The sequence below is a fragment of the Mycobacterium timonense genome (assembly GCF_025821985.1).
GTDB classification, from domain to species: Bacteria; Actinomycetota; Actinomycetes; order Mycobacteriales; family Mycobacteriaceae; genus Mycobacterium; species Mycobacterium avium.
Genome location: NZ_JACKSY010000065.1, coordinates 1 through 55,146, shown reverse-complemented (window position 1 = coordinate 55,146; position 55,146 = coordinate 1). Strand labels below are relative to the sequence as shown.

Below are 55,146 nucleotides of genomic sequence, written 5' to 3'. Positions count from 1 at the left end.
GTCTGGGTCGCCGGGACAACCGGCGCCGGGCCCGCCGGCGACATCGCCGCCCAGGCCCGAGATGCCTTGCGCCGCATCGAGATTGCCCTGCGACAGGCCGGCGCCGAACTCGCCGATGTGGTGCGCACCCGGATCTACGTCACCGACATCGCGCGCTGGCGCGAGGTCGGGGCGGTGCACGCGGAGGTGTTCGGCGCGATACGGCCCGCGGCCACCATGGTCGAGGTCGCGGCGCTGATCGCACCCGAGTTGCTGGTGGAGATCGAAGCCGACGCCTACGTGGCGACGGGCGGGAAGCCGCCGTCGGATCCCGGCCGGTAGTCGGTGACCGCGATCACAGCGCTCACCGGCAGCGGCCCGTACAGATGCGGGAACAACATCGATGCGGGATCGGTTGGCACTCCCGGCTCCCAAAGCAGCGGCGCCGCAAGCCGGTCGGGGTCGACGTGCAGGAGCACCAGGTCGTCGCGGCCGCGGTAGAGCCGGTTGGCGGGCAGGTGCACCTGCTGCGGCGTGGACAGGTGGATGAAGTCGGCGTCCTGCGGATCGATGCGGCCCGTGCGTCGGGCGCGGGCCCACTGTTTCGCCCCGCACAGATGCACCAGGACGCCGGGAGTGACGGTCACGACCGCCACCCTAGAGACCCCGCCGAACCAAACCTGACCAGGTCGTGAGAAACGACACACCCGATAACGATCGGGGAACAAGGCGAAAACGCCATACGTCTGAGAAAGTGAATGTACGAGAACGGAGAAGCCATGAATGCAACTCTGACGAGTCCTGAACTGACCAGAGCCGACCGCTGCGATCGCTGCGGTGCCGCGGCTCGGGTGCGCGCCAAGCTGCCTTCCGGACTGGAGCTTCTCTTCTGCCAGCACCACGCCAACGAGCACGAGGCCAAGCTGACCGAGCTGGACGCGGTGCTGGAGGTCAGCGAAAGCTAGCCCTGCCGAACTCGCCCGCCGCCAATGTGGGAAGTGGGCGCGATTTCCGGTAATGCTGGACTGGTATGAGCGATCAGGTCGCAAAACCGTCGCGCCACCACATCTGGCGAATCACCCTGAGGACTCTTTCCAAGAGTTGGGACGACTCGATCTTCTCGGAGTCGGCTCAGGCGGGTTTTTGGTCGGCGTTGTCCCTGCCGCCGCTGCTGCTCGGGCTGCTGGGGACGCTCGCCTACGTGGCGCCGCTGTTCGGTCCGGACATGCTGCCCAGCATCCTGCGGCAGCTGATTTCGACGGCGCACAGCGTGTTCTCCCCCAGCGTGGTCAACGAGATCATCGAGCCGACCGTCCGTGACATCGCCAACAACGCCCGCGGCGAGGTGGTGTCGTTGGGATTCCTGATCTCGCTGTGGGCGGGGTCGTCGGCCATCTCGGCGTTCGTCGACTCGGTGGTCGAGGCGCACGACCAGACGCCGCTGCGCCACCCGGTGCGCCAGCGGTTCTTCGCGCTGTTCCTCTACGTGGTGATGCTGGTGGGCCTGGTGGCGACGGCGCCGCTAGTGGTGGTGGGCCCGCGCAAGGTGGGCGAACACATCCCGCTCGGCCTGTCCAACGTGCTGCGCTACGGCTACTACCCCGCCCTGATCGTCGGCCTGACGATCGCGGTGATGATCCTGTACCGGGTCGCCCTGCCCGAGCCGCTGCCGTCGCACCGGCTGATCCTGGGCGCCATGCTGGCCACGACGGTGTTCGTCACCGCCACCCTGGGCCTGCGCTTCTACCTGCGCTGGATCACCAGCACCGGCTACACCTACGGCGCGCTGTCCACCCCGATCGCATTCTTGCTGTTCGCGTTCTTCGGCGGCTTCGCGATCATGCTGGGCGCCGAGCTCAACGCCGCCGTCCAGGAGGAGTTCCCGGCGCCGAAGACCCATGCGCACCGGCTGCGCACCTGGTTGTTCTCCCGGTCGCCCGCCCTGGAGCGGACGGTGCAGACGCTGGCCAGCCCCATCGCGAACCCGGCCACCCAGCGGCGCGAGGTGGCGCCGGCCGAACCGCGGGGCTGATCAGCCCTTCTTGAGCCGGTCGTAGATCTGCTTGCACTCCGGGCAGACGGGTGAGCCCGGCTTGGCCGCCCGGGTGACCGGAAAGACCTCGCCGCACAGCGCCACGACGTGGTTGCCCAGCACCGCGCTCTCGGCGATCTTGTCCTTCTTGACGTAGTGGAAGTACTTGGGCGTATCGCTGCCCGTCCCGTCGTCGACGCGTTCGTCGGTCTCGGTGCGTTCGATCGTCTGGGTCTGCATACCCCATATTGTGCACCGCCGGCGGCACCGGCGAACGTGCCGCCGGACAGGCGGAAACCGGCCGAGCCGGAACCGCCCGGGTGTGGGACAGTGGAGGAATGAAGCACGGCTCCGATTCGGGGTTCGATGGCGGATTCGACGACTTTGACCGCAACAAGAGCCGGCCAGTGCTCATCACCGCCGCCGCGCCCTCCTACGAGGAGCAGCACCGCGCGCGGGTGCGTAAATACCTGACCCTGATGGCTTTCCGGATTCCGGCGCTGATCCTGGCGGCGGTCGCCTACGGCGCCTGGCACAACGGGCTGATCTCGCTGGCGATCGTGGCGGCGTCGATCCCGCTGCCGTGGATGGCCGTGCTGATCGCCAACGACCGGCCGCCGCGCAGTCCCGACGAGCCCCGCCGGTTCGACAACGCCCGCCGCCGCACCCCGCTGTTTCCCCGCGCCGAGCAGGCGGCGCTGGAGCCGCCGCCAGCTGCGCAGGCGCGGTGGCAACCGGGCGGGTCGGACGGAATCGATCGGGACCGCCCGCCGTTTCACTGAGCGTGCCGCCGCGGCGCACTTCTCAGGACATTCTCAGGTCGGCGACACATTTCTGCACGTCAACACGTGTGAGATGGGGAACCGCCGGGAACTCAGAAGGCTGGTCTGTCGTTGAACCCGATGACAGTACAAGCCGAACGGGAGGTCGCTATGGCGAACGCCAGCACGAGCAGATTTGACGGCGATCTGGATGCTCAAAGCCCCGCAGCGGACCTGGTGCGCGTGTATTTGAACGGGATCGGTAAGACGGCGTTGCTGAATGCGGCTGGCGAAGTGGAACTCGCGAAGCGCATCGAAGCGGGGCTCTACGCCGAGCACCTGCTCGAAACGCGTAAGCGCCTCGGGGAGAACCGCAAACGCGATCTGGAGGCCGTGGTGCGCGACGGCCAGGCCGCGCGCCGTCATCTGCTGGAAGCGAACCTGCGCCTGGTGGTGTCGCTGGCCAAGCGGTACACGGGTCGCGGCATGCCGTTGCTGGACCTGATCCAGGAGGGCAACCTCGGGCTGATCCGGGCGATGGAAAAGTTCGACTACACAAAGGGATTCAAGTTCTCGACGTACGCGACGTGGTGGATCCGTCAGGCCATCACCCGCGGCATGGCCGACCAGAGCCGCACCATCCGGCTGCCGGTGCACCTGGTCGAGCAGGTCAACAAGCTGGCGCGGATCAAGCGGGAGATGCACCAGAACCTGGGCCGCGAGGCCACCGACGAGGAGCTGGCCGCCGAGTCGGGCATCCCGATCGACAAGATCAACGACCTGCTCGAGCACAGCCGCGACCCGGTGAGCCTGGACATGCCGGTGGGCTCGGAGGAGGAAGCCCCGCTGGGCGACTTCATCGAGGACGCCGAGGCGATGTCCGCCGAGAACGCGGTGATCGCCGAGCTGCTGCACACCGACATCCGCAGCGTGCTGGCCACCCTGGACGAGCGCGAGCACCAGGTGATCCGGCTGCGGTTCGGCCTCGACGACGGCCAGCCGCGCACGCTGGACCAGATCGGCAAGCTGTTCGGGCTGTCCCGGGAGCGGGTCCGCCAGATCGAGCGGGACGTGATGTCCAAACTCCGCAACGGGGAGCGCGCCGACCGGCTACGGTCGTACGCGAGCTGATAGCTCACCCAAGCTAGGTAGCAGACAGTATGCCCGCCGCGTCAGCGGCGGGCATACTGCTTGCCGTCGACGCGTTACACCCATTCACGCAGCTGGCCAAGTAGACTCAGCGTCGATGGAAGGTGCTGAATGAACGACCTGGTTGACACCACCGAGATGTATCTGCGGACCATCTACGACCTCGAAGAAGAGGGCGTGACACCGCTGCGTGCCCGGATCGCCGAACGCCTCGATCAGAGCGGGCCGACCGTCAGCCAAACCGTGTCCCGGATGGAGCGCGACGGGCTGCTGCACGTCGCAGGCGACCGCCACCTCGAGCTCACCGACAAGGGCCGGGCGCTGGCCGTGGCCGTGATGCGCAAGCACCGGCTGGCCGAGCGGCTGCTCGTCGACGTCATCGGGCTGCCCTGGGAGGAAGTGCACGCCGAGGCGTGCCGCTGGGAGCACGTGATGAGCGAGGACGTCGAGCGGCGCCTGGTGAAGGTGCTGAACAACCCCACCACCTCGCCGTTCGGCAACCCGATTCCCGGGCTGCTGGACCTGGGCGTGGGGCCCGAGTCCGGCGCCGAGGAGGCCAACCTGGTCCGGCTCACCGAGTTGCCGTCCGGCGCCCCGGTGGCCGTGGTGGTGCGCCAGCTCACCGAGCACGTCCAGGGTGACATCGACCTGATCTCGCGGCTCAAGGACGCCGGTGTGGTGCCCAACGCCCGGGTGACCGTGGAGACCGGCCCCGCGGGGGTGACGATCGTCATCCCCGGCCACGAGAACGTCACCCTGCCGCACGAGATGGCCCACGCGGTCAAGGTCGAAAAGGTCTGAGCCGCACCGCTTCTCCCCTTCAGCCGGCCCTGCAGCCGAACGTTTCAGCCGGCCCTGCGGCCGAACGGCCGCCGCGGCGGCAGCCGCACGCCGAACTGTTTGGCCAGCCGGTAGCCGGTGCGCGCCAGGTCCCGGATGTCCTCGGGCCGCAGACCCGACTGCAATGCGGTGTCCAGCATGCCGGCCATCCGATGCCCGGGCTCGCAGCGCAGCGCCTCAGCCAGCGACACCCCGGCCAGCGGACCGTCGCCACGGGCGTACGCGCTGAACGCGACCAGCACCAGCGCCTCGACCCGCCACGGCTCGGGCAGCGTGCGCGCCAGCACCGCCCACAGCGATTCGACCTCGTCGGCGCCCTCGCCGACGGCCAGCGCGTAGAGCATGTCGCGCACCGGAGGGTCGCTCAGCGCGCAGCCCAGCCTCGCCAGCTCGGTGTCGGATAGCGCCTCACCGGATGACACCCGGGCGGCGGCGGCCATGGCCTTCTCCACGTCGCCGCGGGTGCGGCGCACCGGATCCGCCCGGAGCGCCGCGGTCCGCCGGCCGGCCTGACGCCGGACCGCGGCCGTCAACGCCGCGCTGCGCTCGGGGTCCTCGACGGCGATGACCGCCTGCAGATCGGCGCGCCGCGCGTAGAGCCGCCTGCCGTCCAGCACCGCCGCGGCGGCCAGCGGCGACGCCGACGGGTCGTCGATGAGGCCGCTGGCCCCGCAGCCGTCGACGCAGTGCCAACGGCCGCCCAGCGCGACCCGGTCCACCACGTGCGCGGCGTACAGCTCAATGTCGTTGCGCGCCAACGCTTCTAACAGCGCATCGCACAGCTGTCGGTAGTCCTCGTTGCAGCTCGGGCAGGGCGCCCCGGCCGCGTCGACGATCACCGCGATCACCGCCTCGGGCCGGGCCGCGGCGGCCACCTCGGCCAGGTGGTCGACCCGGTGCGCCAACTCGTCGGACAGGTCGACGCGCAGCACCGACCCGAGCCGCCCGTCCTCCAAAGACACCAGTACCAATGAACTTTCGGGGACGAAGCCGAGAACGGCGGGCAGCGCGGCGATGAGCGCGCCCGGGCGGGAAAGCGTGAAGTCGGGTTGTCGATGCGTGGTCATGAGCACCCACGCTGACGGCCGCCACCGTCACCGGGTGCGCGGCCGCGGGGGCGCGGCAGCACAGCTGTGGATGAACCCAGCACTGTGAGTTGAGCTGCTCTACTGTTTAGCCCATGAGCTCGCCGCAAGAGTACGACATGGTGGTCATCGGGTCGGGGCCCGGCGGGCAGAAGGCCGCGATCGCGTCGGCCAAGCTCGGCAAGTCCGTCGCGGTCGTCGAACGCGGACAGATGCTCGGCGGCGTGTGCGTCAACACCGGCACCATCCCGTCGAAAACGTTGCGCGAGGCGGTCCTCTACCTCACCGGCATGAGCCAGCGCGAACTGTACGGCGCCAGCTACCGGGTGAAGGAGAAGATCACCCCCGCCGACCTGCTGGCCCGCACCCAGCACGTGATCGGCAAGGAGATCGACGTGGTGCGCAACCAGTTGATGCGCAACCGCATCGACCTGCTGATCGGGCACGGCCGCTTCGTCGACCCGCACACCATCGAGGTCGAGGACCCGTCCCGGCGCGAAAAGATCACCATCAGCGGCAAATACGTCGTCATCGCCACCGGCACCCGGCCGGCGCGGCCGTCGGGCGTCGAGTTCGACGAGGACCGGGTGCTCGACTCCGACGGGATCCTGGATCTCAAGTCGCTGCCCACCTCGATGGTGGTGGTCGGCGCCGGCGTGATCGGCATCGAGTACGCCTCGATGTTCGCCGCCCTGGGCACCAAGGTGACCGTGGTGGAGAAGCGGGACGACATGCTCGACTTCTGCGACCCCGAGGTGGTCGAGGCGCTCAAGTTCCACCTGCGCGACCTGGCGGTGACGTTCCGGTTCGGCGAGGAGGTGACCGCGGTTGACGTCGGGTCGGCGGGCACCGTCACCACCCTGGCCAGCGGCAAGCAGATTCCCGCCGAGACGGTGATGTACTCGGCCGGCAGGCAGGGCCAGACCGACCATCTGGACCTGCACAACGCCGAGCTGGAGGCCGACAACCGGGGCCGCATCTTCGTCGACGACAACTTCCAGACCAAGGTGCCGCACATCTACGCCGTCGGGGACGTGATCGGCTTCCCGGCGCTGGCCGCCACGTCAATGGAGCAGGGCCGGCTGGCCGCCTACCACGCGTTCGGGGAGGCGTCCGACGGCATCACCGAGCTGCAGCCGATCGGCATCTACTCCATCCCCGAGGTCTCCTACGTCGGGGCCACCGAGGTGGAGCTGACCAAGGACGCGATCCCCTACGAGGTGGGGGTGGCCCGGTACCGGGAGCTGGCCCGCGGCCAGATCGCCGGCGACTCCTACGGCATGCTCAAGCTGCTGGTGTCCACCCAGGACCTCAAGGTGCTCGGCGTGCACATCTTCGGCACCAGCGCCACCGAGATGGTGCACATCGGGCAGGCCGTGATGGGCTGCGGCGGCACGGTGGAATACCTGGTCGACGCGGTGTTCAACTACCCCACTTTTTCCGAGGCCTACAAGGTGGCGGCGCTGGACGTGATGAACAAGGTGCGCGCGCTCAACCAGTTCCGCCGCTGACCCGCTAGCAGGCGTCCTGCAGGTCGTTGGGGATCGGGTCGCCCGGTCCGCCGGCCTCGGCGCGGGCCAGCAACTCCGCGGTCTGCGCGTCGAACGGCGCCGAGTACGACATGTTGGCCGCGCAGCCGCCCCGCTCCAGGCCGCCGATCAGCCCGACCACGGTGGTGCCGCTGACCCAGGGCGCCCCGCTGGTGCCGTCCACCAGCCCCTCGCAGGCCAGCGCCGGGAATCCGGTCTCGGTGACCGACGTGGCGGCCTGGCACCCGATCGGCGAGCCGCCCACGCCAGCCGGATAGCCCAGCACGGTGACCCGGCTGCCCGGCGGGGGTGTGACGCCCAGCGTCAGCGCCAACCCGACCCGGGACTCGACGGCGGCGCCGCTGTCGTTGCTGACCCGGGCCACCGCGTAATCGGCGTGCGGGTCCTTGCCGTTGGTCCAGCGCGGATCGAGGTACACCGCGTCGGCCTTCCACACATCGGCGGGCCCGGGCGCGGCATCGCCGGCGAAGCCGGGAACGAACGTGATCAGCGACGCCCCGGCCAGGCAGTGCGCGGCGGTGATGATGAGGTTGCCGGCCGCCGAATGCAGCACAGAACCGGTGCAAACATGAAGCGGCCCACCGTCGATGAAGATCGCCCCGATGCGCCGGTCCGGCTCCACCGGGCCCGCGACGGCCTTCTGCTCGGGCTGGCTGAGCCGCTGCACCGGGCCGCCGACCCGCGGTGCGGACACCGGGGCACCCGACACGTGCTCGACGGGCCGGTGGCACGACGTCAGCGACGCCGCCACCCCCACCACCGAGCAGAGCATCAGGATCGGTACGCGCATCGCCTTCATCATGCCTGACCCTGCCCCGCCGGGCCGACTTCCGCGCGTCGCGGTGTGGCCACGGGTTTGCTGGCGCGCCGCGGGGCGGACCCCGGATCGGGGCGCCGCGGATTACGCCGGACAATGGTGACGTTTCAGCTGACAGCGTGACTTCGCGTTCGCTGTTCGATGTCGGTGCCCCGCGATTCGGGGGACACTTGGTAGGGCACCCTGGAGAGACCCCCGAAAGGAGGCGATCCCCATGACTCACCGTCAAGACGCAGGTGATCAATACCAGCCGGGGCAGGCCGGCATGTACGAGCTGGAGCTGCCCGCCCCGCAGTTGTCGACGTCCGACGGGCGCGGCCCGGTCTTGGTGCACGCCCTGGAGGGCTTTTCCGACGCCGGGCACGCCATCCGGCTGGCGGCCAAGCATCTGAAGGCGGCGCTGGATTCCGAGCTGGTCGCGTCGTTCGCGATCGACGAATTGCTGGACTACCGCTCGCGGCGCCCGCTGATGACCTTCAAGACCGACCACTTCACCCACTACGACGACCCCGAGCTGAGCCTGTACGCGCTGCGCGACAGCGTCGGCACCCCGTTTTTGCTGCTGGCCGGGCTGGAGCCGGACCTGAAGTGGGAGCGCTTCATCACCGCGGTGCGGCTGCTGGCCGAGCGGCTGGGCGTGCGCCAGACCATCGGCCTGGGCACCGTGCCGATGGCGGTCCCGCACACCCGGCCGATCACCATGACGGCGCACTCCAACAACCCGGAGCTGATCAAGAACTTCCAGCCCTGGATCGCCGAGATCCAGGTCCCCGGCAGCGCGTCCAACCTGCTGGAGTACCGGATGGCCCAGCACGGGCACGAGGTGGTCGGCTACACCGTGCACGTTCCGCACTACCTGACCCAGACCGACTACCCCGCCGCCGCCCAGGCGCTGCTCGAGCAGGTCGCCAAGACCGCGTCGCTGGAGCTGCCGCTGACCGCGTTGAGCGAAGCCGCCGAGGTGATCCGGGCCAAGATCGACGAGCAGGTCGAGGCGAGCGCGGAGGTGGCTCAAGTGGTGGCCTCGCTCGAGCGCCAGTACGATGCCTTCATCGACGCCCAGGAGAACAGGTCGTTACTGACTCGCGACGGGGACCTGCCCAGCGGCGACGAGCTGGGCGCCGAGTTCGAGCGATTCCTGGCCCAGCAGGCGGAGAAGAAGTTCGACGACGACGACGACCAGGCCTGACCCGACCACCCAGCCACCACCGCCGCCACCCCGGCCCGACAACAAGGTTGGCGATATGACCGAGCGGAAGCGCAAGAACACGCTCCGCCCGGTGCGGGAAGTGAGCGCACCCCGCCTCGAGTTCCGCACCATTCACGGTTACCGCCGCGCCTACCGCATCGCCGGGTCGGGGCCGGCGATCCTGTTGATCCACGGCATCGGCGACAACTCCACCACGTGGAACACCGTGCAGGCCAAGCTCGCCCAGCGGTTCACCGTCATCGCCCCGGACCTGTTGGGGCACGGGCAGTCCGACAAGCCGCGCGCCGACTACTCGGTGGCGGCCTACGCCAACGGGATGCGCGACCTGCTGGCGGTGCTCGACATCGAGCGGGTGACCATCGTCGGCCATTCCCTGGGCGGCGGGGTGGCCATGCAATTCGCCTACCAGTTCCCGCATTTGGTGGAGCGGCTGATCCTGGTCGGCGCCGGCGGGGTGACCAAGGACGTGAACTTCGTGCTGCGCTGGGCGTCGCTGCCGCTGGGCAGCGAAGCCATCGCCCTGCTGCGGCTGCCGCTGGTGCTGCCGGCGGTGCAGCTGATGGGCCGCGTCCTGGGCACCGCGCTGGGCAGCACCGGCCTGGGCCGCGACCTGCCCAACGTGCTGCGGATCCTCGACGACCTGCCCGAACCGACGGCGTCGGCGGCGTTCAGCCGGACGCTGCGGGCGGTGGTGGACTGGCGCGGGCAGATCGTCACCATGCTCGACCGCTGCTACCTGACCGAGGCCATCCCGGTGCAGATCGTTTGGGGCACCAAGGATGTGGTGGTCCCGGTCCGGCACGCCTGGATGGCGCACGCCGCCATGCCCGGCTCGCGGCTGGAGATCTTCGAGGGCTCCGGCCACTTTCCGTTCCACGACGACCCGGCCCGGTTCATCGACGTCGTCGAGCGCTTCATCGACTCCACCGAGCCCGCCGCATACGATCAGGAGGCGCTGCGCCGGTTGCTGCGCAGCGGCGGCGGCGCGCAGGCCGTCACCGGCCCGGCCCCCACCCGCGTCGCGGTGCTCAGCGCCATGGGATCCGACGAACGCAGCGCCACCTGAGTCCGGGCCGGCCGCGGCCGGGGTCGTACAGTCGGGCCATGGGTATCGACGTGACGGTGCTGCGGGTGTTCGCCGACTCGGACGGCAACTTCGGCAATCCGCTCGGCGTGGTGGACGCCGGCCGGGTCGAGGTCGCCGGCCGGCAGCGGCTGGCCACCCAATTGGGTTACAGCGAAACGGTTTTCGTTGACCTTCCGGCACCCGGTTCGTCCACCGCGCACGCCACCATCTACACGCCGCGCACCGAGCTGCCGTTCGCCGGTCATCCCACCGTCGGCGCCGCGTGGTGGCTGCGCGAGCAGGGCTCGCCGATCAACACGCTGGCGGTTCCGGCCGGGATCGTGCAGGTCGGCTACGACGGGCCGTGCGCCCGCATCAGCGCCCGCTCGGAATGGGCGCCCGAACTGGCGCTGCACGAATTCGGTTCGGCCGAGGAGGTTCTCGCCGCCGACCCGACGGAGTTCTCCGACGACACCGCGCACTACCTGTGGGCCTGGACCGACCGGGCCGCCGGGGCGCTGCGGTCCCGGATGTTCGCCGCCAACCTGGGCGTGCCCGAAGACGAGGCGACCGGTTCGGCGGCGATGCGGATCACCGATTACCTGAGCCGGGACCTGCGGATCACCCAGGGCAAGGGTTCGGTGATCGAAACCAGCTGGAGCGCCGAAGGCTGGGTGGGGGTGGCCGGGCGGGTGGTCAATGACGGTGTGCGGCACCTGGATTGACGAGCCGGCGGCGATGACTCCTCAGCGCTGCCGGTGCAGCACCGCGGCGAGATGGTCCTGCAGCGGCTGCCCGACCGCGCCCATCTGCACCGAGTAGGAAAGCTTGTCGCCGTCGATGCGGAACCAACGCCCGAGCGCCGTCACCTCCTTGGCGGTGGGGGTCAGCCCGATCGACGTGGTGGACATCCGCATCTCGATGAGGCCGCCGGTGACCGCGTAGCTGCCGACCTCGATCTCGGTGATGCCGCTGGGGTGGGCCAGCACCAGTTCGAGCCGACCCGGTTGCGGCACCCGCAGATATCCGGTCTCGGCGTGCAACGGCTTGCCGTCGGCCGCCGCACGGGTCTTCTGGGCGTAGGCCAGAAACGGCTTGCCGACGTGGGAAAAGGTAACCTCTTCGAGGTAGTCGAACGGCTGGATGGTGGGGTACTTGCCGGAGCCCCGGCCGGTCCAGGTGCCCAGCAGCGGGGCCAGCGCGGCGAGGTCGGGATGCAAGTCGGTGGGCATGAACGCGAGCCTAGGCCGACGCGGTGTGCGCGGCGTCGTCAGCCCGGGGTCGCCACCCCGCGGTGCTCGCGCAGCGCCTGGATCTCGCGCTCGAAATCGTCGGCGGACTCGAACGACCGGTAGACCGAGGCGAAGCGCAGGTAGGCCACCTCGTCGAGGTCGCGCAACGGCCCCAGGATGGCCAGGCCGACCTCGTGGCTGGGCACCTCGGGCGAGCCGGCGGCGCGCACGGTGTCCTCCACCTGCTGGGCCAGCAGGTTGAGCGCATCGTCGTCCACCTGGCGCCCCTGGCAGGCCCGCCGGACACCGCTGATCACCTTTTCCCGGCTGAACGGTTCGGTGACGCCGCTGCGCTTGACCACCGCCAGCACCGCGGTTTCCACGGTGGTGAAACGCCGTCCGCACTCGGGGCAGGAGCGGCGCCGCCGGATGGCCTGGCCTTCGTCGGTTTCCCGCGAGTCGATCACCCGGGAGTCCGGATGACGGCAGAACGGACAGTGCATGACTGCTCCTTCACCGTGCCGACGACCGGGTACCGCAGGACTTCGAGCGTACCTGCGCCGACGGCGCCACGGCTAACGGAGCCACCGGGCCTCCGGGCCCGCCACCGGCAACAGTGGCATCGGGTCCCGGAAACGTTGTGGCACAAGGAGTTCAGCCGACGGGAGCGATCAACGTCTGGCCGGCAAGCAATGTGGGCGAGTTCAGGTCGTTGAGCTCGCGGATGCGGTCGGCGACCTGGGCGGCCGGCGCGTCGGGTGCCACCCGGTGGGCGACGTCGGACAGCGACTCCCCCGGGTCTACCCGCACCACGGCGAGCCGGTCCGGGACGTGGGCGGCCGAGCTCGGCGCGTCGCCGTTGAGTACCTGACCGACGTTGGCGACCAGACCCAGCCACAGCGTGATCGCCCCCGCGGCCAACGCCAGCCCGACCGTCGTCACCCAGGTGACCGAGCGCCGCCGGTGCGGGGCAATCGACATGGCCACCCCGGTGCCGTGGTAGCGGGTCGCCGCCCCGGCGGGCCGGACCGGCCCCGGCCGGCGTGGACGGGTCAGCCCGTCGCGGCCGTACCGAACGCCCTGAACCGGTCCGTTGACCGGGCGCCGAAGACTGCTCGGACGCGGCGCAAGCGTATGGATGACTGTCATCTGCGTTCCTCCGGTCAACTAGCTCTCGCTCGTGTGTTCGACTCTAATCGCTTGTGTGTTCGAAACCCGAACATTTGAGCGAAGCGTGTCGCACGAGCCAAACGCTAGATCACGCCACCGACAACTTCGTCGGCCTTACCACTGTCATGCAGATCAGGTACCCGGTCTACGCAAAAGTTACACATGTGTGATTCCGCAGTTGTAGGGTCTTTAGGCCCCAGGCGGGCTCCGCGGCCGGCACCGGGGTCGGGCACGACACGCCAGTCGAACACATGTTTGATTCTTGTCGGCGATGGGGTTACATTCGGTGCCATGGACGACAGCAACGACAGTTCATCAGCCGGACCGGACGGCCGGCTGCACGCCGTGGATCCCTCGCTGACCGAACGGCAGCGCACCATCCTGAATGTCATCCGCGCCTCGGTGACCAGCCGCGGCTACCCGCCGAGCATCCGGGAGATCGGCGACGCCGTCGGCCTGACGTCGACCTCCTCGGTGGCCCACCAGCTGCGCACCCTGGAACGCAAGGGGTATCTGCGCCGCGACCCCAACCGGCCGCGCGCGGTCGATGTCCGCGGCGTGGACGACGACGTGGCCGCGCCCGCCACCGAGGTGGCCGGCTCCGACGCGCTGCCCGAACCCACCTTCGTCCCGGTGCTCGGGCGGATCGCGGCCGGCGGGCCCATCCTCGCCGAGGAGGCCGTCGAGGACGTCTTTCCCCTGCCGCGCGAGTTGGTCGGCGACGGAACGCTTTTCCTGCTCAAGGTGGTCGGTGACTCGATGGTCGAGGCGGCGATCTGCGACGGCGACTGGGTGGTGGTGCGCCAGCAGCACGTCGCCGACAACGGCGACATCGTCGCGGCCATGATCGACGGCGAGGCCACCGTCAAGACGTTCAAACGCGCCGGCGGTCAGGTCTGGCTGATGCCGCACAACCCGGCGTTCGACCCCATTCCCGGTAACGACGCGACCGTGCTGGGCAAGGTGGTCACGGTGATCCGCAAGGTGTGACGCCGGTCAGTCGGCCTTGGTGAAACCGTTGGCCTGCGCGACCTCTTCGCTGGACAGCCACAGCTCGGGCAGCGTGTCCCGGTACAGGTCGCTGCCCGGCGTGTAGTACAGGCCGTAGCGAGCGCTGGCCTTGATCGGGTAACCCTCCGGCGCCTGGTAGGGGTCGTCCAGCGGCAGGTGGATCGTCGGCCGCCCGTCCGGGCCGGCCAGACCGTTCTCCGAGGCGTCCTCCTCGTCCGCGGCGGCGTGCCGTCCGGACCGCGGTCGGGTCCCGGCAACACCGGCGGCGACGGCACCGCCGGCGGCCTCCGCCACCTCCTCCGGTCCCGGCTGCGGTTCCGGGCGCTCTTCGGGCTGCGCTTGCGGCGCGGCCAGCTCGGTGTATTCGTCGTCGGCCTCGGCGGCCGGGATGCCGCCCGTCACGGCGTCAGCGTCGGGCGGGGTGTGCGGCACGGCGAGGTCGGGATACTCGTCCTCCCGGTAGCCGACATCCGGGTAGTCGACCTCGGCGTAGTCGGCGTCGGCGTAGGCGGCGTCGTCGGCGGTCTCGGGCTCGGCGACCTCCGGGACGGCGTCGGTGTAGTCGGTGTAGTCGGCCTCGGCGGCGGGATAGTCGGCTTCGGCGAGCATCTCGTCGGAGACCACCGGGATCGAATCGGTGTCGACCGCGTCGGGGTCCTCCTCCTCGAACCCGTACCCGCCGTCGGCGGGGGCCTGGCGCTGCCAGCTGACCCGGGCGGCGGCCCCGGACCCGGCCGGCGGCTCACCGGACGGCGGCGCGCCGAAGTGCTCGGTGGCCACGTCGGCGTCGTCGTGTCCCCACTGCCCCTCGGCCGCGTCGTAGCCGTGGTCGACGCCGTAGCCGGTGGCCTCGGGCCCGGGCCGGCGGCGGCGCCAGACGAACAGCACCCAGATCAGCAGCACCAGCAGGACCGCGACCGGGATCGCGGCCATCAGCCACCACCAATGCCAGCTGAACTTCTTGGGGTGGGCCGGCATGGCCGAACTGCTCGGCTGGTTCTGGCCCGAGATCTGCAGGCCGGACAGCAGCGGCGCCAGGTTCGACGGGTCGGTGCTGAACGTGTTCTTGGCCCGGTTCCAGGAGACCTTGCCGCCGGTGAACTGCTGGGAGATCACGTCGCCGTCCACGGCCTGGTCGCCGACCGGCGCGCCCAGTTTGCCGGCCGGAGCGCGGAGTTTGTCCCAGGCGGCCCGCATCGCGCCGCGCACCACGAAGGCGCCGTGGTCGGCCGTCCAGAAGATCACCGGCTTGTCGGGGGCCGAGAAGGTGGCGATCCGGCTGGACGGCCCGATGCCGCCGTCGGTCTCGTTGGTGGTGGGGAATCCCAGGTCGCTGCCGGCCGGCCCGCCCAGCGACTCGTATTTGGCCAGGATGTCGCTTTCCAGCGCGTTCGCCCCGGTGGCCGGGGTGAAGAACACCTTGCCGCCGGCAAAGTTCTGCACGATCCCGTCGGCTCCGACCGGGGTGGGTCCGCCCTGCTTGGCGCCCAGCGGGCCGCCGGGCCCGCCGGCCGCGCGCCAGGCCGTGTTGATGGCGGCGGTGGGATCGATGGCGACCTGCAGACCCTTCAACTGGTCGGCCAGCCCCGGCGGTTCGGTGCTGAACTGCTTGGTCTGCCGGTTCCAGGACACCTGGCCGCCGCTGAATTTCTGGGTGGACACCTCGCCGTTGTAGGTCTCGTCACCGACCGGCACCCCGAGCACCCCGCCCGAGCTGCCGAGCTTGTCCCAGGCCGAGTTGATGGCGCCGCGCACCACGTGGGCGCCGTGCTCGGGCGTCCAGAAGATCACCGGCTTGTCGCTGGCCGAGAAGGTGACCACCCGGCTGTCGGGACCGGCCAGGCCCGGCACCTCGTTGATGGCCGGGAAGCCCAGGTCGCTGCCGGCCGGCCCGCCCAGCGACTCGTATTTGTCCAGGATCGGCCCGTAGGCGAATTTCGCGCCGGTGGCCGGGGTGAAGAACATCTTGCCGCCATCGAAGTCCAGCGCGAACCCGTCCCCGACGGGATACACGTCGCCCTTGCGGGCGCCCAGCGGGGAGGTGTCGCCGCCGGCCTTCTCCCAGGCCGCCATGATCGCCGCCTCGGCGTCGCCGATCGGGCTCGCCGTCGCGGCGGGCGCCAGGAGTACCGCGGCCAGTGCTGTGGTCGTCAAGCTGACCAGCGCGCTTCCGACCAGCTTGCGCATCCGACCTCTGTGCACCTTCACCAAGCCTTCCAGCCGACGGGCATGGCTCCCTTTGCGGCGACGCCCGTACTGCGTCTCCGGCGCGCGGGCCGCGATGGCGCGGGGAAAGGACCCACTCACGATCCGCCTTGTCGCCGGGCTCGCATTACTTTGCTCCAGCCAACAAGAAATGCGAAGTCAAATTACGAATTTTACAAAAACGGATACCGCATCGATGTCGAACCGATGCGGGGCCATGTCCGAATCGCGACCCGGCGTGCCCCCGGCCGCGCGAAACGCTAGACGCCGAGGCTGCGGCCGATGATTTCCTTCATGATCTCGGTGGTGCCGCCGTAAATGGTCTGCACCCGGGCATCCAGATAGGCACGAGCGACCGGGTATTCGCGCATGTAGCCGTAGCCGCCGTGCAATTGCAGGCAGCGGTCGATCAGGTGCACCTGCTTTTCGGTGGAGTACCACTTGGCCATGGCGGCCTGTTCGGCGGTCAGCTTGTGGTCCAGGTGCAGGCGGACGAACTCGTCGACCATCATGCGCACCACGGTGGCCTCCGTCGCCAGCTCGGCCAGCACGAACCGGCTGTTCTGGAAGCTGCCGATGGACTTGCCGAATGCCTTGCGCTCCTTGGTGTATTCCAGCGTCTGCTCCAGCACCTGCTCCATCGCCGCGGCCGCCATGACGGCGATCGAGATCCGTTCCTGCGGCAAGTTCTGCATCAGGTAGATGAATCCCATGCCCTCCTGGCCCAGCAGGTTCTCGGCGGGCACGTGCACGTCGGTGAAGGACAGCTCGGCGGTGTCCTGGGCGTCCAGCCCGATCTTGTCCAGGTGCCGTCCCCGCTCGAAGCCCTCCATGCCGCGCTCCACCACGAGCAGCGAAAAGCCCTGCGCCCCCTTGTCCGGATCGGTCTGGGCCACCACGATCACCAGATCGGAGTTGATTCCGTTGGTGATGAACGTCTTTGACCCGTTGAGCACGTAGTGGTCGCCCTGCTTGACCGCCCGGGTCTTGATGCCCTGCAGGTCGCTGCCGGTGCCCGGCTCGGTCATCGCGATCGCCGTAATCAGTTCTCCGGTGCAGAATTTCGGCAGCCAGCGCTGCTTCTGCTCCTCGGTGGCCAGGGCCAGCAGGTAGGGCGCGACGATGTCGTTGTGCAGGCCGAAGCCGATCCCGCTGTAGCGGCCGCGGGTGGTCTCCTCGGTGATGATGGTGTTGTACCGGAAATCGGGGTTGCCCCCGCCGCCGTACTCCTCGGGCACCGCCATGCCCAGGAAGCCCTGCTTGCCGGCCTCGAGCCACACCCCGCGGTCGACGATCTTCGCCTTCTCCCATTCGTCGTGATACGGCGCGACGTGACGATCGAGGAAGGCCCGGTAGGACTCGCGGAACAGTTCGTGTTCTGACTCGAAAAGCGTGCGCTGGTATTTGATGGCGCTGCTCATGGACGACCTCCGGGCGACTGGGATTGCTGCCGCCCAACATATACCAACCAGACGGTTGGTCGGCAGCCGCCGGGGTCAGGGGACGGCTCAGGGGGCGGCGAACTCGCGCAGCCGCCCGGCCAGGGCCAGCGGAACGCGCGCCTTGATCCGGGTGCCCTCGGCGTTGTGCTCCTCCTGCTGCACCCGCCCGGCGGCGTGCAGCCGGGCCACCAGGTCGCCGCGGTGATAGGGGATCACCACGTCCACGGCGGCCTCGGCCGGAACCGCCAGTTCGGCGATCCGGCGGCGCAGGCCGTCGATGCCGTCCCCGGTGGCCGCGGACACGAACACCGCGCCGGGCAGGGCGTGCCGCAGCTTGGCCAGCGCCACGTCGCCGGCGGCGTCGGTCTTGTTCACCACCAGCAGCTCGGGCGGCGGATCGCCGTGATGGTCGGCGATGACCTCGGAGATCACCTGGTGCACGGCGTCGATCTGGGCCAGCGGGTTGACGTCGGAGCCGTCGACGACGTGCACCAGCAAATCGGCGTCGACGACCTCCTCCAGGGTGGAGCGGAACGCCTCGACCAGCTGGGTGGGCAGGTGCCGGACGAAGCCGACGGTGTCGGTGAGCACGAACGCCCGGCCGTCGTCCCATTCGGCGCGCCGGGTGGTGGGCTCCAGGGTGGCGAACAGGGCGTCCTGCACCAGCACGCCCGCCCCGGTCAGCGCGTTGAGCAGGCTGGACTTGCCGGCGTTGGTGTAGCCGACGATGGCGATCGAGGGCACGTCGCTGTGCAGCCGGCGGCTGCGCTGGGTGTCGCGGACCTGCTTCATGTCCTTGATCTCGCGGCGCAGCTTGGCCATTCGCTCGCGGATGCGGCGCCGATCGGTTTCGATCTTGGTCTCACCGGGACCGCGCAGCCCCACGCCTCCCCCGCTGCCGCCGGCGCGGCCACCGGCCTGCCGGGACATCGACTCGCCCCAGCCGCGCAGCCGCGGCAGCATGTACTCCATCTGGGCCAGCGACACCTGCGCCTTGCCCTCCCGGCTGGTGGCGTGCTGGGCGAAGATATCGAGGATCAGCGCGGTGCGGTCGATCACCTTGACCTTCACCGCCTTTTCCAGCGCGGTCAGCTGCGCCGGGGACAGTTCGCCGTCGCAGATCACGGTGTCGGCGCCGGTGGCCAGCACCACGTCGCGCAGCTCGGCCGCCTTGCCCGAGCCGATGTAGGTCGACGGGTCGGGCTTGTCGCGGCGCTGGATCAGCCCCTCGAGCACCTGGGAGCCGGCCGTCTCGGCCAGCGCGGCCAGCTCGGCCATGCTGGCCCGGCTGTCGGCGGCGGTGCCGTCGGTCCACACACCGACCAGCACCACCCGTTCCAGCCGCAGCTGGCGGTATTCGACCTCGGAGATGTCGGTGAGCTCGGTGGACAGGCCGGCGACGCGGCGTAGCGCCGACCGGTCTTCCAGGGCGAGTTCGCCGGTGCTCGGCTCCGTGATGGCCGGAGCGTCGTCGCGGAATTCGGGATGTGTCATAGGCAATAAGAGATGATGCACGCAACCTCGGTGGCGTGCATCTGAATTAACGCTGCGCTTGCTGCCACCATTCCTCGCTGATTTCGCCGTGGGCCACCAGCACCGACGGCCCGCGCAGGTAGCTGGTGGCGTCGGTGACGGTGACGACGACGTCGCCGCCCGGTACCCGCACGGTCAGGGTGCCGGTGTCGGCGCCGGCGGCGGTCAGCGCGGCGACGGCGGCCGCGACGGTTCCGGTGCCGCAGGAGCGCGTCTCGCCCACGCCGCGCTCGTGCACGCGCATGTGCACCACCCCGGCCGCCGGTGCGGTGAGGACCTCGACGTTGACCCCGTCCGGGAACTGGGCGGCATCGAAGCTCACCGGCGCGGCGACGTCCAGCGCGGCCAGCTCGTCGACGCTCAGCTCGGGGTCCACGCACGCCAGGTGGGGGTTGCCCACGTCTACCGCCAGGCCGGCGAACCGCCGGCCCCCCACGGTCGCCTCGAAGGCCTTGCCCCCGCTGCCCAGCGTGTTGGCCTTGCCCATGTCGACGCTGACGTCGGCGCCGGTCGCGTCGGCGGCGTGCACGGTGACCGGCCGGGGGCCGGCCAGCGACCCGACCACGAATTCGTCGCGGGTCTCCAGCCCGCTGGCGCGCAGATAGTGCGCGAAGACCCGCACGCCGTTGCCGCACATCTGGGCCACCGAGCCGTCCGCGTTGCGGTAGTCCATGTACCAGTCGTCGCCGGCCACGCCGTCGGGCAGCCGGTCCAGCACGCCGGCCGCGGCGGCGGCGCCGGCGGTGGTGACCCGCAGCACCCCGTCGGCGCCCAGCCCGCGCCGCCGGTCGCACAGCGCGGCCACGCCCGCCGCGGTCAGGCGCAGCTCGGCCGGGGTGTCGCACAGCAGCACGAAGTCGTTCTCGGTGCCGTGGCCCTTCGCGAATTTCACCTGCTCAGGATACGTGGCGCCAGGCGTCCAGGGCGGCGTCGACGAGGCGGGGCGGGCTGCAGGCGCCGGCGTCGAGCCAGCGCACCCGGTGGTCGCGCCGAAACCAGGACCGTTGCCGGCGCACGTAGCGGCGGGTGCCCGCGTAGGTCTGCTCGCGGGCCTGCCGCAGCTGCTCGTCGCCGCCGCCGGCGTCGAGCGCGGCGATCACCTGCGCGTAGCCCAGGGCGCGCGCGGCGGTGACCCCGTCGCGCAGTCCCCGCCCGAGCAGCCCGGTCACCTCCGCCACCAGGCCCTGCTCGAACATCGCGTCGGTGCGCCGGGCCAGCCGCTCGTCGAGAACGGTTGTGTCGCAATCCAATCCGATGATGACGGTGTCCCACCGCGGCGCGCCGATCCGCGGCGCGGACGCGGCGAACGGCCGGCCGGTCAGCTCGATGACCTCGAGCGCCCGCACCGTGCGCCGGGCGTCGGTGGGCAGGATCGCCGCGGCGGCCGCGGGATCGCGGCGGGCCAGCTCGGCGTGCAGCTCGCCCACCCCGACCTCGGCCAGCCGCCGCTCCCAGCGCGCCCGCACCCGCGGATCGGTGGCCGGGAACGACCAGTCGTCGAGCAGCGACTGGATGTAGAGCATGGAGCCGCCCACGATGATCGGCACCGCGCCGGCGGCCAGGATGGCCTCGATGTCGGCCGCGGCGGCGCGCTGGTAGCGGGCGACGGTCGCGGTCTGGGTGACGTCGAGGACGTCGAGCTGGTGGTGCGGGATGCCGCGGCGGGCGTCGACGGGCAGCTTGGCGGTGCCGATGTCCATCCCGCGGTAGAGCTGCATCGCGTCGGCGTTGACGATCTCGGCGCCGAGTGGCCCGAGCCGTTCGGCGACGTCCAGCGCCAGCTGGGACTTGCCGGTGCCGGTGGGGCCGATGATCGCCAGTGGCCGCACGGCCGCCGTCACAGCTGCCAGGCGCCGGCGAAGTAGCCCACCCCGTAGGGCGCCCCCCGGTAGAGTTCCTTGGCCGAGCGCGGCCCCGGCTCGGCCAGCCCGGCCAGCACCCCGAAGGCGACCCGGCCCAGGATCTGGCCCGGCAGGCGGCGCAGCGCGGCGATGTCACCGCCGGCCAGCGCGTCGTCCAGGGCCTGCTGCGCGGCGGCGTCGCCGGGGTGGTGACCGCCGGGGGCGGCCGGGGTCAGGGTGTTCGCGCCGTCGGCCACCACCAGCACCCCGACCGGTTCGGGCAGCGCGTCCAGCTCGGCGCGCAACTGCCGGCCGCGGCGCACGGCGGTGTCGGCGTCGTAATCGGCGCGATAGATGCGGGCCCGGGCGGCGGCCCGCGGCTGGACCTGGCCGCGAAGCCAGCCGCCCAGCAGCACGCACAGCGGGAGCGCGGCCGGGGCCGTCTCGGCCCGGCCGTCGGCCGGCGGGGACAGCCGGACCGGCACGTCCACCCCGAACCCGGCGAAGGTGCCCACCGCGTCGTCACCCAGCTCCTGGTCGGCGGCGCCGGTCCCGACGATCAGCCAGCGATCGGGCAGCAACGCGGCCGCCGCGAGCGTCGCGGCGCTCAGCTCGGCCAGCTCGTCGGCGGCGGTTCCGGCGAGCTCGGGGACGAGCACCGGCGCCGACGGGACGATGGCGATGACGCTCAGCACGCCACCAAACTAACGCGGCCCGGCGCGCCCGGGGTCACCACCGGGAGCTGTCGGCCACCAGCAGCCGGCCGCTGAACGGACCGGTGTCGTCGTCGTCCGCGGCGACGTCGGCGGCGGTGTCACGGGCTTTTCGCGGGGCGCTGCCCGGGCCGGGCTCGGGCCGGTTGATGCTGGCGGCCTCGCCGCGGGCCAGCGCGATGGTCGCGACGATCACCACCGCGACGGCGCCGACCAGCACGAACGCCTTGGGACCGTGCGCGTTGAGCGTCTCGTCGAGCACCAGCACGCCGAGCAGCCCGGCCACCACCGGCTTGGCCACCGTCATCGTCGGCAGCGAGGCGGTCAGCGCGCCGGCGCGAAACGCCGATTGCTGGAAGATCATCCCGGTCAGCGCCACCAACAGCCAGGGCACGAACTCCGGCGAGGTCAGCACACCGACCAGGCTGTGCTCGGACATCTCGACCACACCCTTGGTCAGCACCGCGAACAGCGCCAGCGACGAACCCGCGACCACCGCCAGCAGCACCGCCGCGAACGGGCTGCCGGCCCACCTGCGCGCCGCCACCACGCAGGCCACCAGCACCGGCACCATGACCAGGGCCACGATCACCCAGATGTGCAGCGGGGCGCGCTGCTTGCCGGATGCCGGGTCGCCGACGATGATCACCACGGCCAGGGCGGTGGCCAGAATCAGCGCCCACGCCCACTCCCGCGGTTTGATCCGCTGGTGGGCCAGCCGCGCGTAGAGGGGCAGGGCGAACAGCAGCGCCGTCACCTGCAGGGCGGTCACCAGCACCACCGACCCCCAGGCCAGCGCGGCGGCCTGCAGGCTGTAGTTGGTGATCGCGGCCAGGCCGCCCAGCCACCAGCGCGTGTCGCGCAGCGACATGCGGAACAGTTCGAGGTGGCCCACCGGTTTGTCGGTGATCTCGTGCGCGGAGCGCTGGCGGATCACGTCGCCGACCGCGGAGGCCAACGCCGCGCACAGGGCGATCAACGCAGCGACATCAACCTTCGACATGTTCCGACCCCTCCGCCTCGCGACCCGTCCGGACTAGCTTTCCCCGAGGCGCAAGCAAATGCACGCACAATTCGCGTTCAGTTCAACTACAAATTCATGACGTTCCACACGTTGGCGGACCGCGTCCCAAGGTGATCACTCGATTATTACTTCAGCAATCTATGTAGCCGCTTGGATAACTCTAAGAGAACGTCACAGGGAGCCGGCGGGCGTTCTTCGGTGGAATGCCAAGGTGGCGGCGAGCGGCGGGGCAAGCTGCTTGAATACTGTTAAGCAGCTGCTGGGAAAACCTGGATCGGTCATCCGCGGCTGCAGGAGACGGTGCCGCCACGCGCGGCAGGCGCGCGGGACACTGACCCGCGCGGACGGTGCGAAAGGTGTAGTGACGAGCGCATGACGGGTGACCAGCCTCGCGACGATTCGGCTCGGCCTGCGCCGCGCCCGGGTCCGCGACCCGGTCCCCGGCCCGTGAGCGCGGGGCGCCCGGCCGCCCACCCGGTGGTGGTGCCGCCGCCGCCCAGCGACCCGCACCGGTTCGGGCGGGTGGACGACGACGGCACGGTGTGGCTGATCAGCGCGGCCGGCGAGCGCGTCGTCGGCTCCTGGCAGGCCGGCGACCGGGAGGCCGCGTTCGCCCACTTCGGCCGGCGGTTCGACGACCTGGCCACCGAGGTCACCCTGATGGAGGAGCGGCTGGCGTCCGGGACCGGGGATGCGCGCAAGATCAAGGCGCACGCCTCCGAGCTGGCCGAGGCGCTGCCGACGGCGACGGTGCTGGGCGACATCGATGCGCTCGCGGCCCGGCTGGCCAGCATCGCCGAACAGGCCGAGGCGGCCGTCGCCGCCGAGCGCTCGCGGCGCGAGGAGCATCGGGCCGCGCAGACCGCCCGCAAGGAGGCGCTGGCCGCCGAGGCCGAGGAGCTGGCCGCCAACTCGACGCAGTGGAAGGCCGCCGGCGACCGGCTGCGCGCAATCCTCGACGAGTGGAAGACCATCACCGGCCTGGACCGCCGGGTGGACGATGCGCTGTGGAAGCGCTACAGCGCGGCCCGGGAGGCCTTCAACCGGCGGCGGGGCGCCCATTTCGCCGAGTTGGACCGGGAACGCTCGAGCATCCGCCAGGCCAAGGAGCGGCTCTGCGAGCGGGCCGAGGAGCTATCCGGATCGACCGACTGGACGGCCACCAGCGCGGAATTCCGCAAGCTGCTGGCTGAATGGAAGGCGGCCGGCCGCGCGGCCCGGGAGGTCGACGACGCGCTGTGGCGGCGGTTCAAGCAGGCCCAGGACGTGTTCTTCACCGCGCGCAACGCCGCGACGGCAGAGAAGGACGCGGAGTTGCGCGCCAACGCCGCCGCCAAGGAGGCGCTGCTGGCCGAGGCGGAGAAACTGGACACCGGCAACCACGACGCCGCCCGGGCGGCGCTGCGCGCGATCGCCGAGAAGTGGGATGCGATCGGCAAGGTGCCGCGGGAGCGCTCCGCCGAGCTGGAGCGCCGGCTGCGCGCGGTGGAGAAGAAGGTGCGCGAGGCCGGCGACGCGGGCTGGTCCGACCCGCAGGCGCAGGCCCGGGCCGAGCAGTTCCAGGCCCGCGCCGAGCAGTACGAACAGCAGGCCCGCAAGGCCGCCGCGGCGGGCCGCACCAAGGAGGCCGAGGAGGCGCGGGCCAACGCCGAGCAGTGGCGGCAGTGGGCGCAGGCGGCCGTCGAGGCGCTGTCCCGCAAGCCCTGACCGCCGGCGTCAGGCCCCGGCGGCGGGATCCTCGGGCTTGGGCAGATCGTCGAGCAGGGTGGTCGACTGCTGTTGCGCGGCGACCCGGCGGCGCTGCTCCTCGGCGGCGAGCTGCACGATGGTGCGCGACCACACCACCCGGGCCCACTGGTAGATGAGCACCAGCACGGTGATCCAGGCGACGATCAGGCCCCACCCCGGCCCGGGATGCCCGGCGGGCACGGTCTGCCGCGACCAGATCGCCAGCATCCCCGCGGCGCCGGCAATCGCGGTGCCCGCCAACGCAATCCAGGCCAGCGCCCAGCGCCGGGTCACCAGCGCCAGCGTCGAGAAGCCCACGCCGAACACCAGCGCCAGCCAGCCGAACACCCGGGACGGCAGGGCCACCGCGGCGGCGCCGGCGTCGTGGGTGCCGAACAACACGTCCCAGCCGCGCACGTCGCCGGTGTGCGGCAGGATGAACGAGCCCAGCAGCACGAACACCAGGATCGACACCGCGAAGCCGCGGGCGCCGGGGTCGATGCCGCCGGCCACCCGCCGTTCGGCGGCCTCGATCTCGGTGCGCAGCGCGCCCAGCTGGGGGTCGTCGTGGTTGCGGTCGTCGTTCATGAGGCACATCCAACGGGTTGGGCCGGGCCGGCCGGCGGCCCGACGGCGGGCATGCCGAGACCGACGCCGCGCGGGCGCCGGCCGGCCGCGTGCGCGTCACCGGCCCGGGTGCGGCGATGGCGGAGGACGCCGGCGTCGGCGATCAGGTGGTGCGGTGCGGCCCCGGTGATGACCGTGGTGACCAGGTCGCCGGGGCGCACCCGGTCGTCGGCGGCGAAGTGCACCAGCCGGCCGTCGCGGGCGCGTCCGCTCATCCGGGCGGTGGCGCTGTCCTTGCGACCCTCCCCCGTGGCGACCAGCAGCTCGACGGTCTGGCCGACCAGGGCCTGGTTGCCCTGCAGCGAGATCGACTCCTGCAGCTCGACGAGGCGCTCATAGCGTTCCTGCACAACGGCTTTCGGGATCTGCCCGTCGAGCTCGGCGGCCGGGGTGCCGGGCCGCTTGGAGTACTGGAAGGTGAAGGCGGCCGCGAACCGGGCCCGGCGCACCACGTCCAGGGTGGCCGCGAAGTCCTCTTCGGTCTCGCCGGGGAACCCGACGATCAGGTCGGTGGTGATGGCGGCGTGCGGCATGGCGGCCCGGACCCGGTCGATGATGCCGAGATAACGCTCGGCGCGGTACGAGCGCCGCATCGCGCGCAGCACCCGGTCGGAGCCGGACTGCAGCGGCATGTGCAGGGCGGGGCACACGTTCGGGGTCTGCGCCATGGCCTCGATGACGTCGTCGGTGAACTCGGCCGGATGCGGCGAGGTGAACCGCACCCGTTCCAGCCCGTCGATCTCGCCGCAGGCCCGCAACAGCCGGGCGAACGCGCCGCGGTCGCGGGGCAGCGCCGGGTCGGCGAAGGACACCCCGTAGGCGTTGACGTTCTGCCCCAGCAGCGTGACCTCGAGGACGCCGTCGGCCACCAGGGACCTGACCTCGGCCAGGATGTCGTCGGGACTGCGGTCGACCTCCCTGCCGCGCAGCGACGGGACGATGCAGAACGTGCAGCTGTTGTTGCAGCCGACCGAGATGGAAACCCAAGCAGCATAAGCGGATTCGCGCGCACTGGGCAGCGACGAGGGGAACTGCTGCAGCGCCTCGGCGATCTCCACCTGGGCGGCCTTGTTGTGCCGGGCCCGCTCCAGCAGGGTGGGCAGCGACCCGATGTTGTGGGTGCCGAACACGACGTCGACCCAGGGCGCCCGGCGCAGCACGGCCTCGCGGTCCTTCTGGGCCAGGCAGCCACCGACCGCGATCTGCATCTCCGGGTTGCCCCGCTTGCGCGGCGCCAGGTGGCTGAGGTTGCCGTACAGCTTGTTGTCGGCGTTCTCCCGGACCGCGCAGGTGTTGAACACCACCACGTCGGCGACCTCAGCCCCCTCGGCGGCCCGCCGGTAGCCGGCCGCCTCCAGCAGACCCGCCAGCCGCTCGGAGTCGTGCACGTTCATCTGGCAGCCGTAGGTGCGCACCTGATAGGTGCGCACCCCCGAAACATCCCGGGCCACCGTCGAAGTCACGGGGCCATGGTACGGCGAGCGGTCCGCACGGGAGAAACCGCACGTCATCGGCTAGACGCGGCGGCGCTCCCGTTCGGCGGCCAGCTCGGCCAGCACCACCTCGCACGCCAGGTTCTGGCTGTAGCCGCGCCGGGCCAGCATCCCCACCAGCCGGCGGGTCACCCGCGCGTCGTCCTGCGCCAGCGTCTCGCGGCGCAGCTTGGACCGGACCAGTTGCTCGGCCCGGTCCCGCTCGGCGCCGGCGTCGATCCCGGCCAGCACGCTGGTGATCACGTCGTTGTCCACCCCCTTGGTGTGCAACTCGGCGGCCAGGGCGCGCTTGCTCTTGCCGGCATGCGCCCGCCGGGACTGCACCCACTGCTGGGCGAAGTCGGCGTCGTCGATCAGGCCGACGGCGGCCAGCCGGTCGAGCACCGCGGTGCTGACGTCGTCGGGATAGCCCCGTTTGGCCAGCCGGCCGTGCAGCTCGGCGCGGGTGCGCGCTCGCGCGGTGAGCAGGCGCAGGCACAGGGCCCGCGCCTGCTCCTCGCGGGAGGGCTCAGAAGTCGACGGGGGCGGGCAGGACGCCGTCATCGGACAAGTCATCGGTCACGACCGCGCCAATGCCGAGCTTTTCCTTGATCTTCTTCTCGATCTCGTTGGCGACCTCGTCGTTCTCCATCAAGAAGGTGCGGGCGTTCTCCTTGCCCTGGCCGAGCTGCTCGCCCTCATAGGTGAACCAGGAACCGGACTTGCGGATGAAGCCCTGATCCACACCCATGTCGATCAGCGAGCCCTCCCGGCTGATCCCCCGGCCGTAGAGGATGTCGAACTCGGCCTGCTTGAACGGCGGCGACACCTTGTTCTTGACGATCTTGACCCGGGTGCGGTTGCCGACCGCGTTGGTGCCGTCCTTGAGCGTCTCGATCCGGCGCACGTCCATGCGCACCGAGGCGTAGAACTTCAACGCCTTGCCACCCGTCGTGGTCTCCGGGCTGCCGAACATCACCCCGATCTTCTCCCGCAGCTGGTTGATGAAGATCGCGGTGGTGCCCGAATTGTTCAGCGCGCCAGTCATTTTCCGCAGCGCCTGGCTCATCAGCCGGGCCTGCAGCCCGACGTGGCTGTCCCCCATCTCGCCCTCCAGCTCGGCGCGCGGCACCAGCGCGGCCACCGAGTCGATGACCAGGATGTCCAGCGCGCCGGAGCGGATCAGCATGTCGGCGATCTCGAGCGCCTGCTCCCCCGTGTCCGGCTGGCTGACCAGCAGCGAATCGGTGTCCACGCCGAGCTTCTTGGCGTACTCGGGGTCCAGCGCGTGCTCGGCGTCGATGAACGCCGCGACACCGCCGGCGGCCTGGGCGTTGGCCACCGCGTGCAGGGCGACGGTGGTCTTACCCGAGGATTCCGGGCCGTAGATCTCCACGACCCGGCCGCGGGGAAGGCCGCCGATGCCCAGGGCGACGTCCAGGGCGATGGATCCGGTCGGGATGACCGAGATCGGCTGACGCATCTCGTCGCCGAGACGCATCACCGAGCCTTTCCCGTAACTCTTTTCGATCTGGGCCATCGCCAGTTCGAGAGCCTTCTCGCGGTCGGGGGCTTGCGTCATGGTGCCTCTCCTATAGTCGGTGTGTCTTCTGACCGTTATCGGTCGGTTGGCGGTGACACTAGAGAAGGCCACCGACAAGTTGACGCTGCGAACGTCCCCCACAGTAGCCGAACAGGTGTTCGATTCAAGTTCGACACGCCGCGGGCGCCGCAGCAGCCGCGAAAGGCCGGCCGACATCCTGGATATCTCCCCGCAACTGTCGGAAGTGTCGTCCTACGGCGGCTTCTTCGCGCTGACCGTGGGCGGCGACCCGGCCGGCTGGCGCCCGGCCACCGAGTGCTACGCCGACGGCAGCGCCGACCTGATCGCGGCCACCGCCCGCCGCTACCGCACCCGTGACCTGCGGATCGGCGCCTCGCTGGTGCACCTGGCCCACGCCAGCCGGCTGTGGTCGCCGGTGCTGGGCTGCGCGATCGGCCACGGCGTCGTCCCCGACCTCGGCGACCTGCACCGCGCCGCGACCGGCGCGCAGCTGCGGCTGCCCGAGCCCGTCGGGCGGCGCGTCACCGCGCCGCACCCCGAGCTGCTGTATCGCCTCGTGGTGGACGAGCACCTGGGTCCGCTGGCCGCGGGCCTGCGCGTCGGGCTGGCGCCCGCCCTGCTCGCCGGCAACGTGGCCTCGGCGCTGGTCGGGGCGGCGCGGGCGCTGTTGTCGGCGCGGCCGGACCTGCGCTCCGCGATCGTCGAGACCACCCTGGCGCTGCTGGACACCGGCATCATGTCCGGCGCCGGCACCATCACCGGCCCGCCGCTGGACTTCCGGCGGGCCAGCTGCTGCCTGTTCTACCGGCTGCCCGGGGGCTCGGTGTGCGGCGACTGCGTGCTGGATCGATAGCACCCGCTTGCGGGCTCACCATTGCTCCCGCGGCACGTCGAAGTCGACGCACAACGCCCGCCAGACGTCGCGCGGGTCCACACCGTCCTCGATCGCCTGCGCCGCCGTCCGCCCGCCCAAACCGGTCAGTACGTGATCCACCAACACCGATGAGCCGTAGGTGGTGCCGAAGCGCAACACCACCCGCTCGTGGAACTCCGTGAGCCGCATCCCAGCCAACATACCCAGACGCGTCCTCAGCGCCAGCTGGCCGGCAGGTCGATGAGGTGGTTGGGGCAATACGTCTGCACCGCCAGGGACATGGTGTCGCGGGCGCGTTGCGCGGACATGGTGGCGCGCAATTGCATGAAGGCGTACTCGGCCGGCGCCAGTCCCTGCTCGGCGGCGGCCGGGTCGTCCATCAACTGGCAGGCCTGCTGCTGATCGGCGCTGTCGGCGTGGGCCGGGCCGGCCCACAACGGCGAGCCGAACAGCGCCCCGGCCAGCACGGCGCCCGCGGCGAACGTGGTGATGATCCTCATGGGTGCCTCCCGCCGAGATGGGTGCCTCCCGCCGAAGCATAAGGTCATCCGGCCAGCGCCTCGCGGCACACCCGGACCGGATCGGCGACGTCGGCGATGCCGGCGGCGGCGCGCTGCGCGGCCGCCCGGTAGCCCGGTGACGACAGCACCTCGTTCACCGCGGCCACCAGCGCGTCGGCGCTCAGCGGCCGGATCAGCCGGGCGCTGCCCTGGCGGACCACCCGGTTGGCGATCTCCCACTGGTCGCCGCCGCCGGGCACCGCCACCAGCGGCACCCCGGCGAGCAGCGTCTTGGCCACCATCCCGTGCCCGCCGCCGCAGACCACCACGTCGGCGTGCCGCAGCAACTCGGCCTGACTGCCCAGCCCGACCACCGCCCACGGCGGCGCCGCCAGCTCCGGTCCGGCCAGCCGGGACACCACCAACCGCGCCCCGGCCGGCAGCGTCTCCCCCGGCGTCAGGCAGGACAGCGCCACCTCGGCCAGACCCCGGGCGCCGGTCTGCGCGGTCGACGGCGCGACCACCACCACCGGCCCGGAACCGGCCGGGATGTCCAGCACCCGGTCGGTCGGCTCGAAGTGCAGCGGCCCCACCAGCACGGCCTCGTCCGGCCAGTCGGGCCGGGGCACCTCGAGGGCGGGCAGGGTGGCGATCAGCCGGCGCAGCGGCCCCGGGTCGCGGGCCGGCAAGCCGATCTCGGCCCGCGCCGCGGCGCGCTGCCGCAGCCCGGCCCGCCAGGAGCGCGCGGTCAGCGCGCGCATGGTGGCGTCACGCAGCCGGCCCCGCAGGCCGGTGCCCGTGGCCAGCCCGCTGCCGATCGGCGGCAACCCCTTGGACGGCAGGTAGAGCGGATGCGGGCTGAGCTCGATCCACGGGATGCCGAGCAGCTCGGCGGCCATCCCGCCGCCGGCGGTGATGACGTCGGACACCACCAGGTCGGGCGCCAGGTCGCGCAGGGCGGGCACGTTGAGCACCGCCATCCGGGCGGCGCGGCGGTGGATGCGGGCCCCGGCGTCGACGTCCTCGTCGGTGGCCGCCAGTCCGTCCAGTTCGACGGCGTCGACGCCGGCGCCGCGGGCGGTGTCCAGCCACTCGGCGCCGGTGAACAGCGTGGGGGTATCGCCGGCGTCGGCGAAGCGGCGGCACAGCGCGATCGCCGGGAACGAATGCCCGGGATCCGGCCCGGCGACCACGGCGACGCGCATCGGATTCACCCTGCCACAGCGTTCGGCCGCCACGCTCGCCTACGCTGGCGATATGACCGAGCTGACTGGGACCACCGTTGCGAACACCCGTACGGTCGAAGGATTCCTCAACGCGCTGCAGGACGCGGATTACGACGCCGCCGAGGCCGCGCTGGCCGACGACCTCGTCTACGAGAACGTCGGGCTGCCCACCATCCACGGCCGGGCCCGAGCCATGAAGCTGTTTCGCCGGATGGAGGGCCGCGCCGCCTTCGAGGTGAAGATCCACCGCATCGCGGCCGACGGCGGCGCGGTGCTCACCGAACGCACCGATGCGCTGATCTTCGGCCCGCTGCGGCTGCAGTTCTGGGTGTGCGGCGTGTTCGAGGTGCAGAACGGGCGAATCACGTTGTGGCGGGACTACTTCGACTTCTTCGACATGCTCAAGGCCACGGCGCGCGGGGTGGCCGCGCTGCTGCTGCCGTCGCTGAAAGCCACGTTCTGAGCGCGCCATGAGCCAGGACAGGGGCCGCACCCGGCCGAATTTCGTTCAGTTCGTCCGCTATTGCTGCGGCGGGCGGCTGCCGGACTCGATGCGCGACTGGGTGCGCAACGACCTGGCCGGCAAGGGCGCGACGGCCCGGATGATGCGGCGGGTGGCGGTGCCGGCGGTGCTGGTGCTGGCCCCGTTCTGGTTGATCCCGACGGCGCTCGACGTTCACCTGAGCATGACGCTGCCGATTCTCATTCCGTTCGTGTATTTTTCGCACGCGCTCAACAAGGTGTGGCGCCGGCACATGCTGGCCGTGCACGATCTGGACCCCGAGCTGGTCGACGAGGTCTCCCGGCAGCGCGACGCCCACATCCACCGCTCCTACATCGAGCGCTACGGCCCGCGCCCGGAAGACTAACCGGCGCCGCGTAACCCGCCGAGTTCGTCGAAGGCCTGCGCCCACCCGTTCAGCCGGTCGGTGGCCCCGACCAGCTCGGCCCGATAGTGCTGCGACGCGGTTGACCCGTCACCGTTGGCCGCGGACACCAATCTCGCTGCGGCGGTGACCATTTCGTTGTACTGGCGCACCCCGGCGCTCAGCTGCGCGGTGAACGCGTTGATGGTGGGCGCCAGATACGACCGGGATTCCTCGCCGGCCTGCGCCGCCCGTTCCATGGACACCACCTGAGCGGCGGTGGACGCCATGGCCGCCGAGGTGCGGCCGGCGGCCGCGGTCAGGTCGCGGATTTCGGCGGCCGGCAACATCGCGCCCCGCTCCAGCACGGCCAGCAACGAGGCGAAGCCGCGTTCGGAGGCGCCCAGCGCGTACATCGCCGGGCGGGCCGCCGAACCCGGCGGCGGCAGCCGGCGCACGGTCGCCGGCCGGGGCGCCGGCAGCGGCTCGGCGCGCAGCCAGCGGTAGCGCAGCAGCAGCAACGTCGCCGGAATGGCCATCACGACCGCGACGGCGCCGGTGATCTCCAGCAGCAGGGCGAACCATCCCCAGGCGGCCAGCACGATCGTCAGCACCGCCCAGAACGCGCACCCGGCGGTGAAGATCAGGCCCCAGCGCAGCGCGCGGCGGCGGCGGCGCAGCAGGCGCGCCCGCGGGTCCGTGGCCGCGCTGATCTTGCGGGCCACCAGGTCGGAAAGGTCGGCGGCGGCGGCCACTCCGCGCTGCAGCAACGCCCGCCACGGCCCGGGCTGCGTTGCGTTCACGGCCATGAGCTACTGACCAAGTGGTTTCTCGCTGACCGCGTCGCCGGCGCCCTGGCCGGGCGCGGGGGTGGCCTGGGTGCCGCCGGCGGCCGGTGTGCCTCCGGTCGGCAACGCCTCGCCCCGCATCGAGGCGCGGATCTGCTCGAGCCGGGAATGCCCGGCCATCTGCACGCCGGCCTGCTCGACCTCGAGCATCCTGCCCTGCACGGAGCCCTGTGCCAGTTCGGCGGCCCCGATCGCGTTGGCGTAGCGCCGCTCGATCTTGTCGCGCACCTCGTCCAGGCTGGGCACGTTGCCGGGGGCGGCCAGCTCGCTCATCGACTGCAGTGAGGCGCTGACCTGTTCCTGCATCTTGGCCTGTTCGAGCTGGCTGAGCAGCTTGGTGCGCTCGGCGATCTTCTGCTGCAGCACCATCGCGTTCTGCTCGACCGCCTTCTTGGCCTGGGCGGCGGCGTTGAGCGCCTGGTCGTGCAGCGTCTTGAGGTCTTCGACGCTTTGCTCGGCGGTGACCAGCTGGGCGGCGAACGCCTCGGCGGCGTTGTTGTACTCGGTGGCCTTGGCGGTGTCGCCGGCGGCGGTGGCCTGGTCGGCCAGCGTCAGCGCCTGACGCACGTTGACCTGCAGCTTCTCCACGTCGGCGAGCTGGCGGTTGAGCCGCATCTCGAGTTGGCGCTGGTTGCCGATGACCTGAGCGGCCTGCTGGGTCAGCGCCTGGTGGGTGCGCTGGGCTTCCTCGATGGCCTGCTGGATCTGCACCTTGGGGTCGGCGCGCTCGTCGATCGTGGCGTTGAACTTCGCCATCAGGTACTTCCACGCCTTGACGAACGGATTGGCCATCAGTCAGCTCCACCTTCGCTTCTCGAGGGGCCGCGGCGGCCCTGAAAAGGCTCCACGCCTGTCGCTCAATTTAGTGGGTCGGCGCCGATCGCCGTACCCCTTGCGGGGATCCCGCCGCTCAGGCCAGCGCCAGGCTGGCCACCGGCGGGATGACGACCTTGGTGCTGGCGTCGATGCTGGGGCCGGCCGGCGCGGCGACGGCCGCGCGTTCCTCGCTGGCCATCCGCTCGCCGGCGTCAGTGAGCACCGACGACAACGGGACGTCCAGCGCGTCGCAGATCGCGTTGAGCAGCTCGCTGGACGGCTCCTTGCGGCCGCGTTCCACCTCGGACAGGTAGCCGAGGCTCACCCGCGCCGTATCGGACACCTCGCGCAGTGTCCGGCCTTGCGTCGTGCGGGCCTCGCGCAGTACGTCGCCGATGACCTCGCGCACCAATGGCGGCATCCCGCCCTCCTTCGTCCAGTCGGCCCTGCGCGGCACGCCTCTTCACTCGCCTCCGGCAGGTGCTCAATTAGGTGAACGCCGGCGGGGCCGCGGTGGTTCCCGTTCGGGGATGCCGAATCAGCCCGAATCAGGCGGCGGTCCGGCGCACTTCGCGCACCGTCGAGACCACGTAGTCGATCCCGGTGATCACCGTGAGCACGATGGCCGCGCCCATCACCACGGCCGCGCCCACCCGGAACGGCCCGGGCGTGCCCGCCCACGGCAGCACGAACAAACCGATGGCGAACACCTGCACCACCGTCTTGAGCTTGCCGCCCCAGCTGGCCGGGATCACGCCCCGGCGGATGACCGCCAACCGCAGCACGGTGACCCCGAATTCGCGGGCCAGGATCAGCACGGTGATCCACCACGGCAGCTCGCCGAGCATGGACAGCCCGATCAGCGCCGACCCGACCAGCGTCTTGTCCGCGATCGGGTCGACGAACGCGCCGAATTCGGTGGCCATCCCGTAGTTGCGGGCCAGCAGCCCGTCCAGCCGATCGGTGATGCAGGCGAACGCGAAGATCAGGAAAGCCAGGATGCGGAAGCCGGTCTCGTGGCCGTCACCGGCGAACAGGGCGAGCAGAAAGACCGGCACCAACACCAGCCGCAGCAGGGTCAACGTGTTGGCCAGGTTGGCGATGTTTGCCCGCCCTACCATCGGACCCGTCTGCGGCTGCCCCGGCACCGCAACAGAATAACGGTTGACCAGCGCAGCCGTCCGTGATGCCGATACTGTTAGCCGTGACCGAAAGTCCGCAGCGCTACCGGCCGCTGGTTCGACGCGCGCGAACGTCCGATGTTCCCGCCATCAAAGAACTCGTCGACACCTACGCGGGAAAGATCCTGCTGGAAAAGAACCTCGTGACGCTGTATGAGGCGGTCCAGGAATTCTGGGTGGCCGAGCTCCCCGATTCCCCGGGCCGGGTGGTCGGGTGCGGGGCGCTGCACGTGCTGTGGTCGGACCTCGGCGAAATCCGCACCGTCGCGGTCAACCCCGCGATGACCGGTCACGGCATCGGCCACGCGATCGTGGACCGGCTGCTGCAGGTCGCCCGCGAGCTGGAGCTCAAGCGGCTGTTCGTGTTGACGTTCGAGACCGAGTTCTTCGGCAAGCACGGCTTCACCGAGATCGAGGGCACGCCGGTGACCGCCGAGGTGTTCGAGGAGATGTGCCGCTCCTACGACATCGGGGTGGCCGAATTTTTGGACCTGAGCTACGTCAAGCCGAACATCCTCGGCAACTCGCGGATGCTGCTGGTGCTCTAGGCCTCGCTCGCGCCGCGCGGGCGTCACGCTGGCGTGACGCTGGCGGCCGGGCGTCACGCTGGCGTGACGCTGGCGGCCGAGCGTCACGCTGGCGTGACGTTCGGCGCTAAACGGCGCTAGTCGGGATCGCCGCCGTCGGCGTCGGCCGATCCGGCCCCGGAGCCGCGGATCAGCGCCAGCGTGCCGGCCAGCTCGTCGGGCTTGACCAGCACCTCGCGCGCCTTGGACCCCTCGGAGGGCCCGACGATGCCGCGGGTCTCCATCAGGTCCATCAGCCGGCCGGCCTTGGCGAACCCGACCCGCAGCTTGCGCTGCAGCATCGAGGTGGAGCCGAACTGACTGGACACCACTAGCTCGACGGCCTGCAGGAACACGTCCATGTCGTCGCCGATGTCGGGGTCGACGTCGGCGCGTTCGCTGCTGGTTTTGACGGCGGTGACGCCCTCGGTGTACTCGGGTTCGGCCTGGTCCTTGCAGGCGGCGACGACGGCCTGGATCTCCTCGTCGGTGATGAAGGCGCCCTGCAACCGGATCGGCTTGGACGCGCCCATCGGCAGGAACAGGCCGTCGCCCATGCCGATCAGCTTCTCCGCGCCGGCCTGGTCCAGGATCACCCGGGAGTCGGTGAGCGACGACGTCGCGAACGCCAGCCGGGACGGCACGTTGGTCTTGATCAGGCCGGTGACGACGTCGACGGACGGGCGCTGGGTGGCCAGCACCAGGTGAATGCCCGCGGCGCGGGCCTTCTGGGTGATCCGCACGATGGCGTCCTCGACGTCGCGCGGCGCGGTCATCATCAGGTCGGCCAGTTCGTCGACGATTGCCACCACGTACGGGTAGGGCCGGTATTCGCGCTGGCTGCCCAGCGGCGCGGTGATCTCACCGGAGCGCACCTTGGCGTTGAAGTCGTCGATGTGGCGCACCCGGGAGGCCTGCATGTCCTGGTAGCGCTGCTCCATCTCCTCGACCAGCCAGGCCAGCGCCGCGGCGGCCTTCTTGGGCTGGGTGATGATCGGGGTTATCAGATGCGGAATGCCTTCGTAGGGCGTCAGTTCCACCATCTTCGGGTCGATCAGGATCATCCTGACCTCTTCCGGGGTGGCCCGGGCCAGCAGCGAGATCAGCATCGAGTTGACGAAGCTGGACTTGCCCGAGCCGGTGGAGCCGGCCACCAGCAGGTGCGGCATCTTGGCCAGGTTCGCCGAAATGAAGTCGCCCTCGATGTCCTTGCCCAGGCCGATCACCAGCGGGTGGTGGTCGCGACGGGTGGACGGGGCGGTCAGCACGTCGGCCAGCCGCACCATCTCGCGGTCGGTGTTGGGCACCTCGATGCCGACGGCCGACTTGCCGGGGATGGGCGCCAGCATCCGCACGCTCTCGGTGGCCACCGCGTACGCGATGTTCTTCTGCAGGGCGGTGATCTTCTCCACCTTCACCCCGGGCCCCAGCTCCACCTCGTAGCGGGTCACGGTCGGCCCGCGGGTGCAGCCGGTGACGGCGGCGTCCACCTTGAACTGGTTGAGCACCTCGGTGATGGCGTCGGCCATGACGTTGTTCGCGGCGCTGCGCTTCTTCGGCGGGTCCCCGGCCACCAGCAGGCTCAGCGACGGCAGCACGTAGGGTCCCTCGACCACCCGGTCCAGCTCGATGGTGTCGGAGTTGTCGGCCGCGCGTCCCCGCTTGCGGCCGCGCCCGGTTTTGACGGCGGGCTCGGGCACGGTGGGGATGTCGTCCTGCAGCGCGGCCTGGGCGTCGTCGTCGGGCGCCCACGCCGCCGGTTCCGGCTCCGGTTGCGCGGTCGCGTCGTCGAATTCGCCGGCGTAGTCGTAGGGCTCGTCGCCGTAGTCCCCGTCGGTGTAGTCCGCGTCGGTGTAGTCCTCGTCGTTGTAGTCCTCGACGAACCGGGTGTGGAACAGGTTGCGCATCACCACGGGCAGCTCGCGGATGGTGGTGCCGGTCAACAGCAGCAGCCCGAACATGAAGCCGATGAACAGCAGCGGCGCCGCGATCCAGGGCGTCAGCCCGTCGGAGAGCGGGCCGCCGATGGCGAAGCCGATGAATCCGGCCGCGCGCCGGCGCGCGTCGGGGTCGCCCGGCGATCCCGACCACAGGTGGCGCAGGCCCAGCACCGACAGGGCGATCAGCCCGGCGCCAAGGATCAGCCTGGGCCGCACGTCGGGATCGGGCTCGGTGCGCATCAGCGTCACCGCCACCGCGGCCGTGACGACCGGCAGCGCCAGCACGCCCGCGCCGATGAACGTCCGCAGCGCGGTGTCCACCCAGGCCCCGACCGGCCCGGCGGCGTGGAACCACGAGCTGGCGGCGACCACCACCGAGAAGCCCAGCAGCAGCAGCGCGATGCCGTCGCGGCGGTGCCCGGGGTCGATGTCGCGGGCCCGCCCGATCGACCGGGCCGCGCCGCCGGTGCCCCGGGCGGCCAGCATCCAGCCGGCGCGCAGGGCGCGGCCGCAGGTCAGGCCCGCGGCGACCAGCGGCGGGTGCTGCCGCCGCCGGGTGGGCCTGCCGGGCTTGCGGCGGGACGCCGCCGGTCGCGCGCCGCGCGACCCGCTGGACCGCGAAGTGGCCTTTGACCTGCTCGTTCGGCTTCCGGAGCGGGCGGCGGTCTTACTGGGCATGACGGCAAGGGTAGTCGCAACGGCATCATCTACACCACCCGCCACACTGGTAACGACCAGGCTTGTGCGGCAGCTGCGGGATGGGCCCTGAATTCGCGTGAGTAGGGTGACATCCGGTGCGAGAAGTCGTGCTCGTCACCCCACACCCGGAGCGCCCAGGAGGCCACAAGCATGCCCGTCGTCGTCGTCGCCACCATGACCGTCAAACCGGAATCGGTCGACACCGTCCGCGACATCTTGACTCGTGCGGTCGAAGAGGTGCACGACGAACCCGGTTGTCAGCTGTATTCGCTGCACCAGTCGGGCGAGACGTTCGTGTTCGTCGAGCAGTGGGCCGACGAGGAGGCGCTCAAGACGCACAGCACCGCGCCCGCGATCGGCAAGATGTTCAGCGCGGCCGGCGAGCACCTCGACGGGGCCCCGGACATCAAGATGTTGCAGCCGGTTCCGGCCGGCGACCCGGGCAAGGGACAGTTGCGTCCCTGATGCCCCGCTCGTCGGAAGGGCCCCTGACGGGAAAGGTCGCCTTCATCACCGGCGCGGCGCGCGGTCAGGGGCGCGCGCACGCGGTGCGGCTGGCCGCCGACGGCGCGGACATCATCGCCGTCGACCTGTGTGACCAGATCGCCAGCGTGCCCTACCCGCTGGCCACCCCCGAGGAGCTGGCGGCCACGGTGAAGCTGGTGGAGGACATCGGCTCGCGCATCGTGGCCAGGCAGGCCGACGTGCGCGACCGGGAATCCCTGTCGGCGGCGCTGCAGGCGGGTCTCGACGAGTTCGGCCGCCTGGACATCGTGGTGGCCAACGCCGGCATCGCGCCCATGTCCGCCGGTGACGACGGCTGGCACGACGTGATCGACGTCAACCTCACCGGCGTCTACCACACCATCAAGGTCGCGATCCCGGCCCTGGTCAAACAGGGCACCGGCGGGTCGATCGTGCTGATCAGTTCGAGCGCCGGGCTGGCCGGCGTCGGCAGCGCGGACCCGGGTTCGGTCGGCTACGTCGCCGCCAAGCACGGGGTGGTGGGTTTGATGCGGGTATACGCGAATCTGCTTGCCGGGCAGATGATCCGGGTGAACTCGATCCATCCCTCCGGGGTGGAGACGCCGATGATCAACAACGAGTTCACCCGGGAGTGGCTGGCCAAGATGGCCGCCGCGACCGACACGCCGGGGGCGATGGGCAATGCCATGCCGGTGGAGGTGCTCGCCCCCGAAGACGTCGCCAACGCGGTGGCGTGGTTGGTGTCCGACCAGGCCCGCTACATCACCGGCGTCACCCTGCCGGTGGACGCGGGCTTTTTGAACAAGTAGCGGCCATGGCACGAAATCCGGTAGCGCAGACGGCATTTGGGCCGATGGTGTTGGCGGCGGTGGAGCAGAACGAGCCGCCCGGCCGCCGTTTGGTAGACGACGACTTCGCCGAGCTGTTCCTGCCCGCCCCGCTGCGCTGGCTGGTCGGCGCCACCCGGTTCGCCCCGGTTCGTCACCTGATGATCCGCGGCTCGGAGTTCACCGGTCCCGGGCTGTGGGCGAATCTGGCCTGCCGCAAGCGTTTCATCGCCGACAAGCTCAAGGAGTCGCTCGACGACATCAACGCCGTCGTCATCTTGGGGGCGGGGCTCGACACCCGGGCCTACCTGCTGACCCGGCGGGTGCGCATCCCGGTGTTCGAGGTCGACCTGCCGGTCAACGTCGCCCGCAAATTCAAGACGGTCCGCCGGGTGCTCGGCGAGCTGCCGCTGTCGGTTCGGTTGGTCGCGTTGGACCTCGAGCACGACGACCTGCTCACCGCGCTGGCCGAGCACGGCTACCGCACCGACTACCGGGTGTTCTTCATCTGCGAAGGCGTCACCCAGTACCTCAGCGAGGCCACCGTGCGCCGGACGCTGGACGGGCTGCGCGCGGCCGCCCCGGGCAGCCGGCTGGTGTTCACTTATGTGCGAAGCGATTTCATCGACGGCACTAACCGGTACGGCACCCGCACGCTGTACCGCAACGTGCGCCAGCGGCGCCAGCTGTGGCATTTCGGCTTGCAGCCCGGCGAGGTCGCCGACTTCCTCGCCGAGTACGGCTGGCGGCTGGTGGAGCAGGCCGGACCCGACGAACTCATGCAGCGGTATGTCGTGCCCACCGGCCGCAAACTCAAAGCCTCCCAGCTGGAATGGTCGGCCTACGCGGAGAAGACCTAGCCACCGCGGGCGTTCGCGACACTTAAACCTTGGCGGCGACACGCCGAAAAGCGCCTGCCTGCTTTAAGTTTCGCGGAGCAAGGGAGCCGGGTGCGGAGTGAGCCGGGGCTAGACCTCGATGACGGTGGGGACGATCATCGGCTGTCGGCGGTAGGTTTCGCCCACCCATTTGCCGACGGTGCGCCGCACCCCCTGGGCGATGCGGCTGGGGTCGGTGATGTTCTCGGCCACCAGCGCCTCGAGCTCCTCCTCGACCCGGCGCACCGCGGGCTCGAGCGCCTTGGGGTCCTCGGAGAAGCCGCGCGAATGCAGATGCGGTGGCGCCACCGGACGCCCGGTGCCGCGCTGCACCACCACCGTCACCGCCACGAAACCCGACGACAGAATCAGCCGCTCCCCCAACGTGATGTCGCCGACGTCGCCGTCGACCAGGCCGTCGACGAACATCTTGCCGACCGGCACCGCCCCGGAGATCGAGGCCCTGCCCGCGACCAGGTCGACGCTCACCCCGTTCTCGGCCAGCAGGATCGACTCCTCCGGCACGCCGGTGCGGGCCGCCAGCTTGGAGTTGGCCCGCAGCATCCGCCACGTCCCGTGCACCGGCATCACGTGGCGCGGCCGGACGCCGTTGTAGAGGAACAACAGCTCACCGGCGTAGGCGTGGCCCGAAACATGAACGCGCGCTTGGGCGTTGGTGACCACCCGGGCGCCGATCTTGGCGAGCTCGTCGATCACGCCGTAGACCGCCTCCTCGTTGCCCGGGATCAGCGACGAGGCCAGCACCACAAGGTCGCCCGCGGTCAACGTGATGCTGCGGTGCTCGCCGCGCGACATCCGCGACAGCGCCGACATCGGCTCGCCCTGGGTGCCGGTGGTGATCAGCACCACCCGCTCCGGCGGCATCAGCTCGGCGGCGCCGATGTCGATCACGTCGGCGTCGGCCACCCGCAGGAATCCGAGTTCGCGGGCGATGCCCATGTTGCGCACCATCGACCGGCCAACGAACGACACCCGCCGGCCCAATGCCACTGCGGCATCGATGATCTGCTGAACCCGGTCCACGTTGGAGGCGAAGCAGGCCACGATGACGCGGCCCTCGGCGCCGCGGATCAGCCGGTGCAGGGTCGGGCCGACTTCGCTTTCCGAGGGGCCGACGCCGGGCAGCTCGGCGTTGGTCGAATCGCACAGGAACAGATCGACCCCGGCGTCACCGAGCCGCGACATGCCGGGCAGATCGGTGGGCCGGCCGTCCAGGGGAAGCTGGTCGAGCTTGATGTCGCCGGTGTGCAAAACCGTTCCGGCGCCAGTGTGTACGGCGATCGCCAGCGCGTCGGGGATGGAGTGGTTGACGGCGAAGTATTCGCATTCGAACACGCCGTGGGTGCTCTTGCGCCCCTCGGACACCTCGACGAACACCGGCTTGAGCCGGTGTTCGCGGCACTTGGCGGCGACCAGGGCCAGGGTGAATTTCGAACCGACGACCGGGATGTCGGGCCGCAGCTTGAGCAGGTAGGGAATGCCGCCGATGTGGTCCTCGTGCGCGTGGGTGAGCACCAGCGCCTCGATGTCGTCGAGCCGGTCTTCGATGTGCCGCAGGTCCGGCAGGATCAGATCGACGCCGGGCTCGTCGTGGGTGGGAAACATCACCCCGCAGTCGATGATCAACAGCCGGCCCAGGTGCTCGAAAACCGTCATGTTGCGGCCGATTTCGCTGATGCCGCCCAGCGCGGTGACCCGCAACCCCCCGGCGGCCAGCGGGCCAGGCGGGGCGAGGTCTACATCCACTGCTCGGACGCTCCCCGGGTCACCTGAGCACCGAGGCCGCACGCATGTCGGCGGTCAACGCCTCGATCTGCTCGGGCGTCGCCGGCACCTGCGGCAGTCGCGGGTCGCCGACGTCGATGCCCTGCAGCCGCAGCCCCGCTTTCGACATCGTCACCCCGCCCAGGCGGGCCATCGCGTCGCACAGCGGCGCGACGGTCGCGTTGATCTTGCGGGCGGTGGCGATGTCCCCGGAAGTGAAGGCGGACAACAACTCCCGTAGCTGATTGGCGGCGACGTGCGAGATTACGCTGATGAAGCCGGTGGCGCCCATGGCCAGCCACGGCAGGTTCAGCGCGTCGTCTCCGGAGTAGTAGGCCAGTCCGGTCTCGGCGATGATCTGGCCGCCGGCGTGCAGGTCGGCCTTGGCGTCCTTGACGCCGACGATGTTGGGGTGCGACGCCAGCGCGCGGATGGTGCTCGACTCGATGGGCACCACCGAGCGTCCGGGAATGTCGTAGAGCAGCACCGGCAGTTCGGTCGCGTCGGCGACGGCGGTGAAATGCGCGATCAGCCCGCGCTGCGGGGGCTTGGAGTAGTAGGGCGTGACCACCAGCAGCCCGTGCGCGCCCTCGGCCGCGCAGGCCTTGGCCAGCCGGACGCTGTGCGCGGTGTCGTAGGTGCCGGCGCCGGCGATGACGCGGGCCCGGTCGCCGACCGCCTCGAGCACGACCCGCAGCAGCTCGCGCTTCTCGTCGTCGGTGGTGGTCGGGGATTCGCCGGTGGTTCCGGACACCACCAGCCCGTCACAGCCGGAGTCGACGAGATGATTGGCCAGCCGCGCGGCGGCGGCGGTGTCCAGCGAGCCGTCGGCCGCGAACGGCGTGACCATCGCGGTCAGCACGGTTCCCAACCGCGCTGGGGCGTCGAATCCGACCGTGCTCACGCTGTTCAGGTTACCTGGCGGGGGCAAGGGGTTTCGTGACCGCTCAGGCCTCGGTGGCCAGCGGGCTGGTGGCGACCTCGGTGCCGTCGGCCAGCGTGGCGATCTCGAAGTCGGCGAACACCGCGGGCGCGACGTCCGCCAGCCGGCGCAGGCACTCGATGGCCAGCCGCCGGATCTCCACGTCGGCGTGCTCGCTGGCCCGCATGGCGATGAAGTGGCGCCAGGCGCGGTAGTTGCCGGTGACGACGATGCGGGTTTCGGTCGCGTTGGGCAGCACCGCGCGGGCGGCCTGGCGGGCCTGTTTGCGCCGCAGTACGGCGCTGGGTTGGTCGGCGAACTTGGCCTCCAGCCTGGCCAGCAGCTCGGTGTAGGTGGCCCGGCTGGCGTCGGCGGCCGCGGCCAGGATCTGCTGCAGCTCGGGATCGTCGTCCAGGCCCGGCGGCACGACGACGCGGGAGTCGTTTTCGGGCACGTAGCGCTGGGAGAGCTGGGAATAGGAGAAGTGCCGGTGCCGGATCAGCTCGTGGGTGCAGGACCGGGAGATGCCGGTGATGTAGAACGACACGCTCGCGTGTTCGAGCACCGAGAAGTGGCCGACGTCGATGATGTGCTTGATGTAGCCGGCGTTGGTCGCGGTTTTGGGGTTGGGTTTCGACCAGCTCTGGTAGCAGGCCCGCCCGGCGAACTCGACCAGCGCGGGGCCGCCGTCGGCGTCGGTGCTCCACGGCACGTCCGGGGGCGCCAGGAAGTCGGTCTTGGCGATCAGTTGCACGCGCAGCGGCGCGATCTCGGCCACGGGCAATCACCTTAGCCCGGCGAGTCCGCCCTGATGGCGCCGAGTCTGCGCCAAGCGCGTGGATCGGGCCCGAAGGGGCGCGCTGAGCGCAGTTTCGGCGCTAGCGGGCCACCGCGCGGCCACCTGGGCTTGACAAACGTGCCGAGCAAGCTCGGAACAGCGAATAGCGTCCATGCAGACTAGCGGCATAAACTCGTGCAGGTGGGATCGGACGAACTGCAGGTCGTACTTGATCAGCTAAGAGCTGCGGCCGGTCAATGGCAGGGTTTGAGCGCCCAACTTGCGGAGGTAGCGCCGCCATCGCCGGGGCAGCCGTTCCAAGCCACCACGGCGGCGGTGAGTGGCGTCAATGCAGCAATCGCCGTCGCTAGGGCGGCATTTGCCAGCCGAATTCAGGCTGAGGCTGCCAGGGTTACTTCGGCGGCTGCAGATTACGCGAATCAAGAGGCGACTGGGGCGGGTGAGATGGCTGCTGTGACGCGGGTGGCAGTGGTGTAGATGCCGGTCACATTGTCGCAGGTTCGAGCATGGACCACCGAGCACTTGGTCAATGCGGCCAGCTACTGGAGTAAGACCGCCGATCAGTGGGAGGACGTTTTTCTTCAGATGCGAAACCAGTCCTATTCCATCACGTGGAAAGGCGCTGGGGGTGACGGGCTTCGGCAACGAACCGGCGCGGACCTGTCCGTAGTCAGCGGCAAAGCCGACCAGTTGCGTAAGGCAGCCGGGATTGCGCGTAATGGTGCCAGCGACATCGGCGCGGCCCAACGAAGAGTCCTGTATGCCGTCGAAGACGCCCAGAACGCGGGGTTCACTGTCGGGGAAGACCTTTCGGTCACTGATACGCGCAGTAGCACCACACCCGCAGACCACGCGGCTCGCCAAGCACGAGCAGAAGCATTCGCTGGTGACATCCGCGCTCGTGCCGAACAACTAGAGGGCGTAGACCGTAAGGTTGCGCGTGAGTTGACCACCACCACGGCTGATCTGGGAACAGTGGGCACTGTTGCGAGCAGCGGGCGAGATGACGTGCAGCCAGTGGACGCAGTCGCGGGCTTGCCACCCGATATCCCAGACCGCATTCATGTTGTGTGTATCGAGCACGCCAGGGGGATGCCGTGGGAATTCGAGTGTCTGGTGGCATACCCGGATGGGACGACGGACATCTACCACACCGATGAGGACGAGTCGGGGATATTTCCCTGATGGACAGCGGGAGTAATCGATGACCACAGCCGACGAGGACGACGTCAAGCGGTGGGCATTCCGTGTCCAGCCGCAAACTGAACAACGCAACGCAGGCTGGCAGGCGTCGTATCCGGGTACTGATTGGTCGGTGTCGGCGCCCACCGAGGACGAAGCGCGGCAGCGGCTACAAGAAGAGGTTGAGCGCCGGCGCGCGGCCGGCGAGGACCCGTTTGCGGCTATTTACCGCAGACATTTGCGCGAGACCATCCCTGGTGTTTACGCCATGGACAACGCGCTGTACCGCGAGATTGCACGCAAATCCGGGTATGACCAGAACGCGCTTCAGCAGGTGTTCGAGGAAGCCGAGCGTCGCCGTGCTCTCGGTAAACCGTATACCAAAGTCGAGTACCAGGCGGAGCACCCCGACGGTTAATTGACGTCGCAGCACCGCTTTTGCGCAGACGAACGGGGCATTTCTGTGTTCTTCGGCCTCGCATCCACGAATTAGCCGATCACTCACAGTCCTCCCCCTTTGCCATGCGGCCCGCCCGCTCGGCGTATTCCGGCGCCAGCGCCTCCATCTGCTCGATCACCAACTTGATCGCTTCCGGCTGCTTGTCTGGCGGGTACCGATACTTCACCAGCAACCGCTTGATCGACGACCGTAACTTTGCGCGCACGTCGTCACGTACTGTCCAGTCGGTCTTTGTGTCGCGCTGCATCACGCCAACTAGCTCGCGCGCGATCTGGGCAAGCACGTCCTCTCCCTGCAGCTCGACCGCCGATTCGTTCTGCGCCACGGCGTCGTAGAAGGCCAGCTCGTCATTCGAGAGTGGCGGAGTGAAGTGCTTGCCCCGATCACTCTCAGCAGCAACATCTTTCGCCATCGCAATCAATTCCGCGATTACCTCGGCGGAGGTGAGCTGTTGGTTGGTGTAGCGACGCATCAGATCGGAAATCCGATCTGAGAACGCGCGTTGCCGCACCACATTGTTCTTCGTAGCCGCCGCAAGCTCCTTGGTCAGCACCGCGCGCAATGCCTCGATCGCCAGGTGCGGGTGTGCCGCGGCCTTAGCCTTAGCCTCATAGTCCGGCCCGAGCTCGGACAGAGACGGTTTGGGCAGGCCGGCCGCATCGTAGATGTCAACGATCTCACCCGACGCAGTCGATTCTGCGACGAGACTTGACAACAACCGTTTAATGTCGTCGGGAATGGGCTTGCCCTCCGCCTGGCGTTGCTGGGCATCGAACTTGCCCATCCAGACCCGGACCTGTTCGTAGAACTTGACCGTCGGCCGTAACGTGTCCAGGGTTTCGTTCCCCACGCAGAGCGACCACGCCCGCGCAAGGTGGTTGGCCTGATTTCGGAATCGGTCTCCGAGGGTCGGCTCGCCCTCCGGTACCTGGTTACCCGGGGTGGATGGCGAGCGCAGGTACGCGGTGAGGCCGATCGCGGCCTTCATCCATCCGTGCTTCGATGCATCGACTTTCGAGCGCCAGTCGTAGCCTGCGCACAGCTCATCGAGCTGGGCAACAAGTTTCCGAGTGACCTCGACCGCCGCGTCGATGTCCTTGCCGACGGGCTTGGTGTTGCGGTCGGTCTCGGTGTATTCGGCTAGGGCCGCGGCGAGGTTCTCGGCCAACGGCGCATAGGCCACCAGCAGCCCAGAAGGCTTGCCCCGGAACGTCCGGTTGACCCGGGCCAGTGTCTGCATCAGCAATGCACCCTTGAGCGGCCGGTCGAGGTAGAGGGTGTGCAAGGGCGGCGCATCGAAGCCGGTAAGCATCATGTCCTTGACGATGACGATCTGCAGCTCGTCCTCGGCGTCACGCAGCCGCTTCTGAATCGCCTTGTTCTGGCTTTCCCGGCGCACATGTTTGGCGACGACGCCTTGGTCTTGCGGAGAACCGGAATAGACGACCTTGATCACGCCTTTGTCGATGGAATCGTCGTGCCAGTCCGGTCGCAGCTTGATGATCTCCTCGTACAGCTGTGCACAAATCTCACGAGTGGCGCCGACAATGAACGCCTTGCCTGGCGAGGAGATGAATTTGCGCATTTCCTCGGACCGCGCTTCCCAGTGGTTGACGATGTCCTCGGCCAGCGCCGTGAGCCGCTCGGGCGCCCCGTAAATGGCGTTGATGACCGCCACCGACTTTTCGATCTGGGCGCGTTCCACGTCGTCGAGTCCGAGGGTTGCCTCGTCGACTGCATGGTCGAGGTCGTCTTCGCTGAAGTCCTTCGACCAGCCGACTTTGGCCAGTCGAGGTTGGAAATACACTGGTACGGTGGCGTTGTCAGTGACAGCCCGCGTGAGGTCATAGACGTCGATATCCTTCCCGAACACTTCCCGAGTGTTCCGGTCGGCGAACGAGATCGGCGTGCCGGTGAACGCGATGAACACGGCGTTCGGCAAGGCGTCGCGGATGTGGCGTGCATAGCCGTCGAGGTTGTCGTAGTGGCTGCGGTGAGCCTCGTCGACAATGACGACGATGTTGCGGCGGTCGGTCAGCAGTGGGTGATCCGCGCCGGATTCACGTTCCTCCTTAGTCAGGCCAAACTTCTGCAGCGTGGTGAAGTAAATGCCGCCGGTGGTTCGGTTGGAGAGCTCGTCGCGCAGGTCCGCGCGCTTGGTTACTTTCTTTGGCGACTCGCCAAGGAGGCGTGAGCGATTGAAGGTCTCGAAGAGCTGGGTGTCGAGCTCCTTGCGGTCGGTGACGACGACGATAGTCGGGTTTTTGAGCTTGGGCTGTTTGGCGACCAAGTGCGCGTACAGCTCCATCTCCATCGACTTGCCGGAGCCTTGGGTGTGCCAGACGACACCGGCCTTGCCATTGCTTTCTGCGGCTTCGACCGTCTTCCACACGGCTTTGGTGACAGCAAAGTACTGGTGCGGCTTTGCGATTCGCTTGGCCAGCCCATCGCCATCTTCGTCGAACGCGGTGAAGTTGCGCAGCAGCTGCAAGAACCGCTCGGTATTGAACAGTCCATCGATGAGGGTTTCAAGCTCCACCGCAATGTTCTCGTCGTGGGTCGGGTCGCCGAACTGCACCAGCCGACCGTCGTCATCGACATTCCATGGCGCGAAGTGCTCTAGTGGTGTGAAAGGTGTTCCGTATCGGGCAGTGATGCCGTCACTGATGACAGTCAGCACTGCGAAGCGGAAGGCCATCGGGAACTCCCGCAGGTAGGTCCGCAGTTGCGCGTGGGCCGCAGCGATGTCGGCATGAACTGAGCCGGCCTGCTTGAGCTCGAAGATCGCGACTGGCATGCCGTTGAGGTACAGCACCACGTCGAAGCGCCGCTGGTGCTCGGTGGTACGGACCGTAACCTGTTGCACTGCAAGGAATTCGTTGTCCTCGGGTCGGTGGCTGACCAGACGGATGGTCGGGTTCTGCTCGATGCCATCTGCATCGATGTAACTGATGCCGCGGTAGCCCTCGACAAGGATCTTGTGTATCCGGTAGTTTTCGGCGATCGCATCCTGGGATTGCGGCTGGATGATGGCGGCACGCGCCTGGTCGAGGTATTCGCCCGGGACGTGGGGATTGAGTTCGCGCATCTTGGCGAGCATGCGGTCAGGTAAGACAATGTCATCCCACGACCGCCGGCCATCCTCGACGCCGGGAGCGATCTGTGTTCCGGTGAGCTTTTGCCATTCGCGTTCGCCGAGTGTGTCCAGCGCGAGTTGTTCCCAGTCGGCTTCCCTGAATCCGGTCATTGGTCTTCTCCTTCGTGCGCGACGCGACCGGACTCGTCCGCCAGCTCGGCTTCGAGTTCTTCGACTGTGGGCAGGCTGGATTCGAGTTCGGCGGGCAGGCTTTCGGTGATGGCGGTCTTCCATTCCGCGACACCGATCGGCGCGGTGTAACCCCGGAGGGCATACTCTGCGACGACGTTGTTCTTTGTTTTGCACAACAGCAGCCCTATGGTCGGCTTGTCGTCGCGATGCCGCAGCAGGTCGTCGACCGCAGCCATGTAGGTGCCGAGTTGACTCAGGTAACTGGGATCGAAGTCGCCGACTTTGAGTTCGATCACCACGAAGCAGCGAAGCTTCAAGTGGTAGAAGAGCAGATCGGTGTAGAAGTCGGTGTCTCCGATTTCGAGGTGGACCTGCTTTCCAACGAAGGCGAACCCTTGCCCGAGTTCGAGCAGGAAGTGTTCGACGTGGTCGATCAGTGCGCGTTCGAGGTCACGCTCACGGCGGATGTCGGCAGTGCCGACGAAGTCGAACAGGTAAGGGTCGCGGGTCGACTGCTGCGCCAGGTCGGAGTCGGGCGGGGGGATGGTGCGGGTGAAGTTGGTGATGGCTCGGCCAGCGCGTTCGTGGAACCTCCCTTCGATGTGGTGAACCAGGACGTCGCGGCTCCATCCCTGCTCGACGGCAGCCTGGGCATACCAAAGGCGCAGTTCAAGGCTGTTGAGCTTCTCCAGCAGCGCGATGTGGTGACGCCACGGCAATTGTGCAATGGAGCGTTGCACAATTTCCTTCTCCGGCCAGGCCGCGGCGAAGGCGCGCATGTACTTGAGGTTGCGCGGCGAGAACCCGGAGGTGCCCGGAAAGTGCTCCCGTAGGTCGGCAGCCAGGCGGTCGATGACACGCGCGCCCCAACCTTCGGCATGCTGGCGGCCCAGGATCGCAGCGCCCACCGCCCAGTAGGTGCTGATGAGTTGTTGGTTGGCGGCCGATACCGCGCGTTGGCGCCCGGTTTGCACGCACTCGACAACTGCGTCCAGCAGTTCGGGGTACCAATCGGGTACGGCGGACCGCGCCGGTGGCACCGGGAATCGAGCGTCGGCCTTGGCCCGCTCGTCGTACTCGCTCATAAGTCGTTCTCCGCGATGCTCACAGCACTTCATTTACGGCTGACTCGGTATCCTTCACGCGGACCTTGCCGGACATGAGGAGCGGGAGTAGTTCGTCGCGGGTTCGGGCGAGCACATTATTCTCATCCGAAACTGACCTAGTGACCGCGGAAAAGTTCTCAGCCACTTCATCAAATCGCGCTGATTCCAATGGGATTCGAAGGACCAGCTTCTTCAGGTTTCCCATGCTGATCTTTGGCTGAACGGCACCCGTTACGAGGTGTGTCACGTTTGATCGCGAAAGCGCGCATCGAAGGGTCTCCGTAGCAATGCCATTGCCAGTTAAGACATGGGCATGATTGTTCACCCAGGAAGGACCCCAGATGTATTGGACGACAGGGCTTCCAAAGTCGTTCACAACAGAGCCGTCTTCACCAACGAGTACCAACGTTTGATCAAACAGCGCCTCGTTGACAAAGTCCAACCTGCCTGCAGCGCCGTAGTACGGGATATTGCCCTGGCGCGCTTCCCGTTCACGACTCGAGAGAGGAATGCGCCGGTGATTATGAAAGGTCGCCAGTTCCTCGAGAGGCAGAGCTTGATGACCTGCTTGCAGAGCGCCTTCATACTCCGCGGTCAGTAATCCATCGATTCGTGTGAGGACACGTTCGTTCGCAGCGATCTTGTCATCGAGAGCGACTAACACTTCCGCGATTGCTCGCTGTTCGGCCGGCCTTGGCCAAGGGACTTGTAGCTTCTTGACGGTGGCGACCGGCTGTGCAAGGCCAGGTACCCCAACGGTCGATACATTGGACAAAATCGAATGCTGGCCCTGCGGACCGGCAAACCAATAGTAGTAGAACTCAGGCACTGCCTTCGTTGGATCCAGCCGGACTTTGACGTGACTTGTCGAGGCGACATAACGCTTGAACCGTGATGAGCGGGGGATCATTGAAACTTGGCCAACAGTGCCACGATGGGTAACGACGAGATCGCCCGGCCGCATCTCAGCACCTGGCATCTTGGCCGCCAATTCGTAGTCGATAAACACAAAGTCGGCGTCGTGGAAGACTCCTTTCGACAGGTTGACGCCCCTGACGACTGGCACACCGTGATCTCGGTAGTCCTCCTTAAAAATTGCAGACCCGTACGGCTTCGAGATCGCGCTCCGTTCGTCCGCTGCCAGGTCTCCCAACGAGACCCAATGCCAGCTACTCATGACAGCTTCTCCAGTTGCTCGCGGACAACCTCCTGACACCGCGCCGAGTCGTCGAACGCCTTCAACAGCTCCTTCGTCAGCCGCGCGATCTTGTCGTCGATGGGCTCACCGTCATCCTCGGCCTCGTGCGCCCCGACGTACCGCCCCGGCGCCAGCGCATAGCCAGCCGCCTTGATCTGTTCCAACGTTGCCGACTTGCAGAAACCTGGAACATCCTCGTAGGTAAGCCCTTTCGCACCAGCGGACTGCGAGCCCCGCCAAGCGTGATAGGTGTCCCCGATACGGACAATCTCCTCGTTCGTCAACGCACGCTCGGCACGGTCCACCATGTAGCCCATCTCGCGGGCGTCGATGAACAGCACTTGTCCCGCGCGGTCGATGGAACCCTGCTTACCCGCCGTCTTGTCCTTGGCGAAAAACCACAGGCACACCGGGATCCCCGTGCTACGGAACAGTTGCGTCGGCAGCGCAACCATGCAGGACACCAGATCAGCTTCAACGATCTGTGCGCGAATCTCCCCTTCCCCGTTGGAGTTCGAGGACATCGAGCCGTTGGCCATCACCACGCCGGCCTTACCGCCTGGTGCCAGCTTGGACAGGATGTGTTGAATCCAGGCGTAGTTGGCGTTATTGGCCGGCGGGACACCGAACCGCCAGCGCGGATCTTCCTCATTGCGGGACCAATGCTTGATATTGAACGGCGGATTGGCCATCACGTAGTCCATCTGCACATCCGCGTGCTGGTCGCGGGCAAAGGTGTCACCCCACCGTGGGCCGAGGCCTTTGTTGTCAATGCCATGAATGGCGAGGTTCATTTTCGCCATCCGCCAGGTTTCCTCGATGCTCTCCTGCCCGTAGATCGAGATGTCCTTCGGATCGCCGTCGTGCTCGTAGATGAACTTCTCCGTCTGCACGAACATGCCGCCCGACCCGCAGCACGGGTCATACACTCGACCCTTCGACGGTTCGAGCACCTCGACGATCACTTTGACCACGCTGGGCGGAGTGAAGAACTCGCCTCCCCTTTTACCTTCTGCGCGAGCGAAATTCCCGAGGAAATACTCGTAAACCTCACCCATCAGATCGCGGGCGCGATGTTCGCCTTGGCGACTAAACCGGGCGCTGTTGAACAAATCGATCAGCTCACCGAGCCGACGCTGGTCGATGTTGTCCTTGTTGTACAACCGGGGCAGCGTTCCAGCCAGTGTCGGGTTAGCCTTCATGACCGCATCCATCGCCTCGTCGATGAGCTGACCGACGTTCTTTGCGGGTTCACCACCAACTGCCGGCTTGCCTTTCGCGTTCTCCGCCAGGAACTTCCAGCGCGCATTTGGGGGCACCACGAAGACCCCGTAACCGTGATATTCCTCCGGATCGTCGATCAAGTCTTCGATCTGCGACTCATCCATCCCGTCGGCAGCGAGATCCGCCCGAATCGCTTCTCGCCGTTCGTCGTACGCGTCCGACACATACTTCAAGAACACCAACCCGAGGATCACATCCTTGTACTGGCTGGCTGAAAGCGATCCACGCAGCTTGTCGGCGGCCTTCCAGAGCGTGTCCTTGAGCTCTTTCATGGTCGACGGCGCTTGCGGTTCCACGGGCTTCTTCCTTGGAGGCATTGGAGAATTCCTTCCTATCTCGCAGCCACGGCAACACCGGGTGTCGTTGGTTGAGCATCGAGCGTGAGGGCACCGGCGGCGACCCCATTAATCAGCACTGTCTTCAGATCCCTTGCCGCATCGGCTCGTCGGCGCGCTTCGCGTTCGAACTCATCGGCCCGCATCAGGGCCTCTTCCAGTCGCACAGTCTCATCTCGCCGCATCGCCGGAACCGTCCAAGTCTTCCATTCGCTTCCGACAGCAGCCATTTCGTTGATCACCGTTGCCAACATCATCGGGCCAATTTCCGCCGACTCCTGCAGCCGGATAATCCGCGCCGGTGAAGCGACCATCGCCCCGCCAACCGGGTCAACCCACGCCCGGGGGCGCGGCTTCTCAATGAAGATCACGTCGCCCGGGTCGGTACGGGCCGCGCGAGGATACTTGCGCGCCGCGTCGATCGGGTCGAGCGCGATCCGCCCTACTATTTCGGCTGGCAATACTTGGACCGTCCCATCGGGCGAAGCATCACCAACGTCGATTCGACTGCCGCGCTTGACAATCAAATGCTTACGCTCCTGAAGCTCACCGAGCGAGCGGTACAGCAATCGGAAGCGCCCAGGCGATGGCTCCACCAGGACATCCAACGGCTCCAGCGGCGATGTCGTCGTCAATGTTGCGGCATGCACGCGGTCGAGGTGTTCCGTCGGATCTGCTTCACGCAACGTCGGTGCGCGCACGCCACGCGGTACTACGGAGCCCGCGGCGAGCACGCTAGCCAACTCGATACGGCGCGCATACCGGAACGCGCGATCCTCGGTCTGAGCTAACGCCCCGGCGACGTCAGCGGCAATATCGCTGCGTTCGAGATGGTCAATGGCGCCAAGATCGGCAATCCAGGGGCGCTGTGCGTTCGCGCCTCCCAGGCATATCCACATTGCGAGGCTCTGGCGGTGCGCCTCGCGCCATAGCCCGCGTGGGAGTCGGATTGCCGCAACTAGATTGCCAACCCGCAAGGTCCTTGCCCGACGTTGCTGCAGGGTTCCCGCCAGCTCGTCGGACAATGCCGCGGCAGGACCAAGCAGCACCGCTACGTCACCTTCGTCCAACGCGACAACAACTTCATCAGCGCGGTCAAGCGCATCGCCAATGTCCAGGCCAACAAGTGATGACACTGAAATGTGTGTTCGCACGGTCGATTCATTGACGGTGATGCCGCGGATCATCGCTCTGCGACGAAGTGCGCGGTCGTCGGACACAATCCCGAGTTCACATGCCGCCGCGATGTCAAGCGCCACCGCGTCGTCGGCGCGCATCACAACAGGCTCTCGCTCAAGGTACGTGGCCGCCGCGTCGACAATCCAGCCGAGCAACTGAACCGCTTCATCGGTGAGCTCACGCGCACCCAGCGCACGCTTCAGGCGTCCTTGCTCAAGGCGCGCCAGCGCATCGGGTGAACCGAACGACGCCTCCACCAGATCGTCGACGTAGTTGAGCGTGGACTCCGGAGCCTGCAAGCCGCGGATCTCATGTAACAGCGACAGGTCATCCGGATCGAACTCCTCAGCCCGTCGAACGCGGTGCGGCAGCGATGTGCCGGCGAGTTCTTCCCCCGTGAGTACATGCCAACACAGCAGCGTGACGACATCCTCGAGGGCCACGCCGTCGGGTACCGCGACCGCGGGTGCATCGTCGCTGTGTTCGCGGTTGTTGCCCCGGCCTGTGCGTGTCAACCAGTCGACCACCTCATCGCGAGCGAACCGCGCGACACCATCGACGGTCTCCACCGGCTCCGGAAACGGAATCGACACACCGCGCACAATTGGGCGCTTTCGCCACATGCTGACGACAGGCCGGCGTACCTTTGCAAGGTCCGCCACGTCCTGCAGCGTCAGCGTGTTCACGGGACTCCTTCCGGGTCACCCCAGAACGTAAACCCCGCGACCTATGTTGGCAATGATTATCACTGATAAGCGGGCTTATCACTATATTTGTTTGACCCGAGATCCCACTGGCCGTCATCCTCTCGTTCATCGCGCTTCCGCATTCGCGAGGGCCCTGAACCGAGGAGGCAGACATGCCACAGGAATACCGACACGCTCATCTCGACGGCAGCTTGACCGCTGTCGAGATCGAACAACTCACAGTGCGCGATAAGGACGTTGTGCGCGAAGCTCAACGCTGGACGGACGGTGAACGGGGCAAAATCGTCGACGACCCTGACGTCCTCGCCGATGCTGATCTGACCGCTTTTGTCACCGAAGCCATCAAGATCGGCGCGCACGCGCTGTCAGCAACCGGCCAGGCCCAAGACGCTCGAGTGCTGGAACGAATGATGAAGGAAGTCGGCGAGAAGGCCGCCGACACCAGTGCGAAGGCAGCTGAGGTCACCGAACGCGCGGTGAAGTCCGCGTCGGACGCGGTCGGCAAGGCCGCGGAGAACGCCAAGAAGGCGATCACCGATGCCGACAAGGCCACCCGAAGGGAGCTCCAGGAGTCGACCAAGGCCGCGGTGGCCGAAGTCCGCCGCCTCTTCGGGGGTCAGAATCCCGAGGTGGTGGAGCGACTGATGCCGGTGCTCGAGAAGTTCGGCGCCGATTTGGACGCCAAAGCGAAGTCGACGTTCAGCGAGTTGCACGCCAAAGCAGTCAAGCAGCTCGACCCCAGCGACCCGACCTCACCGATGGCTAAAGTCGCTGTCGAGCTGACCACCCACCAGCGGCAGCTGTCGGAGCGGATCGACCAGAACCACAGTGTGCTGACCGAGCGGATCAATGAGCTTGCCACCGCACTCAAAGTGCGGGAAGCGCGAAACGCGATCACGCGGCGCACACCTAAGAAGGGCGTTGAGTTCGAGGACGCGATGACCTCCTGGCTGTTGGAGATCGCGGCCGGCCTGGGCGATGAGTACAGCGATACCCGCAACAAGGTGGGAGTGGTCTCGCGCTGCCAAAAGGGCGATGGAGGGGAGCGTCCCGGGGAGTGGTGTAAGTGATGGCGGCGTGTCGGTCCCTGACGTAAGAGGGCCATCGCGTGAGTCTCTGTGGTGAAACGACCAAGAATCACTACCGAGAGGAACATCGCGATG

General features: G+C 68.7%; 56 protein-coding genes and 1 pseudogene (1 of these 57 only partly in view). 23 read left to right on the top strand and 34 right to left on the bottom strand.

The annotated features are described in order from the left end of the window. Window positions 1–321, top strand: the 3' portion of a protein-coding gene (locus H7I87_RS15925) for a RidA family protein (RefSeq protein ID WP_023881072.1). The gene continues 87 nt to the left of window position 1, outside the view; the window shows 321 of its 408 coding nt (coding positions 88–408); its start codon lies beyond the left edge, outside the window; the stop codon is at window positions 319–321. On the opposite strand, the gene H7I87_RS15920 is transcribed toward H7I87_RS15925, so the two are convergent. Further along, complete coding sequence (locus H7I87_RS15920; protein ID WP_023881071.1) at window positions 276–635, bottom strand: DUF952 domain-containing protein; 360 nt, start codon at window positions 633–635, stop codon at window positions 276–278. The two genes, H7I87_RS15925 and H7I87_RS15920, sit on opposite strands and share 46 nt — an antisense overlap. A 123-nt stretch (window positions 636–758) precedes the next feature. On the opposite strand from H7I87_RS15920, the gene H7I87_RS15915 reads away from it, so the two are divergent. Further along, the gene (locus H7I87_RS15915) at window positions 759–944 is read left to right on the top strand and encodes a DUF7455 domain-containing protein (RefSeq protein WP_003878617.1); all 186 of its coding nucleotides are present in this window, start codon (window positions 759–761) and stop codon (window positions 942–944) included. Window positions 945–1,009: 65 nt separating this feature from the next. Beyond that, complete coding sequence (locus tag H7I87_RS15910; protein WP_023881070.1) at window positions 1,010–2,011, top strand: YihY/virulence factor BrkB family protein; 1,002 nt, start codon at window positions 1,010–1,012, stop codon at window positions 2,009–2,011. Here H7I87_RS15910 and H7I87_RS15905 read toward each other — a convergent pair whose 3' ends face one another. Next, window positions 2,012–2,251 (bottom strand): DUF3039 domain-containing protein, encoded by a 240-nt coding sequence (locus H7I87_RS15905; protein ID WP_003875237.1) that lies wholly within the window; start codon window positions 2,249–2,251, stop codon window positions 2,012–2,014. 80 nt (window positions 2,252–2,331) lie between these two features. On the opposite strand from H7I87_RS15905, the gene H7I87_RS15900 reads away from it, so the two are divergent. From H7I87_RS15900 to H7I87_RS15890, 3 genes are all read left to right on the top strand, one after another. Next, entirely contained in the window at window positions 2,332–2,793 is a 462-nt protein-coding gene (locus H7I87_RS15900; protein ID WP_139800069.1) for a DUF3099 domain-containing protein, read from the top strand. A gap of 120 nt (window positions 2,794–2,913) precedes the next feature. Then, the gene (gene sigB / locus H7I87_RS15895; RefSeq protein WP_024637055.1) at window positions 2,914–3,903 is read left to right on the top strand and encodes a sigma-70 family RNA polymerase sigma factor SigB; all 990 of its coding nucleotides are present in this window, start codon (window positions 2,914–2,916) and stop codon (window positions 3,901–3,903) included. Between the two features lie 129 nt (window positions 3,904–4,032). Continuing rightward, window positions 4,033–4,722: an iron-dependent transcriptional repressor DtxR gene (locus H7I87_RS15890; protein ID WP_003875234.1), complete on the top strand. Its 690-nt coding sequence runs from the start codon at window positions 4,033–4,035 to the stop codon at window positions 4,720–4,722. A 44-nt stretch (window positions 4,723–4,766) separates the two neighbouring features. On the opposite strand, the gene H7I87_RS15885 is transcribed toward H7I87_RS15890, so the two are convergent. Then, the gene (locus H7I87_RS15885) at window positions 4,767–5,828 is read right to left on the bottom strand and encodes a DUF4192 domain-containing protein (protein WP_033727155.1); all 1,062 of its coding nucleotides are present in this window, start codon (window positions 5,826–5,828) and stop codon (window positions 4,767–4,769) included. A gap of 113 nt (window positions 5,829–5,941) precedes the next feature. On the opposite strand from H7I87_RS15885, the gene sthA reads away from it, so the two are divergent. Further along, window positions 5,942–7,357, top strand: coding sequence for a Si-specific NAD(P)(+) transhydrogenase (gene sthA / locus H7I87_RS15880; RefSeq protein ID WP_003878620.1), 1,416 nt, complete (start codon window positions 5,942–5,944; stop codon window positions 7,355–7,357). Between the two features lie 4 nt (window positions 7,358–7,361). Here sthA and H7I87_RS15875 read toward each other — a convergent pair whose 3' ends face one another. Then, entirely contained in the window at window positions 7,362–8,198 is an 837-nt protein-coding gene (locus tag H7I87_RS15875) for a trypsin-like serine peptidase (RefSeq protein WP_011725564.1), read from the bottom strand. A gap of 229 nt (window positions 8,199–8,427) precedes the next feature. On the opposite strand from H7I87_RS15875, the gene H7I87_RS15870 reads away from it, so the two are divergent. The 3 genes from H7I87_RS15870 to H7I87_RS15860 are packed head-to-tail and all read left to right on the top strand — an operon-like array spanning window position 8,428 to window position 11,214. Next, a complete protein-coding gene (locus H7I87_RS15870; protein ID WP_011725565.1) occupies window positions 8,428–9,402 on the top strand; it encodes a proteasome assembly chaperone family protein in 975 nt (324 codons plus the stop codon). 55 nt (window positions 9,403–9,457) lie between these two features. Next, window positions 9,458–10,489 carry an alpha/beta fold hydrolase gene (locus tag H7I87_RS15865; protein WP_003875228.1) on the top strand — a complete coding sequence of 344 codons (1,032 nt, stop codon included), beginning with the start codon at window positions 9,458–9,460 and terminating at the stop codon, window positions 10,487–10,489. Window positions 10,490–10,527: 38 nt separating this feature from the next. After that, window positions 10,528–11,214 carry a PhzF family phenazine biosynthesis protein gene (locus H7I87_RS15860; protein ID WP_019732874.1) on the top strand — a complete coding sequence of 229 codons (687 nt, stop codon included), beginning with the start codon at window positions 10,528–10,530 and terminating at the stop codon, window positions 11,212–11,214. 21 nt (window positions 11,215–11,235) lie between these two features. On the opposite strand, the gene H7I87_RS15855 is transcribed toward H7I87_RS15860, so the two are convergent. The 3 genes from H7I87_RS15855 to H7I87_RS15845 all read right to left on the bottom strand — a co-directional run bounded on the left by H7I87_RS15855 (window position 11,236) and on the right by H7I87_RS15845 (window position 12,870). After that, window positions 11,236–11,721 (bottom strand): peroxynitrite isomerase, encoded by a 486-nt coding sequence (locus H7I87_RS15855; protein WP_011725567.1) that lies wholly within the window; start codon window positions 11,719–11,721, stop codon window positions 11,236–11,238. A 38-nt stretch (window positions 11,722–11,759) separates the two neighbouring features. Further along, window positions 11,760–12,224 (bottom strand): transcriptional regulator NrdR, encoded by a 465-nt coding sequence (gene nrdR, locus H7I87_RS15850; RefSeq protein ID WP_003875225.1) that lies wholly within the window; start codon window positions 12,222–12,224, stop codon window positions 11,760–11,762. A gap of 151 nt (window positions 12,225–12,375) precedes the next feature. Beyond that, complete coding sequence (locus tag H7I87_RS15845; RefSeq protein WP_011725568.1) at window positions 12,376–12,870, bottom strand: LysM peptidoglycan-binding domain-containing protein; 495 nt, start codon at window positions 12,868–12,870, stop codon at window positions 12,376–12,378. Window positions 12,871–13,182: 312 nt separating this feature from the next. Here H7I87_RS15845 and lexA point away from each other — a divergent pair, with 312 nt between their 5' ends. Continuing rightward, complete coding sequence (lexA, locus tag H7I87_RS15840) at window positions 13,183–13,881, top strand: transcriptional repressor LexA (protein ID WP_009977973.1); 699 nt, start codon at window positions 13,183–13,185, stop codon at window positions 13,879–13,881. Between the two features lie 6 nt (window positions 13,882–13,887). Here the strand turns inward: lexA and H7I87_RS15835 are convergent, their stop codons facing one another. The 7 genes from H7I87_RS15835 to H7I87_RS15805 all read right to left on the bottom strand — a co-directional run bounded on the left by H7I87_RS15835 (window position 13,888) and on the right by H7I87_RS15805 (window position 22,639). Then, the gene (locus H7I87_RS15835) at window positions 13,888–16,089 is read right to left on the bottom strand and encodes an LGFP repeat-containing protein (protein WP_033727157.1); all 2,202 of its coding nucleotides are present in this window, start codon (window positions 16,087–16,089) and stop codon (window positions 13,888–13,890) included. A gap of 278 nt (window positions 16,090–16,367) precedes the next feature. Continuing rightward, window positions 16,368–17,528, bottom strand: coding sequence for an acyl-CoA dehydrogenase family protein (locus H7I87_RS15830; RefSeq protein WP_011725571.1), 1,161 nt, complete (start codon window positions 17,526–17,528; stop codon window positions 16,368–16,370). Between the two features lie 87 nt (window positions 17,529–17,615). Beyond that, window positions 17,616–19,043: a GTPase HflX gene (gene hflX / locus H7I87_RS15825; protein WP_033727158.1), complete on the bottom strand. Its 1,428-nt coding sequence runs from the start codon at window positions 19,041–19,043 to the stop codon at window positions 17,616–17,618. 46 nt (window positions 19,044–19,089) lie between these two features. Continuing rightward, window positions 19,090–19,974: a diaminopimelate epimerase gene (gene dapF / locus H7I87_RS15820; RefSeq protein WP_033718100.1), complete on the bottom strand. Its 885-nt coding sequence runs from the start codon at window positions 19,972–19,974 to the stop codon at window positions 19,090–19,092. 4 nt (window positions 19,975–19,978) lie between these two features. After that, a complete protein-coding gene (miaA, locus tag H7I87_RS15815) occupies window positions 19,979–20,911 on the bottom strand; it encodes a tRNA (adenosine(37)-N6)-dimethylallyltransferase MiaA (protein ID WP_031347710.1) in 933 nt (310 codons plus the stop codon). 8 nt (window positions 20,912–20,919) lie between these two features. Then, the gene (locus H7I87_RS15810; protein ID WP_033712685.1) at window positions 20,920–21,618 is read right to left on the bottom strand and encodes a class III extradiol ring-cleavage dioxygenase family protein; all 699 of its coding nucleotides are present in this window, start codon (window positions 21,616–21,618) and stop codon (window positions 20,920–20,922) included. A gap of 34 nt (window positions 21,619–21,652) precedes the next feature. Continuing rightward, entirely contained in the window at window positions 21,653–22,639 is a 987-nt protein-coding gene (locus tag H7I87_RS15805; protein WP_019733527.1) for a DMT family transporter, read from the bottom strand. 393 nt (window positions 22,640–23,032) lie between these two features. Here H7I87_RS15805 and H7I87_RS15800 point away from each other — a divergent pair, with 393 nt between their 5' ends. After that, window positions 23,033–24,367: a DUF349 domain-containing protein gene (locus tag H7I87_RS15800; RefSeq protein WP_062887777.1), complete on the top strand. Its 1,335-nt coding sequence runs from the start codon at window positions 23,033–23,035 to the stop codon at window positions 24,365–24,367. Window positions 24,368–24,376: 9 nt separating this feature from the next. Here the strand turns inward: H7I87_RS15800 and H7I87_RS15795 are convergent, their stop codons facing one another. Genes H7I87_RS15795 through recA form a run of 4 tightly spaced genes read right to left on the bottom strand, consistent with a single transcriptional unit; the run spans window position 24,377 to window position 28,069 of the window. Further along, entirely contained in the window at window positions 24,377–24,976 is a 600-nt protein-coding gene (locus tag H7I87_RS15795; protein ID WP_063967002.1) for an Rv2732c family membrane protein, read from the bottom strand. Then, on the bottom strand, window positions 24,973–26,478 hold the full coding sequence (gene miaB, locus H7I87_RS15790; protein WP_196243706.1) for a tRNA (N6-isopentenyl adenosine(37)-C2)-methylthiotransferase MiaB: 1,506 nt from the start codon (window positions 26,476–26,478) through the stop codon (window positions 24,973–24,975). The genes H7I87_RS15795 and miaB overlap by 4 nt, the downstream gene beginning before the upstream one ends. 51 nt (window positions 26,479–26,529) lie before the next feature. Next, window positions 26,530–27,051 (bottom strand): recombination regulator RecX, encoded by a 522-nt coding sequence (recX, locus tag H7I87_RS15785; RefSeq protein ID WP_011725579.1) that lies wholly within the window; start codon window positions 27,049–27,051, stop codon window positions 26,530–26,532. Further along, window positions 27,017–28,069 carry a recombinase RecA gene (recA, locus tag H7I87_RS15780; RefSeq protein ID WP_003875210.1) on the bottom strand — a complete coding sequence of 351 codons (1,053 nt, stop codon included), beginning with the start codon at window positions 28,067–28,069 and terminating at the stop codon, window positions 27,017–27,019. The genes recX and recA overlap by 35 nt, the downstream gene beginning before the upstream one ends. Window positions 28,070–28,247: 178 nt before the next feature. Between recA and H7I87_RS15775 the strand changes: the two genes are divergently transcribed. Continuing rightward, complete coding sequence (locus H7I87_RS15775) at window positions 28,248–28,904, top strand: (2Fe-2S)-binding protein (protein ID WP_031347707.1); 657 nt, start codon at window positions 28,248–28,250, stop codon at window positions 28,902–28,904. Between the two features lie 15 nt (window positions 28,905–28,919). Here the strand turns inward: H7I87_RS15775 and H7I87_RS15770 are convergent, their stop codons facing one another. The 3 genes from H7I87_RS15770 to H7I87_RS15760 are packed head-to-tail and all read right to left on the bottom strand — an operon-like array spanning window position 28,920 to window position 30,630. After that, window positions 28,920–29,114, bottom strand: coding sequence for a DUF3046 domain-containing protein (locus H7I87_RS15770; RefSeq protein WP_009977991.1), 195 nt, complete (start codon window positions 29,112–29,114; stop codon window positions 28,920–28,922). A gap of 26 nt (window positions 29,115–29,140) precedes the next feature. Further along, window positions 29,141–29,425, bottom strand: a complete 285-nt coding sequence (locus H7I87_RS15765) for a hypothetical protein (RefSeq protein ID WP_003875207.1) — start codon at window positions 29,423–29,425, stop codon at window positions 29,141–29,143. Window positions 29,426–29,469: 44 nt separating this feature from the next. Further along, window positions 29,470–30,630, bottom strand: a complete 1,161-nt coding sequence (locus tag H7I87_RS15760; protein WP_011725581.1) for a glycosyltransferase — start codon at window positions 30,628–30,630, stop codon at window positions 29,470–29,472. A 52-nt stretch (window positions 30,631–30,682) separates the two neighbouring features. On the opposite strand from H7I87_RS15760, the gene H7I87_RS15755 reads away from it, so the two are divergent. Then, window positions 30,683–31,114, top strand: a complete 432-nt coding sequence (locus tag H7I87_RS15755) for a limonene-1,2-epoxide hydrolase (protein WP_009977994.1) — start codon at window positions 30,683–30,685, stop codon at window positions 31,112–31,114. A gap of 7 nt (window positions 31,115–31,121) precedes the next feature. Further along, window positions 31,122–31,520: a DUF5313 domain-containing protein gene (locus tag H7I87_RS15750; RefSeq protein ID WP_023861134.1), complete on the top strand. Its 399-nt coding sequence runs from the start codon at window positions 31,122–31,124 to the stop codon at window positions 31,518–31,520. Here H7I87_RS15750 and pspM read toward each other — a convergent pair. The 4 genes from pspM to pgsA all read right to left on the bottom strand — a co-directional run bounded on the left by pspM (window position 31,517) and on the right by pgsA (window position 34,302). Then, window positions 31,517–32,326: a phage shock envelope stress response protein PspM gene (pspM, locus tag H7I87_RS15745; protein ID WP_011725583.1), complete on the bottom strand. Its 810-nt coding sequence runs from the start codon at window positions 32,324–32,326 to the stop codon at window positions 31,517–31,519. The two genes, H7I87_RS15750 and pspM, sit on opposite strands and share 4 nt — an antisense overlap. 3 nt (window positions 32,327–32,329) lie before the next feature. After that, a complete protein-coding gene (pspA, locus tag H7I87_RS15740) occupies window positions 32,330–33,157 on the bottom strand; it encodes a phage shock protein PspA (protein WP_011725584.1) in 828 nt (275 codons plus the stop codon). Between the two features lie 118 nt (window positions 33,158–33,275). Further along, a complete protein-coding gene (clgR, locus tag H7I87_RS15735; RefSeq protein ID WP_003875201.1) occupies window positions 33,276–33,602 on the bottom strand; it encodes a transcriptional regulator ClgR in 327 nt (108 codons plus the stop codon). Between the two features lie 127 nt (window positions 33,603–33,729). Then, window positions 33,730–34,302, bottom strand: coding sequence for a CDP-diacylglycerol--glycerol-3-phosphate 3-phosphatidyltransferase (gene pgsA / locus H7I87_RS15730; protein WP_003875200.1), 573 nt, complete (start codon window positions 34,300–34,302; stop codon window positions 33,730–33,732). Between the two features lie 83 nt (window positions 34,303–34,385). Here pgsA and H7I87_RS15725 point away from each other — a divergent pair, with 83 nt between their 5' ends. Further along, on the top strand, window positions 34,386–34,910 hold the full coding sequence (locus H7I87_RS15725) for an amino-acid N-acetyltransferase (protein ID WP_003878638.1): 525 nt from the start codon (window positions 34,386–34,388) through the stop codon (window positions 34,908–34,910). A 116-nt stretch (window positions 34,911–35,026) separates the two neighbouring features. Here H7I87_RS15725 and H7I87_RS15720 read toward each other — a convergent pair whose 3' ends face one another. Then, a complete protein-coding gene (locus tag H7I87_RS15720) occupies window positions 35,027–37,546 on the bottom strand; it encodes an FtsK/SpoIIIE family DNA translocase (protein ID WP_196766654.1) in 2,520 nt (839 codons plus the stop codon). Window positions 37,547–37,717: 171 nt separating this feature from the next. On the opposite strand from H7I87_RS15720, the gene H7I87_RS15715 reads away from it, so the two are divergent. Genes H7I87_RS15715 through H7I87_RS15705 form a run of 3 tightly spaced genes read left to right on the top strand, consistent with a single transcriptional unit; the run spans window position 37,718 to window position 39,740 of the window. Further along, entirely contained in the window at window positions 37,718–38,032 is a 315-nt protein-coding gene (locus H7I87_RS15715; protein ID WP_009978001.1) for a putative quinol monooxygenase, read from the top strand. Further along, window positions 38,032–38,862 (top strand): mycofactocin-coupled SDR family oxidoreductase, encoded by an 831-nt coding sequence (locus H7I87_RS15710; protein ID WP_009978002.1) that lies wholly within the window; start codon window positions 38,032–38,034, stop codon window positions 38,860–38,862. Before H7I87_RS15715 ends, H7I87_RS15710 begins: the two co-directional genes overlap by 1 nt. Window positions 38,863–38,867: 5 nt before the next feature. Beyond that, entirely contained in the window at window positions 38,868–39,740 is an 873-nt protein-coding gene (locus H7I87_RS15705) for an SAM-dependent methyltransferase (protein ID WP_023861132.1), read from the top strand. Between the two features lie 108 nt (window positions 39,741–39,848). On the opposite strand, the gene H7I87_RS15700 is transcribed toward H7I87_RS15705, so the two are convergent. From H7I87_RS15700 to thyX, 3 genes are read right to left on the bottom strand one after another with little or no spacing between them, the layout of a single operon-like run. Next, window positions 39,849–41,525, bottom strand: a complete 1,677-nt coding sequence (locus H7I87_RS15700) for a ribonuclease J (RefSeq protein ID WP_011725586.1) — start codon at window positions 41,523–41,525, stop codon at window positions 39,849–39,851. A 19-nt stretch (window positions 41,526–41,544) separates the two neighbouring features. After that, window positions 41,545–42,447 (bottom strand): 4-hydroxy-tetrahydrodipicolinate synthase, encoded by a 903-nt coding sequence (dapA, locus tag H7I87_RS15695; protein ID WP_011725587.1) that lies wholly within the window; start codon window positions 42,445–42,447, stop codon window positions 41,545–41,547. Window positions 42,448–42,490: 43 nt separating this feature from the next. Further along, the gene (gene thyX, locus H7I87_RS15690) at window positions 42,491–43,243 is read right to left on the bottom strand and encodes an FAD-dependent thymidylate synthase (RefSeq protein WP_003878641.1); all 753 of its coding nucleotides are present in this window, start codon (window positions 43,241–43,243) and stop codon (window positions 42,491–42,493) included. Between the two features lie 201 nt (window positions 43,244–43,444). Here thyX and H7I87_RS15685 point away from each other — a divergent pair, with 201 nt between their 5' ends. The 3 genes and pseudogenes from H7I87_RS15685 to H7I87_RS15675 all read left to right on the top strand — a co-directional run bounded on the left by H7I87_RS15685 (window position 43,445) and on the right by H7I87_RS15675 (window position 44,864). Continuing rightward, on the top strand, window positions 43,445–43,741 hold the full coding sequence (locus H7I87_RS15685; RefSeq protein ID WP_076221064.1) for a hypothetical protein: 297 nt from the start codon (window positions 43,445–43,447) through the stop codon (window positions 43,739–43,741). After that, window positions 43,742–44,260: pseudogene (locus H7I87_RS15680) on the top strand (hypothetical protein); the annotation flags it as partial. It abuts the gene before it with no gap. 208 nt (window positions 44,261–44,468) lie between these two features. After that, window positions 44,469–44,864, top strand: coding sequence for a hypothetical protein (locus tag H7I87_RS15675; RefSeq protein ID WP_011725590.1), 396 nt, complete (start codon window positions 44,469–44,471; stop codon window positions 44,862–44,864). 79 nt (window positions 44,865–44,943) lie between these two features. Here the strand turns inward: H7I87_RS15675 and H7I87_RS15670 are convergent, their stop codons facing one another. From H7I87_RS15670 to H7I87_RS15650, 5 genes are all read right to left on the bottom strand, one after another. Beyond that, a complete protein-coding gene (locus H7I87_RS15670; RefSeq protein WP_024636924.1) occupies window positions 44,944–48,153 on the bottom strand; it encodes a type I restriction endonuclease subunit R in 3,210 nt (1,069 codons plus the stop codon). After that, entirely contained in the window at window positions 48,150–49,148 is a 999-nt protein-coding gene (locus tag H7I87_RS15665) for a PDDEXK nuclease domain-containing protein (RefSeq protein WP_244179075.1), read from the bottom strand. Before H7I87_RS15665 ends, H7I87_RS15670 begins: the two co-directional genes overlap by 4 nt. Window positions 49,149–49,278: 130 nt before the next feature. Then, a complete protein-coding gene (locus tag H7I87_RS15660; protein ID WP_076221261.1) occupies window positions 49,279–50,457 on the bottom strand; it encodes a restriction endonuclease subunit S in 1,179 nt (392 codons plus the stop codon). Then, the gene (locus tag H7I87_RS15655) at window positions 50,454–52,079 is read right to left on the bottom strand and encodes a class I SAM-dependent DNA methyltransferase (RefSeq protein ID WP_024637389.1); all 1,626 of its coding nucleotides are present in this window, start codon (window positions 52,077–52,079) and stop codon (window positions 50,454–50,456) included. Before H7I87_RS15655 ends, H7I87_RS15660 begins: the two co-directional genes overlap by 4 nt. A gap of 14 nt (window positions 52,080–52,093) precedes the next feature. Beyond that, window positions 52,094–53,962, bottom strand: a complete 1,869-nt coding sequence (locus tag H7I87_RS15650; protein WP_024637390.1) for a hypothetical protein — start codon at window positions 53,960–53,962, stop codon at window positions 52,094–52,096. A gap of 173 nt (window positions 53,963–54,135) precedes the next feature. On the opposite strand from H7I87_RS15650, the gene H7I87_RS15645 reads away from it, so the two are divergent. Then, window positions 54,136–55,053: a hypothetical protein gene (locus H7I87_RS15645; RefSeq protein WP_024637391.1), complete on the top strand. Its 918-nt coding sequence runs from the start codon at window positions 54,136–54,138 to the stop codon at window positions 55,051–55,053. Window positions 55,054–55,146 lie beyond the last annotated feature (93 nt).

What these genes read in the sequence shown, in the direction of transcription:
- H7I87_RS15915 (WP_003878617.1), top strand. Translation starts at nt 759, where the DNA reads ATGAATGCAACTCTGACGAGTCCTGAACTGACCAGAGCCGACCGCTGC.
- H7I87_RS15910 (WP_023881070.1), top strand. Translation starts at nt 1,010, where the DNA reads ATGAGCGATCAGGTCGCAAAACCGTCGCGCCACCACATCTGGCGAATC.
- H7I87_RS15905 (WP_003875237.1), bottom strand. Translation starts at nt 2,251, where the DNA reads ATGCAGACCCAGACGATCGAACGCACCGAGACCGACGAACGCGTCGAC.
- sigB (WP_024637055.1), top strand. Translation starts at nt 2,914, where the DNA reads ATGACAGTACAAGCCGAACGGGAGGTCGCTATGGCGAACGCCAGCACG.
- H7I87_RS15890 (WP_003875234.1), top strand. Translation starts at nt 4,033, where the DNA reads ATGAACGACCTGGTTGACACCACCGAGATGTATCTGCGGACCATCTAC.
- H7I87_RS15885 (WP_033727155.1), bottom strand. Translation starts at nt 5,828, where the DNA reads ATGACCACGCATCGACAACCCGACTTCACGCTTTCCCGCCCGGGCGCG.
- sthA (WP_003878620.1), top strand. Translation starts at nt 5,942, where the DNA reads ATGAGCTCGCCGCAAGAGTACGACATGGTGGTCATCGGGTCGGGGCCC.
- H7I87_RS15875 (WP_011725564.1), bottom strand. Translation starts at nt 8,198, where the DNA reads ATGATGAAGGCGATGCGCGTACCGATCCTGATGCTCTGCTCGGTGGTG.
- H7I87_RS15870 (WP_011725565.1), top strand. Translation starts at nt 8,428, where the DNA reads ATGACTCACCGTCAAGACGCAGGTGATCAATACCAGCCGGGGCAGGCC.
- H7I87_RS15865 (WP_003875228.1), top strand. Translation starts at nt 9,458, where the DNA reads ATGACCGAGCGGAAGCGCAAGAACACGCTCCGCCCGGTGCGGGAAGTG.
- H7I87_RS15860 (WP_019732874.1), top strand. Translation starts at nt 10,528, where the DNA reads ATGGGTATCGACGTGACGGTGCTGCGGGTGTTCGCCGACTCGGACGGC.
- H7I87_RS15855 (WP_011725567.1), bottom strand. Translation starts at nt 11,721, where the DNA reads ATGCCCACCGACTTGCATCCCGACCTCGCCGCGCTGGCCCCGCTGCTG.
- nrdR (WP_003875225.1), bottom strand. Translation starts at nt 12,224, where the DNA reads ATGCACTGTCCGTTCTGCCGTCATCCGGACTCCCGGGTGATCGACTCG.
- H7I87_RS15845 (WP_011725568.1), bottom strand. Translation starts at nt 12,870, where the DNA reads ATGACAGTCATCCATACGCTTGCGCCGCGTCCGAGCAGTCTTCGGCGC.
- lexA (WP_009977973.1), top strand. Translation starts at nt 13,183, where the DNA reads ATGGACGACAGCAACGACAGTTCATCAGCCGGACCGGACGGCCGGCTG.
- H7I87_RS15835 (WP_033727157.1), bottom strand. Translation starts at nt 16,089, where the DNA reads ATGCGCAAGCTGGTCGGAAGCGCGCTGGTCAGCTTGACGACCACAGCA.
- H7I87_RS15830 (WP_011725571.1), bottom strand. Translation starts at nt 17,528, where the DNA reads ATGAGCAGCGCCATCAAATACCAGCGCACGCTTTTCGAGTCAGAACAC.
- hflX (WP_033727158.1), bottom strand. Translation starts at nt 19,043, where the DNA reads ATGACACATCCCGAATTCCGCGACGACGCTCCGGCCATCACGGAGCCG.
- H7I87_RS15805 (WP_019733527.1), bottom strand. Translation starts at nt 22,639, where the DNA reads ATGTCGAAGGTTGATGTCGCTGCGTTGATCGCCCTGTGCGCGGCGTTG.
- H7I87_RS15800 (WP_062887777.1), top strand. Translation starts at nt 23,033, where the DNA reads ATGACGGGTGACCAGCCTCGCGACGATTCGGCTCGGCCTGCGCCGCGC.
- H7I87_RS15795 (WP_063967002.1), bottom strand. Translation starts at nt 24,976, where the DNA reads ATGAACGACGACCGCAACCACGACGACCCCCAGCTGGGCGCGCTGCGC.
- recX (WP_011725579.1), bottom strand. Translation starts at nt 27,051, where the DNA reads ATGACGGCGTCCTGCCCGCCCCCGTCGACTTCTGAGCCCTCCCGCGAG.
- recA (WP_003875210.1), bottom strand. Translation starts at nt 28,069, where the DNA reads ATGACGCAAGCCCCCGACCGCGAGAAGGCTCTCGAACTGGCGATGGCC.
- H7I87_RS15770 (WP_009977991.1), bottom strand. Translation starts at nt 29,114, where the DNA reads ATGCGGCTCACGGAGTTCCACGAGCGGGTGGTGTTGCGCTTCGGCACC.
- H7I87_RS15765 (WP_003875207.1), bottom strand. Translation starts at nt 29,425, where the DNA reads ATGAGGATCATCACCACGTTCGCCGCGGGCGCCGTGCTGGCCGGGGCG.
- H7I87_RS15760 (WP_011725581.1), bottom strand. Translation starts at nt 30,630, where the DNA reads ATGCGCGTCGCCGTGGTCGCCGGGCCGGATCCCGGGCATTCGTTCCCG.
- H7I87_RS15755 (WP_009977994.1), top strand. Translation starts at nt 30,683, where the DNA reads ATGACCGAGCTGACTGGGACCACCGTTGCGAACACCCGTACGGTCGAA.
- H7I87_RS15750 (WP_023861134.1), top strand. Translation starts at nt 31,122, where the DNA reads ATGAGCCAGGACAGGGGCCGCACCCGGCCGAATTTCGTTCAGTTCGTC.
- pspM (WP_011725583.1), bottom strand. Translation starts at nt 32,326, where the DNA reads ATGGCCGTGAACGCAACGCAGCCCGGGCCGTGGCGGGCGTTGCTGCAG.
- pspA (WP_011725584.1), bottom strand. Translation starts at nt 33,157, where the DNA reads ATGGCCAATCCGTTCGTCAAGGCGTGGAAGTACCTGATGGCGAAGTTC.
- clgR (WP_003875201.1), bottom strand. Translation starts at nt 33,602, where the DNA reads ATGCCGCCATTGGTGCGCGAGGTCATCGGCGACGTACTGCGCGAGGCC.
- pgsA (WP_003875200.1), bottom strand. Translation starts at nt 34,302, where the DNA reads ATGGTAGGGCGGGCAAACATCGCCAACCTGGCCAACACGTTGACCCTG.
- H7I87_RS15720 (WP_196766654.1), bottom strand. Translation starts at nt 37,546, where the DNA reads ATGCCCAGTAAGACCGCCGCCCGCTCCGGAAGCCGAACGAGCAGGTCA.
- H7I87_RS15715 (WP_009978001.1), top strand. Translation starts at nt 37,718, where the DNA reads ATGCCCGTCGTCGTCGTCGCCACCATGACCGTCAAACCGGAATCGGTC.
- H7I87_RS15710 (WP_009978002.1), top strand. Translation starts at nt 38,032, where the DNA reads ATGCCCCGCTCGTCGGAAGGGCCCCTGACGGGAAAGGTCGCCTTCATC.
- H7I87_RS15705 (WP_023861132.1), top strand. Translation starts at nt 38,868, where the DNA reads ATGGCACGAAATCCGGTAGCGCAGACGGCATTTGGGCCGATGGTGTTG.
- H7I87_RS15675 (WP_011725590.1), top strand. Translation starts at nt 44,469, where the DNA reads ATGACCACAGCCGACGAGGACGACGTCAAGCGGTGGGCATTCCGTGTC.
- H7I87_RS15670 (WP_024636924.1), bottom strand. Translation starts at nt 48,153, where the DNA reads ATGACCGGATTCAGGGAAGCCGACTGGGAACAACTCGCGCTGGACACA.
- H7I87_RS15660 (WP_076221261.1), bottom strand. Translation starts at nt 50,457, where the DNA reads ATGAGTAGCTGGCATTGGGTCTCGTTGGGAGACCTGGCAGCGGACGAA.
- H7I87_RS15655 (WP_024637389.1), bottom strand. Translation starts at nt 52,079, where the DNA reads ATGCCTCCAAGGAAGAAGCCCGTGGAACCGCAAGCGCCGTCGACCATG.
- H7I87_RS15645 (WP_024637391.1), top strand. Translation starts at nt 54,136, where the DNA reads ATGCCACAGGAATACCGACACGCTCATCTCGACGGCAGCTTGACCGCT.